Below are 56,641 nucleotides of genomic sequence, written 5' to 3' on the forward strand. Positions count from 1 at the left end.
CCAGCGGACGAAGTCCCCGCGTTCACGCAGCCGTTCGAAGAAGGCGAGCGGGTCCTTGCCGAACTCCGGCAGGTTCCCGAGCAGGGGGACGCCGCGCGGCCCCGGCACTGTCTTCCGCCCGTCCGCCGTCGTGGTGGCGACGGCGGACGAACCGGCTTGCGTGGTCACGTGCGTTTCCTTCCGCAGGAGTTGCGTGGCGCTGTGCCCCAAGTACTCGTTCTTCTGTACGAGTTCATGGAAGCGGAAGGAAGCACCCTTCGCCACCCCTGTGGATAACCCTTGTCAGGCTCAGCTCACGGAGCTGTAGGCCACGACCCCCCTCAGCAGCGACTCGACCGCCTTGCGGGCATTCTTCGCGACCGTGCTGTTCTCCCGCGGCGCGGCCGCCGCGATCTGCCCCAGGACGTCGATGACCTGCTTGCACCAGCGGACGAAGTCGCCCGCCGGCATCTCGGCCTCGCGCAGCACCTCGTCCAGGCCCTTGTCGGAGGCCCACTGGTAGGCCGCCCAGGCGAAGCCCAGGTCGGGCTCGCGCTGGCCGACGCCTTCGGCCTGGTGCAGCTTGAACTCCTCCTCCAGCGAGTCGAGCCGCCCCCAGATCCGCACCATCTCGCCGAGCGCCGCCTTGGCCTTGCCGGCCGGCAGCTTCGGCGCGACGGCGTCGTCGGCCTGCCGCGCCTCGAAGACGAGCGCGGAGACGCACGCGGCGAGTTCGGCCGGGCTGAGCCCCTCCCACACGCCCTCGCGCAGGCACTCGCTGGCGAGCAGGTCGAGCTCGCCGTACAGCCGGGCGAGCCGCTTCCCGTTCTGGGTGACGTCGTCGTCGCGGAGGTAGTCGAGCTCGGTGAGGAGCGCGACGATCCGGTCGAAGGTGCGGGCGATCGTGTTGGTGCGGCCCTCGATGCGCCGCTCCAGCTGCTGGGTGTCGCGCTGCAGCCGGTGGAAGCGCTCGGCCCAGCGGGCGTGGTCCTCGCGCTCGTCGCAGCCGTGGCACGGGTGCGCCCGGATCTCGGTGCGCAGCCGGGCGATCTCGCGGTCGTCCGCGGCGGCGGCGCGCTTCTTGTGCTGCCGCTCGGGGTTGAGGTGCCCGGTCTTGGTGCGCAGCGCCGAGGCGAGGTCGCGGCGGGACTGCGGGGAGCGCGGGTTGAAGGAGCGCGGGATCCGCATCCGGTCCAGCGCCTCGACCGGCACCGGGAAGTCGATCGACGCGAGCCGCTTGACCTGCCGCTCGGCGGTGAGCACCAGCGGGCGCGGCCCGTCGTGGTGCTCGAAGCCGCGGTGCCCGTTGGTCCGCCCGGCCGGCAGACCGGGGTCGAGGACGAGGGCGAGTCCGGCGAACTTGCCGGTCGGCACGTGGATCACGTCGCCGGGCTTCAGCCGCTCCAGGGAGGCGGCGGCCTCCGCGCGGCGCTGGTGGGCGCCTTGCCGGGCCAGGTCCGTCTCGCGGTCCTTGAGGTCGCGGCGCAGCCGCGCGTACTCCTCGAAGTCGCCGAGGTGGCAGGTCATGCCCTCGCGGTAGCCCTCCAGGCCCTCCTCGTTCTTCTGGACCTGCTTGGAGATCCCGACGACCGAGCGGTCGGCCTGGAACTGGGCGAAGGAGGTCTCCAGGAGCTCGCGGGAGCGGTGCCGGCCGAACTGGTCGACCAGGTTGACCGCCATGTTGTACGAGGGCTTGAAGCTGGAGCGCAGCGGATACGTGCGGGTGCCGGCGAGTCCGGCCAGGTGGCCCGGGTCGAGGCCGCGCTGCCACAGGACGACGGCGTGCCCCTCGACGTCGATGCCCCGGCGGCCGGCGCGGCCGGTGAGCTGGGTGTACTCGCCGGGGGTGATGTCGGCGTGCTGCTCGCCGTTCCACTTGACGAGCTTCTCCAGGACCACGGAGCGGGCCGGCATGTTGATGCCGAGCGCCAGGGTCTCGGTGGCGAAGACGGCCTTGACGAGGCCACGGACGAAGAGCTCCTCGACGACCTCCTTGAAGGTCGGGAGCATGCCGGCGTGGTGGGCGGCGATGCCGCGCTCCAGCGCTTCCAGCCACTCGTAGTAGCCGAGGACGTGGAGGTCCTCGCTCGGGATGGCGGCGGTGCGCTCCTCGACGATCTCGCGGACGCGGCGGCGCCCGTCCTCGTCGTTGAGCCGCAGGCCGGCGTAGAGGCACTGCTGGACGGCGGCCTCGCAGCCGGCCCGGCTGAAGATGAAGGTGATGGCGGGCAGCAGGCCCTCGGCGTCGAGCCGCTCGATGACCTCGGGCCGGCCGGGGGTCCAGATCCGGGAGCGCTGGCGCCGCTCGCGCTCGCGGTCGGCCTCGCGGACCATCTTGCCGCGGCGCCGGTCGCGCGGGTTGTACGTGCGCGAGTTCTCGGTGCGGGCGAGGCGCAGCAGGTCGGGGTTGACCTCGCGGCGGGAGGCGCCGCGGCCGCCGTGGTCGGTCTCCTCCTCGAAGAGGTCGTACATCCGCCGGCCGGCCAGGACGTGCTGCCACAGCGGCACGGGGCGGCTCTCGGAGACGATCACCTCGGTGTCGCCGCGGACGGTGTCGAGCCAGTCGCCGAACTCCTCGGCGTTGGAGACCGTCGCGGAGAGCGACACCAGCGTCACGGACTCGGGGAGGTGGATGATCACTTCCTCCCAGACGGCGCCGCGGAAGCGGTCGGAGAGGTAGTGCACCTCGTCCATGACCACGTAGCCGAGGCCGGAGAGCGCCTGGGACCCCGCGTACAGCATGTTGCGGAGGACCTCGGTGGTCATGACGACGATCGGGGCGTCGCCGTTGACACTGTTGTCGCCGGTGAGCAGGCCGACCTTGTCGTTGCCGTACCTCTTGACGAGGTCGGCGTACTTCTGGTTGGAGAGCGCCTTGATGGGCGTCGTGTAGAAGCACTTGCGCCCCTGGAGGAGCGCGAGGTGGACGGCGAACTCGCCGACGATGGTCTTGCCCGAGCCCGTGGGAGCGGCGACGAGCACGCCCTTGCCCGCTTCGAGGGCCTTGCACGCCTCGATCTGGAAGGGGTCCAGACCGAACTCGTACATCTCCCGGAAGGGGGCCAGCGCGGTGGCCTGCTCGACGTTGCGGGCGCGGGCGGCCGCGTACGCTTCGGCTGGTGTGAGGTCCTCTGTCATCTTGTCGTCGAGCCTACCCGCCACCTCCGACAGTGACGCGATCTTTATCGACCGGCTTGGGACCGGGGGGCTTCGGATCGAAGGCCGTCCGGCCCCGGCGCCAGCACCTTGAGCGCGCCGGGCACGCACCGCGCGGTCAGCGGCAGCGGGCCGAGGGGCTCCCCGTCGGCGTATCCGGTGGTGTCCGGCGCGTCCAGGGAGACGGAGCGGACCCGGTGGACGGTGACCTTGGGGTGGTCGAGGTGGGTGCCCTTGTAGACCCGCGGGAAGACCTTGATCAGCTCGGCCCGGCCGCAGTCCCCGACGACGGTGACGTCGAGCAGCCCGTCGTCCATGACGGCGTCGGCGCAGATCCGCATCCCGCCCCCGTAGGAGGTGCCGTTGCCGACGGCGACCAGGGTGGCCTCGGTCTCCAGCACGGCGCCGTCGTCGAGGACGAGCCGGTACGGGACGGGCCGGAAGGTGGCGAGTTCGGCGAGGATCGCGAGGTCGTACGTGAAGCGCCCGGCGGGCAGTCGCATCCGGTTGCCGCGGTCGTTGACGCGGGAGTCGAAGCCGGAGGCGAGGACGGTGCCGAACCAGCGGCCCCCGCCCTGCGCGCGGGTGCCGGGCGCCCCGCCGTCGACCCGGCCGAGGTCGAGCGGGCGCCCTCCGGTGGCGGTGAGCGCCTCGGCGGCGACCCGGCCGGCCGCGGCGGGGTCGCGCAGGGGCAGTCCGAGGCTGCGGGCGAAGTCGTTGCCGGTGCCCTCCGCGACGACGCCGAGCGGGGTGCCGGTGCCGGCGACGGCCTGGAGGGCGAGGGAGACCATGCCGTCGCCGCCGACGGCGACCAGGGCCCCGGTGCCGCCCTCGACGGCCTCGCGGGCGCGCCGCAGGGCGTCGTCGGGGTCGTGTCCGACGACGGTGCGGACGGAGAAGCCGGCGTCCCGGAACGCGCGAGCGGCCGGCCGCGCGGCGTGCGCGCCCCGGCCGCGTCCCGCGGTGGGATTGACGAAGAGCGTGATCTCGCTGGTCATGGCGGGTCCCCCCGGACGAAGTCTGGGGGGGACCCTACAAGCTCAGGTGATGTCGTCGTAACCGTTCAGCCGCTGTGCCGTCGCCCCGTCCGACTCGCCGGTGGCCTGCTCGGGCAGGGCCCGGGCGGCGCTGACGGTCTCGGGACCGCGGACCGGCTCGGGGGTGAGGTCGAGCTCGGAGGCCTCGTCGTCGTCGAGCTCGGCGTCGGGGTTGTTGCGCGCCCGCCGCTTGTCGTTGAGGAGCGAGAAGCCGACCGCCGCCAGGTACAGGATGGTGATCGGTCCGGCCAGGGCGAGCATGCCCACGGGGTCGGTGGTCGGGGTGATGACGGCGCCGAAGACGAAGACGCCCATGATCACGCCGCGCCACCAGCCGGCCATCCGACGCCCGCTGAGGACGCCGGTGAGGTTGAGCATCACCAGGATCAGCGGGAGCTCGAAGGCGAGGCCGAAGACGAGCACCATGCGCAGGGTGAAGTCGAGGACGTCGTTCAGCCCGAGGATGTTGGCGGAGCCTTCCGGCGTGAGGCTGATGAGCACCTTCACGCTGACGGGAAGGATCAGGTACGCGAGGTAGGCGCCGGCCGCGAAGAGCGGGACCGCGGCCCCCACGAAGGCGTACGTGTACTTCTTCTCGTTCTTGTGCAGTCCGGGCGCGATGAAGGCCCAGAGCTGGTAGAGCCAGACGGGGCTGGCGACGACGAGGCCCGCCGTGAGGGAGAGCTGGATCGTCGTGCTGAACGGCGCCATCAACGTGTTGAAGGAGACGATCGCGCAGTTGCCGCCACTACTGGTGACGCCTGCGGCGCACGTGGGCACCGACTTCGTCAGGAACTGCATCAGCTCCTCGCTGTACACGAGGGCCACGACGGTGACCGCCGCGATGGCCAGAAGGCCCTTCGCCAGGCGGTTGCGAAGTTCACGCAGGTGCTCCACGAGGGGCATCCGGCCCTCGGGATCCTTGTCCTGCTTGCGGGCAGACTTGAGCAACCCACGTCCTCATCTCGTGCGGCAGCCGTCGCCCTAGTGCGACGGCCGCGGCGGACCGGGTCAGCGCTTGGTGGTGTCCGTGGGCTCGGTGACGGGACGCGAGCTGGTCACGTCGCCGGGCGCGGCCTGGATGGTGCGGGGCGCGGGCTGCGGGTCCTGGGCGCCGGCCGTGGGCGGGTCGGCGGGCGCGCTCTGCTGGTCCTCGGACTTCATGGCCTTGGCCTCGCTCTTGAGGATGCGGGCCGACTTGCCCAGCGAACGGGCCATGTCCGGCAGCTTCTTGGCGCCGAACAGCAGGATGATCACGACGAGGATGAGAATGATCTCGGTGGGGCCGAGCCTACCCATAGCTGTTTACCTTCTTCACCGAGGCGACATTGGAGTGCGTGCCCGGCGGGTCGGACATGCGTCCGGCCACCGCGCTGCAAGCGATCGTAACCCGCAGGAGTAAACGGGCGGCAATGCCTGTGCATACTCGCGATTTCCTCCCGCGGACCCGGCCCGGGGAAGCTCTTCGCAGCGTACGGCAAGGATTCAGCGCAGCGTCTCGCCGGTCTTCGCCAGATCGACGGCGGCCCGTTCGAGGTCCTCGGCGGCCTGGTTGATGCGCTGCGTGGTGTGGGCCACCTGACGGCCGAGGCGCTGGGCCTCCAGGAAGACCTTGATCCCGAGGACACCGAGGACGGCGATGCCGAGGAAGCCGAGGGCGATGGCGAGCATGGGCCAGAACATGTGCCGAGCCTAGACGCCCCGCCGCCGGGGGACGTCAGCCGGTGGTGTGCAGCCGGAGGGTGTTCACGCCGCCGCCGGTGAGGAGTTCGATGATCCGCTCACCGGCCGGCTTGCGGACGGAGCTGCCGCACTCGGGGCAGGTGAAGGAGTAGAAGGTGGTGCGGCGGCTCCCGCCGATGGCGAGCCGCAGGGCGCCCGCGGAGAGTTCGAAGCGGGAACGGCACTCGGGGCAGGCCGCCTTGAAGTGGACCGGGGCGACCGACGCCGCAAGACTGGACATCACAGGCATCGTAGACATCGCGGACATTTCCTCGACTCTCCCCACTGCAGTACGTGCGTGCCTCTCACTGGGAACAGCGTCCGGTCCCCCCGGAACGTCACGTCCCCCCCTGCTCTCAGCCCTCGTACGCGGCCAGTGCGGCGGTCGCCGCCTCCCGTGCGCTGTCCGCGAGCTCCTGCGGGGCGACGATCCGCCCGTCGCTGCCGAGGCGCAGCGCCAGCCGGCGCAGCGAGGCCGGGGCCGGGGTCCGCAGCGTGATCCGCAGACCGCCGTCGGGCAGCTCGTCGGCCCGGTCGTGCGGGTAGTACTCGGCGACCCAGCGCCCGCCGGGCCCCACCTCGACCACGACCTCGGGGTCCTCGGCGGACGGCTGTACGAGCCCCTCCGACAGGTCCCGCAGTTCGAGCTCCGGGGGCGCCGCGTGCTCGTCCAGGATCCGGATCTCGGCGACCCGGTCGAGCCGGAAGGTGCGGCGCGCCTCGGAGAGGCGGCACCACGCCTCCATGTACGTGTGGCCGACGGCGAAGAGCCGGATCGGGTCCACCTCGCGCTCGGTGAGCTCGTCGCGGGCCGGCGAGTAGTAGCGCACCCACAGGCGCCGGCGCTCGGAGATCGCCCGGTCCACCTCGGCGAAGACCCCGCCCTCGGACTCGAAGGTCACCGAGAGCCGGGAGCTGGCCCCGGCCACCTCGCCGGCCGCCGCCTCCAGCTTGGCCGTGGCGCGCAGCAGCGCCTCGCGGTCGCCCTCGCGCAGGCCGGGCAGGGTGGCCACGGCCCGCGCGGCGACCAGCAGCGCGGTCGCCTCGTCGGCCGCGAGCCGCAGCGGCGCGGCGACGTCGTCCGGGTTGTGCCACCAGATCCGGTCGCCGTCGGTGTCGATGTCCAGCAGGTCGCCGCCGCGGAAGCTGGTCCCGCACATCGGCAGCACGTCGAGGTCCGAGATCAGCTCGTCCTCGGTGATCCCGAAGGCGCGGGCCACGTCGGCGACGTGCGCGCCGGGCCGCTCGCGGAGATAGGTGACGAGGGAGAGCATCCGCCTCGTCTGGTCGATCGCGTTCGCCGCCATGGTTCCTTCCCCCTCAGCCCTTGGCCACGGCGCGCAGCCGCTCGACCACGTCGGCCCGCAGATCGGCGGGCTCCAGCACGACCACGTCGGGGCCGAACTCCACGAGCCAGGCGTCGAGGCCGTGCCCGTACGGGATCTCCAGCTCGTCCCAGCCGTCCGGCCCCTCCTGCACGGACTGTGCGCGGGACCGCAGCGGGTAGCCCGCGCCGGCCCGCAGCCGGATCCGGGCCGAACGGGTGGCGGTCTCCCCCGCCCAGCTCTCGACGGTCTCCCGGACGGTGACGACGTCGGGCACCGGCGCGGTGAAGGCGCCGGCCCGGGAACGGACCTTGCCGGTGATGCGGGAGAGGCGGAAGACCCGCTCGGCACCGCGGTCGCGGTCCCAGCCGGCCAGGTACCAGTGGCCGCGCCAGCACTCCAGGGTCCACGGCTCGACATGCCGGGTCTCGGGGCGGGCGGAGTTGGCCTTGCGGTAGTCGAAGACGACCGGGCGCCGGTCGCGGCAGGCCAGCATGAGCGGCTCGAAGGCGGCCTCGTGCACCGGGATGCGCGGCTCCAGGGCACTGGCCTGGGAGTCGTACGAGTCCTCCGCCTCGGGCATGCCGGCGGCGCGCAGCTTCTGCAGGGCACCGCTCGCGGCCCCGGCGAGGCGGGCCTGCTGCCAGACCTTGGCGGCGAGTCCGAGGGCGGCGGCCTCCTCGGCGTCGAGGGTGATCGCCGGCAGCCGGTTGGAGTCGCGGCGGGCCAGGTAGCCGGTGTCGCCGTCCAGGTTCTCGACGGTCTCGATGACCAGGCCGAGCTCGCGCAGGTCGTCCTTGTCGCGCTCGAACATGCGGTTGAAGGCGTCCTCGCCGGTCGCCTCCATGTACGCCTCGATGGAGCCCCGGAGCTCCCGCTTGCTCAGCGGGCGGCGCGTTCCGAGCAGGCACAGCGCTAGGTTCATCAGCCGCTCGGCCTTGGCAATCGCCATCGACGCCCCGTACCTCTTCTGCCGGATCCACTGGTCGGACGTCCGACCGTACCGCCCCGGGGTGTCCGGACAAAAGCCGAGGGCCCCCGCCGTGGAGGCGGAGGCCCTGCGGTCGACCCGGTGTCCGGGTCAGCGCTTCGCGACGCCCACGAGGTCGCAGACGAAGATCAGCGTCTCGCCGGGGCCGATCTTGCCGCCGGCACCGCGGTCGCCGTAGGCGAGGTGCGCGGGGATGACCAGCTGGCGGCGACCGCCGACCTTCATGCCCTGGACGCCCTTGTCCCAGCCCTCGATGACCTGGCGGACACCGAGCTGGAAGTCCAGCGGCGCGCCGCGGTTCCAGGAGGCGTCGAACTCCTCGCCGGAGTCGAAGGACACACCCACGTAGTGGACCTTCACGAAGTCGCCGGCCTCGGCGAGCTCGCCGTCGCCTTCCCAGATGTCCTTGATCTCCAGGTCGGCCGGCGGCTCGCCGCCCGGGAAGTCGACCTCGGGCTTCTCGATGCTCACTGCAGTACTCCTCATACAAACCGTGAACCGCGCGGACGACGGTCCGCGCGAACAGGACAGTCTTACATCTTCGCCAGGATGTCGACGGCGAACACCAGCGTGGAGTTCTTCGGGATGCCCTGCTTCTCCTGGTCGCCGAACGCCTCGGACGGCGGGGCCACGATCAGGATCCGGCTGCCGACCTTCTTGCCCGCGATGCCGTCCTTCAGCCCCTTCAGGGTCAGGTTGGCCAGCGGGAAGTTGGCGGGCTTGCCCGTGGTGTACGTCGAGTCGAAGACCTTGCCGTCCTTCCACAGGGCGGCGACGTAGTTCACGACGACCGTGTCGGTGGCCGCGACGACCTCGCCCTTGGACTCCAGGATGTAGTTGGAGACCAGCTTGGTCGGCGGGGCGACCTTGGGGACGGTCAGCGAGGGCTGCTTGCCGTCGGTGTTGGTGCCGACCTGCGGCAGGTTCTTGTCGTCCTGGGCGACCGTGGCGCCCTCGGCGGACTTCGGGATGGTGACGGCCTTCAGGATGTCGACCACGAAGACCAGAGTGGCGTTGGGCTTGATGTCGCCCTGGCCCTGCGGGCCGTAACCGAGCTCCGGCGGGATGCCGATCTCGACGCGGCTGCCGACCTTCTGGCCCTCCAGGCCCTGCTCCCAGCCCTTGATGACCTGGCCGGCGCCCAGGGTCACGTCGAAGGGCTGCTTCCGGTCGAAGCTGTTGTCGAAGGGGGTGCTCTCGTCCCACTCCTGGCCCAGGTAGTTCACCTGGAGCGCGTCGCCCTTCTTCGTGACCGCGCCCTTGCCCTCGCTGATGACGTTGACCTTGAGGGCCTTCGGCGGGTCGCCCACGCCCTTGGCGAGGGTCGGCTTCTCCCCGAACTTCTCGCCCGCGGTGATGGCGGGGAGACCGTTCTTCATCGAACCGGAATCGGAGCCCTTCTCGTCACTTCCGCAGGCCGCTGTGGAGAGCAGCAGCAGCGGGACGACGAGCAGGCCGGCAAGTCGGCGCACTAGTTCCTCAGATCTCAGACGGCACAGTAGTTGTCCCGACACTCTAGGGGACCACCCTGTGATGCCGTCGGCCCCGCACGTGAATCGTGCGGGGCCGACGGGCACGTCAGGACCGTTGCTACATACCGGCGATCAGCTTTTCCACCCGGTCGTCGACGGAGCGGAACGGGTCCTTGCACAACACGGTGCGCTGCGCCTGGTCGTTGAGCTTGAGGTGCACCCAGTCGACGGTGAAGTCCCGGCGCTGCTCCTGGGCGCGGCGGATGAAGTCGCCGCGCAGCCGGGCCCTGGTGGTCTGCGGGGGCACCGACTTGCCCTCGAAGATCTTGACGTCGTTGCAGATCCGGGCCGCCTGGCCGTTCTTCTGGAGCAGGTAGTACAGCCCGCGGCGGCGGTGGATGTCGTGGTAGGCGAGGTCTATCTGGGCGACCCGGGGGTGCGACATCGTCATGTTGTGCTTGGCCCGGTAACGCTCGATGAGCCGGTACTTCATGACCCAGTCGATCTCGGTCTCGATGCGGTCGAGCTGCTCCTCCTCGATCGCGTCGAGCGTCCGGCCCCAGAGCTCCAGGACCTGGGCGACGACCCCGCTGCGGATGCCCCGGCGGTCGACGAAGTCGGCGGCCTTCTCGTAGTACTCCCGCTGGACCTCCAGGGCGGAGGCCTCCCGGCCGCTGGCGAGGCGCACCTTGCGCTGGCCGGTGATGTCGTGGCTGACCTCGCGGATGGCCCGGATCGGGTTCTCCAGGGTCAGGTCGCGCATCACGGTGCCCGCCTCGATCATGCGGAGCACGAGGTCGGTGGCGCCGACCTTGAGCAGCATGGTCGTCTCGGACATGTTGGAGTCGCCCACGATGACGTGGAGCCTGCGGTAGCGCTCGGCGTCCGCGTGCGGTTCGTCGCGGGTGTTGATGATGGGGCGCGAGCGGGTGGTGGCGGAGCTGACGCCCTCCCAGATGTGCTCGGCCCGCTGGGAGACGCAGTAGACGGCACCGCGCGGGGTCTGCAGCACCTTTCCGGCGCCGCAGATCAGCTGGCGGGTGACGAGGAACGGAATGAGGATGTCCGCGAGCCGGGAGAACTCACCGTGTCGGGCGACCAGATAGTTCTCGTGGCAGCCGTAGGAGTTTCCCGCAGAGTCGGTGTTGTTCTTGAAGAGATAGACGTCGCCCGCGATTCCCTCCTCGTGCAGGCGGCGTTCCGCGTCGACGAGGAGTCCTTCGAGAATGCGCTCGCCTGCCTTGTCGTGCGTGACCAGTTCGACCACGTTGTCGCATTCGGGAGTTGCGTATTCCGGATGCGAACCCACGTCCAGGTACAGGCGGGCGCCGTTCCGCAGGAAGACATTGCTGCTGCGGCCCCATGACACGACACGGCGGAAGAGGTAGCGCGCCACTTCGTCAGGAGACAGTCGGCGCTGTCCCCTGAACGTGCACGTGACGCCGTACTCGTTCTCCAGCCCGAAAATGCGGCGGTCCATGTCTGAACATTACGCCTGATGGCCTGTGCTGAAACCGGGTTCGACAACCCCGTTTCGATCATTTTCCGATGAGCGCGTGTTGTTTTCGGCCTGAACGGCGTCGGGGCCGGTGTTCCCGGCGCCCCCGCCGGCGGCGTGTCGCACCCGGGGCGCGGGCGGGTCGCCGCCGAGGACGCGGCCGGTGGCGGCGAGGACCAGGAAGGCGACGAAGCCGCCGACGCCGGCCACGGCGAATCCGGCCGGGGTCCCGGTGAGTTCGACGACCGGTCCGGAGACGGCCGAGCCGAGGGCCGCGCCGACGCCGAAGGTGGTGACGAGCCAGGAGAACGCCTCGGTGACCGTCCCGGCGGGCGCGTGCCGGTCCACCACGAGGAAGGCGCAGGCGAGGGCGGGGGCCAGGAAGACGCCGGAGAGGGCGGCCAGCGCGGTCATGGCGGCCGGGCCGGGCACCAGCACCAGCGGCAGGTAGCCGAGGGCCAGCAGCAGCACCAGGACCCGCAGCCGCCGCTCGGGCGCCCCGGCCCACTGGCGGGCGCCGTAGAAGACGCCGCCGATCAGCGCGCCGAGGCCGAGGGCGGCCATGAGCCAGCCGTAGACGGCCTCGTTGCCGCGGTCGTCCGCGTAGGCGACGCCCGCGACCGTGATGGAGCCGAGGGCGAGCCCGACGAAGAAGAACGAGGCGAGCAGCGCGAGCAGCCCGCGCGAGCGCAGCGCGCCGAGCCAGTGCGCCTCGCGGGGCGCGGAGCGCCAGCTGCGGGAGGGCTCGGAGAGGACCACCGACAGGGCGCCGAGCACGCCGAGCAGGTTGATGACGACCAGGGCGGCGGCGGGCGACCAGAGCGAGACCAGGAGGGTCAGCAGCAGCGGCCCGACGGTGAACATGACCTCCTGGGCCACGGCGTCCAGGGCGTACGCGCGGTGGACCCGGTCCTCGCGGCCGAGGACGCTCGGCCACAGCGCCCGCAGGCCGCCCTCCAGGGGCGGCGTGAAGAGTCCGGCGACCAGGACGGCGGCGTAGGCCAGGAGCAGGTTGCCGATGCCGGTGACGGCCAGGGCGGCCATGCCGAGGGCGGATATCAGGGCGGCCGGGAGCTGGACCCGGGGCTGCCCCTTGACGTCGACGGCGCGGCCCAGCAGGGGCTGGCCGACGGCGGTGGCGAGGCCGTACGCGGCGATCAGGCCGCCGGCCAGGCTGTAGCTGCCGCCCTCGGCGCGCGTGAACACGGTGATGGCGATCGGCCCGGTGCCGTTGGGGAGCCGGCCGACCAGGGTGCCGGCCAGCAGTCGGGCCGCGTGCGGCGCCTTCAGGATGTCGAGATAGCCGCCGTTCGCCCCGGCCTCGGTGGCCATGTCGTCTCCCCTCCCCGGGCCGCAGCCCCAGGTTTTACGTATAACGTGTCGGGTCATACGTACCATGACCGCAGCGCGCCGGTCCACCCCGCGTGCCGGACCACCAGCCGCCGCGGAGGCACGAGTGCAGAGCCCGGAACCCTTCAGCGGGAGCCGCCCGACCAGCCGGGACGTCGCCCGGGCGGCCGGGGTCTCCCAGGCCACCGTCTCCCTGGTGCTCGGCGACAAATGGCGGGGCCGTGTGTCCGAACGCACGGCGGGCTCCGTCCGCGAGGCCGCCGCCTCGCTCGGCTACCGCCCCAACCTCGCCGCCCGGAACCTGCGCCTGGGCAGCACCCGGACGGCCCTCCTGGTCGTGCCGGCCCTCACCAACGAGTTCTTCGCCCGGGTCTACACGGGCGCCGCGACCGTCGCCGCCCGGCACGGCTTCGGCGTGGTGCTCTACCCCTCGCCCGACGGCGTGGGCCCGGCGAAGGACCCCTTCGCCTCCGCTCGGGCCGCCCTGGACGGCGTCATCGCGTCCTCCATGGCCACCGACGCCCTCAATGCCTTCCGGGGCACCGACCTGCCGCTGGTCATGCTCGACAGCGACCCCTCCGACAGCGGCGCCACCGCCCATGTGAACCTGGACGTCGCCGACGGCATGCGCCAGGTCACCGGCCATCTCCTGGCCCTGGGCCACCGCAGCTTCCTGCACCTGGCCTCGGCCGTGTCGTCCTGGACCTTCGACGTCCGCGCCGCCGCCCTCGCCGAGGCCCTGAGCGGCGCGTCGGTACGGACGGTCCGCGCGCCGCTCGACGTCCAGGGCGCCCGTGAGGCCGCCCAGCGGGCCCTCGCGGAGCCGGGCCCCCGGCCCACCGCCATCGTGTGCGACGACGACATCCTCGCCGCGGGAGCCTGCAAGGCGGCCCGGCGGCTGGGGCTGCGGGTGCCCGAGGACCTCTCCGTGACCGGTTTCGACGACCTGGCCCTGGCCACCGCCGTCGAGCCCGAGCTCACGACCGTGCGGCTGCCCGCCGAGCGCATCGGCGAACGGGGCATGGCCGCGCTCCTGGCCGTCCTGGACGGCCGCGAGCCGGAGCGCGGCGACCTGCCCGTCACGCTGGCCACCCGGGCCTCCTCCGGGCCCGCACCGGCCCGCTGAGGCGCCCCCGGTACGCGGAGGGCCCCGGGACCGTGACGGTCCCGGGGCCCTCCGCGTACCGGGCTGTCCTACTCCTCGCCGCCCTCGGCCGCGTCGTCGACCTCGTCGGACGGGTCGTCCGTCTTCGCGATCGCGGCGTCGTCCGCGCCGAGCAGACGCACCAGCTGCCGGCCGACGATCCGCTTGAACTTGCGCTTCTGCGGGCGGGTACGGTCCAGGACCGCCACCTCCAGGCGCTCCGCGGGGATCTCCCGCTCGGTGCCGTTGGTGTCCCGGGAGAGCGCCTGCACGGCCAGCTTCAGCGCCTCGGCGAGGGACATCCCGTCGCGGTGCCGCTGGTCCAGGAAGGAGCTGATCTGCTCCGCGTTGCCGCCGACCGCGACCGAGCCGTGCTCGTCCACGATCGAGCCGTCGTGCGGCAGCCGGTAGATCTGGTCGCCCTCGGGCTCGGCGCCGACCTCGGCGACCACCAGCTCCACCTCGTAGGGCTTCTCGCCCGCGCTGGAGAAGATGGTGCCCAGGGTCTGGGCGTAGACGTTGGCCAGACCGCGGGCCGTCACGTCGTCGCGGTCGTAGGTGTAGCCGCGCAGGTCCGCGTAGCGCACACCGCCGATCCGCAGGTTCTCGTACTCGTTGTACTTGCCGGCGGCGGCGAAGCCGATCCGGTCGTAGATCTCGCTGAACTTGTGCAGCGCGCGGGACGGGTTCTCGCCGACGAAGACGATGCCGTCGGCGTACTGGAGGACGACCAGGCTGCGGCCTCGGGCGATGCCCTTGCGGGCGTACTCGGCCCGGTCGGCCATGGCCTGCTGGGGTGAGACATAGAACGGCGTGGACACCGGCTATCCGTCCCTTTCTTCTGGGCTTCTACAGGGAGGCGACGCGTGGTCAGAGCAGGGCGGCACGCGGGCCGTCGGGCTGCTCGAGGCGCCGCTCGGTGATCGACCGGGCCAGCTCGGCGGACTCCGCCTCGGTGAGCCTGCGGAAGCCCTCCTCGGTGATGACGGTGACGATCGGGAAGATCCTGCGGGCCAGGTCGGGCCCACCGGTCGCGGAGTCGTCGTCCGCCGCGTCGTAGAGCGCCTGGATGACGAGCGTGGTGGCCTGCTGCTCGGTCAGGTCGTCCCGGTAGAGCTTCTTCATCGACCCGCGCGCGAAGATCGAGCCCGAGCCGGTGGCGGCGTACCCGTGCTCCTCGGAGCGGCCGCCGGTGACGTCGTAGGAGAAGATCCGGCCCTTCTCCTTGCCCTCGTCCCAGCCGGCGAAGAGCGGGACGACGGCGAGGCCCTGCATGGCCATGCCGAGGTTGCTGCGGATCATCGTGGACAGGCGGTTGGCCTTGCCCTCCAGGGAGAGGGTCGCGCCCTCCACCTTCTCGAAGTGCTCCAGCTCCAGCTGGAACAGCTTCACCATCTCCACCGCGAGGCCCGCCGTACCGGCGATGCCGACCGCGGAGTACTCGTCGGCCGGGAACACCTTCTCGATGTCCCGCTGCGCGATCATGTTCCCCATCGTCGCCCGCCGGTCACCGGCGAGCACCACGCCGCCCGGGAAGGTGGCGGCGACGATGGTCGTGCCGTGGGGCGCCTCGACGATCCCCTCGGGGAGCCTCCGGTTGCCCGGGATCAGCTCCGGCGAGTGGTCGGCGAGGAAGTCGATGAACGAGGACGAGCCCGGCGTCAGGAAGGCCGCCGGCAGACGCCCGATACTACGAGGGTTGGCTTCCACGCGATTCCTTCCGGTGGGGACGACGGCCCGCCGTGGGACGCGCGGGCCGATCTTGCGTGCTGTGCACGGACCTTACCCGTGCGTGTGCCTGTCATCCGTCCCCGGGCCCACGGCTTTTCCGGGGCTCCGGGGACGGAGACGACAGGCGCGCCGGGGCGGCTACTCGCCGCCCTTCTGCACGAAGGACCGCACGAAGTCCTCTGCGTTCTCCTCCAGGACGTCGTCGATTTCGTCGAGGACGGAATCCACGTCGTCGGAGAGCTTCTCCTGGCGTTCCTTGAGGTCGGAGCTCGCCTCCGTGGTGGTCTCCTCGACCTCCTCGGTGGAACGCGTCGCCTTCTGCTGTCCGCCGCCGGTGTCCTTGGTCGCCATAAACCTCACCCCGCTCGAATCGGCCCGCTCGTTCGGATCCCTACAAGATCAGACCCTACAAGCCGGGACTGACATCGGCCCCGCAGTTTCTACAACGTCCGGGCACTGCTCCCATGATTCCCAGTCCCCGGGCATTTCAGCCGCGCCCGGGGAATCCGGAAATCGCGTCCGGCTTTCTCAGCCGCCGGACAGGACGCGGACCAGTTCCTCCGCCGTGCGGCAGCGGTCCAGGAGGTCCTTCACGTGCTCCCGGGTACCCCGCAGGGGTTCCAGGGTCGGGACCCGCTGGAGCGAGTCGCGTCCGGGCAGGTCGAAGATGACCGAGTCCCAGGAGGCGGCGGCGACGTCGTCCGCGTACTGCTCCAGGCAGCGGCCGCGGAAATAGGCCCTGGTGTCCTCGGGAGGGCTCGCCTCCGCCCGTTCCACCGTGGGCTCGTCCAGCAGGCGCTTCATGCGCCCCCGGGCCACCAGGCGGTTGTACAGGCCCTTCTCGGGGCGCACGTCGGCGTACTGGAGGTCGACCAGGTGCAGCCGGGCGGCGTCCCAGTCCAGGCCGTCACGGCGCCGGTAGCCCTCCATGAGCTCCCGCTTGGCGATCCAGTCCAGCTCGCCGGCCAGGCTCATCGGGTCGTTCTCCAGCCGGTTGAGCGTGTCCTCCCAGCGGACCAGGACGTCCTTGGTCTGCTCGTCGGCGTCCGACCCGTACCGCTCGTCCACGTACTTGCGCGCGAGTTCGAAGTACTCCATCTGAAGCTGCACCGCGGTGAGTGTCCGCCCGCTGCGGAGCGTGACGAGGTACTGGAGCGTCGGGTCGTGCGAGACCTGGTGGAGGGTGCGCACGGGCTGGTCGACGGCGAGGTCGACGGTGATGAAGGAGTCCTCGATCATGGAGAGGACCAGGGCCGTGGTGCCCAGCTTCAGATAGGTGGAGATCTCGGAGAGGTTGGCGTCGCCGATGATCACGTGGAGGCGGCGGTACCGCTCCGCGTCCGCGTGCGGCTCGTCGCGGGTGTTGATGATCGGGCGCTTGAGGGTGGTCTCCAGACCGACCTCGACCTCGAAGTAGTCCGCCCGCTGACTGATCTGGAAGCCGTCCTTGCGGCCGTCCTGACCGATGCCGACGCGGCCGGCGCCGGTGACGACCTGGCGGGAGACGAAGAAGGGCGTCAGGTGGCGCACGATGTCCGAGAAGGGGGTCTCCCGCTTCATCAGGTAGTTCTCGTGCGTGCCGTAGGACGCGCCCTTGTTGTCGGTGTTGTTCTTGTAGAGGTGGATGGGCTGGGCGCCGGGCAGCTGGGCGGCCCGCTCGGCGGCCTCGGCCATGATCCGCTCGCCGGCCTTGTCCCACAGGACCGCGTCGCGGGGGTTGGTCACCTCGGGCGAGCTGTACTCGGGGTGGGCGTGGTCCACGTAGAGCCGCGCCCCGTTGGTCAGGATGACGTTGGCGAGGCCGATGTCCTCGTCGGTGAGCTGGCTGGAGTCGGCGGCCTCGCGGGCGAGGTCGAAGCCGCGGGCGTCCCGCAGCGGGTTCTCCTCCTCGAAGTCCCAGCGGGCGCGGCGCGCCCGGTGCATCGCCGCCGCGTAGGCGTTGACGATCTGGGACGAGGTGAGCATGGCATTGGCGTTGGGGTGCCCGGGGACGGAGATCCCGTACTCCGTCTCGATGCCCATTACTCGCCGTACGGTCATGCGGCCCTCCTTGCCCGGCGCCGCTCCCCGCATCATGCGTGTCGCGGCGGTACCCACGAGCCTAGAGCGGCCTCGCGTGTACGGGGAGATCAGAAGCGGATCATTGAGTGGAAAGCGACGGCTGCGGACGTCCGGTTCCGGACACCCGCAGCCGGTGCGCGTTCCTACAGGTACTGACCGGTGTTCGCCACCGTGTCGATGGATCGACCGGTGTCCGCGCCCTGCTTTCCGGTGACGAGGGTGCGGATGAAGACGATCCGCTCGCCCTTCTTTCCGGAGATCCGGGCCCAGTCGTCGGGGTTGGTGGTGTTGGGCAGGTCCTCGTTCTCCTTGAACTCGTCCACGCATGCCTGGAGGAGGTGGGAGACGCGAATGCCCTTCTGGTCGTGGTCGAGGAATGCCTTGATGGCCATCTTCTTGGCCCGGTCGACGATGTTCTGGATCATCGCTCCGGAGTTGAAGTCCTTGAAGTACAGGACTTCCTTGTCGCCATTCGCGTACGTGACCTCGAGGAAGCGGTTCTCCTCGCTTTCCGCGTACATCTGCTCGACCACGGACTGGATCATCGCGTGGGCGGCCGCCGCCTTCGAGCCACTGTGCTCGGAGAGGTCGTCGGCGTGCAGCGGGAGGGTGGCGGTCAGGTACTTGGCGAAGATGTCCTTGGCCGCTTCCGCGTCCGGACGCTCGATCTTGATCTTCACGTCGAGCCGGCCGGGCCGCAGGATGGCGGGGTCGATCATGTCCTCGCGGTTGGAGGCGCCGATGACGATGACGTTCTCCAGGCCCTCCACGCCGTCGATCTCGGCGAGCAGCTGGGGGACGATGGTGTTCTCCACGTCCGAGCTGACACCGGATCCGCGGGTGCGGAAGAGGGATTCCATCTCGTCGAAGAAGACGATGACGGGGGTGCCCTCGCTCGCCTTCTCCCGGGCACGCTGGAAGACGAGGCGGATGTGCCGCTCGGTCTCGCCGACGTACTTGTTGAGGAGCTCGGGGCCCTTGATGTTGAGGAAGTAGGACTTCCCCGCGGGCTGGCCGGTGACCTCGGCGACCTTCTTGGCAAGGGAGTTGGCGACGGCCTTGGCGATGAGCGTCTTGCCGCAGCCGGGCGGGCCGTAGAGCAGGATGCCCTTCGGGGGCCGCAGTTCGTGTTCCTTGAAGAGGTCCGGGTAGAGGTACGGGAGCTCGACGGCGTCGCGGATCAGCTCGATCTGGTTGCCCAGGCCGCCGATCTTGTCGTAGTCGACGTCCGGCACCTCTTCGAGGACGAGTTCTTCGACCTCGCTCTTGGGGACCACCTCGTAGACGTAGCCCGACCTGGGTTCCAGGAGCAGGGCGTCGCCGGGGCGGATGGTGATGTCGAGGAGCGGCTCGGCGAGCCGGACCACCCGCTCCTCGTCGGTGTGCCCGATGACCAGGGCCCGCTCGCCGTCCTCGAGGATCTCCTTGAGGGTGACGATGTCCCCGGCACGCTCGAATTCCATGGCCTCGACCACGTTGAGCGCCTCGTTGAGCATGACTTCCTGGCCCCGCCTGAGCTCTTCGAGCTCGACGCTGGGGCTGACGTTCACCCGGAGCTTGCGGCCCCCGGTGAAGATGTCGCACGTGCCGTCCTCGTTGGCCTGCAGGAAGACACCGAAGCCGGCCGGCGGCTGGGCGAGCCGGTCGACCTCCTCCTTGAGGGCCACGATCTGGTCGCGGGCCTCACGGAGCGTACTGGCGAGCCGCTCGTTCTGCGCGGACACGCCGGCCAGGTTCGTCTGCAGCTCGACGATCCGCTCCTCGAGAATCCTCGTGTGTCGCGGAGAGTCGGCGAGCTTGCGGCGCAGGACGGCGATTTCCTGCTCGAGATAGGCAACCTGGCCGGCGGGGTCCTCAGACCCCCGCCCCGGCCGGATGCCGCGGTTGATGTCGTCGTCGTGGGCTGCCACGGTCCTCACCTCCTCCAAGGGGAGCTGGACGCTTCCTGACCCTACCTGGGTGGGTGATGATTGAAACCCCTAGATCAAAAAGACTCCGGGGTGTGTCCGATCTTCACCCTTGCGCTTCCCCTCACGCCAGGGGAATACCCACCGCCGGACAATGCAAAAGCGGTCGGTTGTATCGTCGTGGGTGGTCAACACCCGTCAGGCTTGACCGGACTTACTTGCGGCTCGCCCGCGCGACGCAGAAACGGCAGGAGATATGACCGTGCAGCACGAGGCCCCGGCCACGGCCGCCGACGAGGCGCTGGAGGTCTGGATCGACCAGGACCTGTGCACCGGGGACGGGATCTGCGCGCAGTACGCTCCCGAGGTCTTCGAGCTGGACATCGACGGGCTCGCTTATGTGAAGAGCGCGGACGACGAACTGCTCCAGGCCCCGGGCGCGACGACCCCCGTGCCGCTGACGCTGCTGACCGACGTGGTCGACTCCGCGAAGGAGTGCCCGGGTGACTGCATCCACGTGCGCCGGGTCGCGGACGGCGTCGAGGTGTACGGCCCCGACGCCGAGTGACGGCTCCCTGAGGCCCCGCGGGGCCTCGGAGGTCAGGCCGCGCGCGGCTCGCCCTGGGCGGCGCGGACGAAGGCCCCGCCCTTCCAGCGCCAGGTCACCCGCTCGGTCAGGTCCGGGCAGCAGCTGGGGACGTCGGGCGACGAGTAGCCGAGCAGGGTGGCGCGCACGGCTCCGTCCCGTACGGCGAGACCGCTGACGCTCTTCAGCTCCGAGGGCTCCACGAGGGTGGCCACGACCCGCGCGGCGGGAGCGCCGGCGCCCTTGCCGTGGGTGAGCACGTAGACGCCGCTGGGCGGCGTACCGGAGCCGGCTTCGCAATGTACGACTGCGACGGTCTCGGGGTTCCCGTCCCCGTCCAGGTCACCGGTGACCCGCTGGACGATCTTGCTGGGCCCTCCCCCGCACCGCAGCGGGTACGAGGCCGTCGCGGCGTCCGGGGCGGGTCTCGGCGCGGGGGCGGCGGTGGCTCCGGCGGCGCCGGGCTGGAGCAGGCCCGCGAGGGCGACGACTCCGGCCATCGCGGTGGCCGTGGCCAGCCAGTGCACCGGACGGGCCTGGGTGTGCGCGAGGTCCGGGACCGCGGAGGTCTGCACGCGAGAAGTCTCCTGTGAGGGTGGTGCGGAAGGAGTTGCGGGCATCGTGCCACACGTCACAGGCGTGCGGAACAGGCGGGGTCGGCCGCGGCCCGGGCCTTGACCGCCGCCGCGCGCGGGAGCCGAACATGAAGGTGCCGCCGCCGACTTCCGCGCCCTGGGGCGGGAAATCGGCGGCGGCACGCCTGCGTTGTGGGGGCGTCAGCCCTTGTTGGGACCGTCGTAGTCCTCGCCGTAGGCGCCCTTGGAGGGCCGGCGACGGCGCATCGGGGGCTCGACGCCGTCCGCCAGGCGGCGGGCGGTGACGAGGAAGCCGGTGTGGCCGATCATGCGGTGATCGGGGCGCACGGCCAGACCCTCGACGTGCCAGTTGCGGATCATGGACTCCCAGGGCTGCGGCTCGGCGTAGCAGCCGAACTCGCGGATGGACTCCACGGTGCGCGCGAGCTGCGTGGTGGTGGCCACGTAGCAGCAGAGGATGCCGCCGGGGACGAGCGCCTTGGAGACGGCCTCCAGACACTCCCAGGGAGCGAGCATGTCGAGGATGACGCGGTCGACCTCGGTGTCGGACAGGTTGTCCTGGAGGTCGCCGACGGTCAGCTGCCACGCGGGGTGCGGACCGCCGAAGTAACGCTCGACGTTGCCCTTGGCGATCTCGGCGAAGTCCTCGCGGCGCTCGTAGGAGTGCAGCATTCCGCTGTCCCCGATGGCGCGCAGCAGGAAGGAGCTGAGCGAGCCGGAGCCCACACCGGCCTCGACGACACGCGCGCCGGGGAAGATGTCGGCGAAGGCCAGGATCTGCCCCGCGTCCTTGGGGTAGACCACGGCGGCGCCGCGGGGCATGGACAGGACGTAGTCGGGGAGCAGGGGGCGCAGCGCGAGGTAGGCGACGTTTCCCGTGGTACGGACAACACTGCCCTCGGGAGCACCGATCAGCTCGTCGTGGGGGAAGGCACCCTTGTGGGTGTGGAAGTTCTTCCCGGCCTCGAGCGTGAAGGTGTAGTGGCGTCCCTTGGGGTCGGTGAGCTGGACCTGGTCCCCGACCTTGAAGGGGCCGCGACGGCGGGCGGCACCGGTCGGTTCGGACATGCGAACAGAGTACCGGGATTACGAGGAGGGTCGTGCCATGGCCTTGACGAAGGCCCGCTCCACGTCGGCCGTGGAGAGCACGCCGTAGATCTCGCCGCTCTCCTCGACCACCAGGTACTCGGTGGCGGGACTGGCCCGCAGGTGGTCCAGGAGGGGCTGGCCGGCGAGCTCGGCGGGGACCTTCATGCCCTCGGCGAGGTCCTGGGCGAGGGCGCTGACCGCGACCCAGGGGCGGCGGTGCTGGGGGACGCTCGCGATGGCGGTCTCGCGGACGATGCCGGTCGGGCCGCCGTGCCCGTCGACGACGACCAGGGCGCGGGCGCCGGCCTCGTTGGCGCGGCGCAGGGCCTCGGAGAGCGGGGTGGCGGACTCGACGGGGACGGCGCGCCGGGTGAGGGTGCGGGCGCGCAGTTCGGGGAGGTGTTCGCGGAGCCGGGCCATGCGCAGGCTGTTGCCGGCGCCGGTCCAGATGATCGCGGCGAGGATGGCGGCGAGCAGCGCGTCGGTGACGGTGGTGAAGCCGGAGATCTCTTCGGTGGAGTTGCCGAGCGCGCCGGTGCGGGTGAGCAGCGGCAGGCCGATGAGGACGGTGACGGCGAGGGCGCGGCCGATCCAGGCGGCGGCGACGGTGCCGGTCATGGCGTTGCCGGTGATCTTCCACACGACGGCGCGGAGCATCCGGCCGCCGTCGAGGGGCAGGCCGGGCAGCAGGTTGAAGACGGCGACGATCAGGTTGGAGATCATCAGGCCGCCGAGGAGGACGCCGGGGACTGTGCCGGGCTCGACCGCGTACAGGCTCAGGTAGAAGATCCCGGCGAGGACGAGGGAGAGCAGCGGGCCGACGAAGGCGAGCAGGAACTCGCGGCCGGGGGTCTCGGTCTCCTTCTCGATCTCGGAGACGCCGCCGAAGAACTGGAGCTGGATGCGCCGCACCGGCAGCTTGAAGCGGAGCGCGGCGAGGGTGTGGGCCAGTTCGTGCACGAGGACGGACGCGTAGAAGGCGATCGCGAAGAACAGCGAGACCAGGTAGCGCGCGGCGCCGAGCTCGGGCAGGACGCGTTCGATCTGGTCGCCGAAGACCCAGGTGATGAGGGCGGCGACCAGGAACCAGCTGGGCGCGACGTAGACCGGCACGCCGAAGGGCCGGCCCATGAGGATGCCGCCGCCCGGCTCCTCGGTCCGCTGCGGCTTGGACTCGTCCTGGTTCACGGGTTCCTTTCGTCGCCGAGCTGCATGCCCCGCGTCACTCGGTCACGGTTCGATCATGCAGTGCGACGGGGTCCTGAGTCGATGGTATTCCGCTCGCTGTCAGTGGCGGGTCGTAGGGTCTGAGTCATGAGTACGAGCGAGCAGCCGCCGGCGGGGCCCCGGACGCCCACGTCGTTGTCGCCGTCGCGGGCGAGCGACTTCATGCAGTGTCCCCTGCTGTACCGGTTCCGGGTGATCGACCGGCTCCCGGAGAAGCCGAGCCCGGCGGCGACCCGCGGGACCCTGGTGCACGCGGTGCTGGAGCGGCTCTTCGACGCGCCGGCGGTGGAGCGGACCGCGCCGCGGGCGAAGGCGCTGGTCCCGGGCCAGTGGGACCGGCTGCTCGACGCGCGGCCGGAGCTGGGCGAGCTGTTCGCGGAGGACCCGGACGGCGAGCGTCTCGCGGGGTGGCTGACGGAGGCGGAGGCGCTGGTCGAGCGGTGGTTCACGCTGGAGGACCCGACGCGTCTGGAGCCGGCCGAGCGCGAGATGTTCGTGGAGACGGAGCTGGAGTCGGGGCTGCGGCTGCGCGGGGTGATCGACCGGGTCGACGTGGCGCCGACGGGCGAGGTCCGGATCGTCGACTACAAGACCGGCAAGGCGCCGCGCCCCGAGTACAGCGAGGGCGCGCTGTTCCAGATGAAGTTCTACGCGCTGGTGATCTGGCGTCTGAAGCACGTGGTGCCGCGCCGGCTCCAGCTGGTCTACCTGGGCAGCGGGGACGTGCTGACCTACGACCCGGTGGAGGCGGACCTGCTGCGGGTGGAGCGCAAGCTGCTCGCCCTGTGGGAGGCGATCCGGCTGGCGACGGAGTCGGGCGACTGGCGGCCCCGGCCGACCAAGCTGTGCGGCTGGTGCGACCACCAGGCGGTGTGCCCGGAGTTCGGGGGGACTCCCCCGGTGTATCCGCTGCCGGTGGTGCCCGCGCGCCCGGCGGAGTCGCGGGCACCTGACGAGGGCGGTCGGAGCGAGGAGGACGGTCAGGGCAGAATGGGTGCGGTCCAGCCCGCCCCGTGAAGGAGTGTCCCGTGGCCATCCGCGTCCTACTGGTCGACGACCAGCCCCTGCTGCGCACCGGTTTCCGGATGATCCTGGAGGCCGAGCAGGACATCGCGGTGGTGGGCGAGGCCGGTGACGGTCTCCAGGCGCTGGACCAGGTGCGGGCGCTCCAGCCCGACGTGGTGCTGATGGACATCCGGATGCCCCGGATGGACGGCGTGGAGGCGACCCGGCAGATCACCGGCCCGGGCCGGGACGGTCCGGCGAAGGTGCTGGTGCTGACCACCTTCGACCTCGACGAGTACGTGGTGGAGGCGCTGCGGGCGGGGGCCAGCGGCTTCCTCCTGAAGGACGCCCCGGCGACGGAGCTCGTGCAGGCGATCCGGGTGGTCGCGGCGGGCGAGGCGATGCTGGCCCCGTCGATCACGCGCCGGCTCCTCGACAAGTACTCGGCGCATCTGCCCTCGGGCGAGGAGCAGGTCCCGGACACGCTGAACACGCTGACCGACCGTGAGGTCGAGGTCCTGAAGCTGGTGGCGCGCGGTCTGTCGAACGCGGAGATCGCCGCGGACCTGTTCGTCAGCGAGACGACCGTCAAGACCCATGTGGGCCACGTGCTGACCAAGCTGGGCCTGCGGGACCGGGTGCAGGCGGCGGTGTACGCGTACGAGAGCGGTCTGGTGCGTCCGGGGGCGCAGTAGCCTCCCGGGAGCACGGCGAGGGGCCCGGCACGCGTCGCGCGTGCCGGGCCCCTCGTCGTACGGGTGGGGGCGTCAGCTCTTCTTGATCTCCCAGAAGCGGAAGACGGTGGACGCGTCCAGGGTCCACTCCAGGCCGGTGACGTTGTCGCGGGCGACGGCGTACTGCTTGCCCTGCCAGAGCGGGAGCAGCGGCAGCTGGTCGGCGACGATGTCCTGCAGCTTGCCGAAGTCCTGGCTGGTGGCGGAGCGGTCCGCGGCGGCGGCCGTCTTCGGGATGAGGCCGCCGGTGATGGTGGCGTTCTCGTAGTGGTTGCCGAGGACGTTGCCCTCGCCGAAGAACGGCGCGGTGAAGTTGTCGGCGTCGGGATAGTCGGGGACCCAGCCCTTGACGTAGACGCCGTACTTGCCGGCGGCGATGTCCTTCTCGTACTGCTCGTACTCGACGGACTTGACGTCGGCGTCGAAGAGGCCGCTCTCGTTGAGCTGGCCGGCTATCGCCTTGAGCTCCTGGTCGGTGGCCGGGCCGAAGCGGCTGGGGGTGGACCAGAGGGTGAGCTTGACCTTGGTGGTGATGCCGGCCGAGCGCAGGGCCTTCTTCGCCTTGGCCGGGTCGGGGCTGCCGTAGGTGTCGAAGAAGGCCGTGTTGTGGCCCGCGATGCCCGCCGGGACGATCGAGTAGAGCGGCGTGGCGGTCGACTTGTAGATGTTCTGGACGAGCGCGTCGCGGTCGACGAGGTGGGCGATGGCCTTGCGGACGCCCAGCTTGCCGACGACCGGGTCCTTGACGTTGAAGACCAGGTGCTGGACCTCTGCGCTGCTGCCCTGGACGATCTCGATGCCCTTGTCGGCCGTGGTCTCGGAGGCTTCGAGGGCGGCGATGTCGTCGGCGGCGAGGCCGCGGTAGGCGACGTCGACCTCGTTGTCGGTGAGCGCCTTGGACAGGGCGGCGCGGTCGCCGCGGAACAGCTTGAGGGTGACGCCCTCGTTCTTGGCCTTGGCGTTGCCGTGGTAGCCGGGGTTGACCGAGAAGACGGCCTCGGTGTCGCTGATCGAGTCCAGCTTGTACGGGCCGGAGCCGATCGCCCTGCCGTCGGTCCGCAGCGAGCCGTCGGCGTACTCGCGGTGGTCGACGATGGAGCCGGCGCCGGAGGCGATCTTGCTCGGGAAGGTGGCGTCGGGGACCTTCAGCTTGAAGACGACGGTCCTCGCGTCGGGGGTCTCGATCGTGTCGATGGTCGAGAGCAGCGGCGCGGGGCCGGAGGGGTCGTCGATCTTCAGGGCGCGCTCGAAGGAGAACTTGACGTCCTCGGAGGTGAGCGGGTTGCCGTTGGAGAAGGTGAGGCCCTCGCGGAGGGTGCAGCTGTAGACCCTGCTGCCGGCCGCGAAGCCGCACTTGTCGGCGGCCTCGGGCTCGGGCTCGGAGCCGCCCTTCGGGAAGGCGAGCAGGGACTGGAAGACGTTGTTGAACAGCAGCCAGGAGCCGGGGTCGTAGCCGGCGGCGGGGTCGGTCGCCAGGATCTCGTCGGACATGCCGACGCGGATCGCGTCACCGGAGCCGCCGGAGCCGCTCCCCTGTTCGGTTCCGCAGCCGCTGAGCATCGCGGCCGCGAGACCCGCGGCGAGCGGGGCCGTCAGCCACTTGTTGTGTGCCTTCACAGAACTTGCCCTCTTGATCTCTTGCCAGGCCGGCCGCGCAACGGCTGCGCGGCCGGTACAACGAAGGGGTCAGGCGGTGCCGCGGCCGAGCTCCCACAGGAGCAGGTCGGAGGAGGTGTTCAGCGCCCACTCGACGCCGGTGACGTCGTCGCGCGCGGCGACGTACTGCTTGCCCTGCCACAGCGGCAGGACGGGGACGTCCTTGGCGACGATCTTCTGGATCTGCTCGAAGACGGGGGCCGCGGCGGTGCGGTCGGCCTGTCGGCGCGACTGCGGGATCAGCCGGTCACGGACGGACCGGTTGACGTAGGGGGTGTTGAGGAAGTTGTCGCTGTCGAGGAACGGGGCGACGTAGTTGTCCGGGTCCGGGTAGTCCGGGAACCAGCCGAGGCCGTAGACGGCGTAGTCGCCGCGCTTCTGGGCCGGGCGGAACTTGGACCACTCGGTGCCCTGGATCTGCGTGTCGAAGAGGCGGGTGCCGTTGAGCTGGCCGCGCAGGGCCTCGAACTCCTTGGCCGTCTCGGAGCCGTAGTGGTCGGTCGTGTAGTGCAGGGTGACCTTGACCGGCGTCTTGACGCCCGCGTCGCGCAGGATCTTGGCGGCCTTGGCGGTGTCCGGCTCGCCGTAGGTGTCGATGAACGAGGTGGAGTGGCCGGTGATGCTGGAGGGGATCAGCGAGTACAGCGGCTGGGCCGTGGGGCCGTAGACCTCGTTGACCAGGGCGCCGCGGTCGATGACGGAGGCCATGGCCTGTCGTACGGCCTTGTCCTCGACCGAGGGGGCCTTGGTGTTGAAGGCGAGGTAGCGGATCTCCAGACCGGGGACCTCGGTGAGCTCGATGCCGTCCTTGGGCTTCTCGGTCAGGTCCTTGATCTGCGGCTGCGACATGGTGCGGGCCATCATGTCGATCTCGTCCTTCTCCAGCGCCGTGTCCATGCTGGAGGCGTCGGCGAAGGGGCGCAGCTCGACCCGGTCGTTGCGCAGGGTGATGTCGCCCTTGTACGCGGGGTTCTTGGTGAAGACGAACTTCGTCACCTTGTCGCCGTCGCGCTCGGTCTTCATCGTGTACGGGCCGGAGCCGTCGACGTCGAAGCCGGTGCGCAGCTGCCTGCCGTCGTACTTGTCCTTGCTGAGGATGCCGGCGACGGGGGTGGACAGCTTGTACGGGAAGGTCGCGTCGGGCGTCCTGAGGTGAAAGACCACCTCGCGGTCGCCCTTGGTCTCGACGGTGTCGATGTTGGACAGGAGCGCGGCGGTGCCGTTGTCCGACTTGATGGCGAGCACGCGCTCGATGGAGAACTTGACGTCCTCGGCGGTGATCGCGGTGCCGTCGGCGAAGGTGAGGCCCTCGCGCAGCTTGCAGCGGAAGCTCTCGCTCTGCTTGTCCGAGAAGCCGCAGCTCTCGGCGGCCTCGGGGACCGGCTGGCCGCTGCCGCGCGGGACGTGCATGAGGGTCTGCACGGTCTGGCGCAGGACGTTCCAGGCGCCGGTGTCGTAGGCGAACGCCGGGTCGAGCGGGGCGGGGGCGTCCTCGGTCGCGACGAACTGGTCCGTGGTGCCCACGACGATCGCTCTGCTCTTGTCCCCTCCACCACAGGCGGCGAGCAGGGGTGTGAGCAGTGCGGCCACGAGCGGCAGCACCAGGGTCTTGCGGTTCATCTGGGACGTTCTCCTCATCCGGCCCCGGGTGACGGCCGGCACTGGGTACAGCGGCATCGTTGCCTCCGCCGGGCCGCCCGGTCGGGGCGGGGCGATCGGGCCGGGATGCGGTGCGATCGGTCCTGCGTGCGCGGCGACTTGGGTGAGCGCCGGGGCACGCGGAGGGTGCGGCGGAGTACTCGCGAAAGATTAGTGGGCCGAGCCGCCGCCGAAGGACGCCGAGGGGCCGAGTGATCACCGCACAGTGATCATGAATGCGAGAGCATCGATAATCATGCGTCGGCATGATTCGTGCGTCATTGATCGAAACGGGACACATGGGCGCGGGGGAATCGACATGTTCCGGACACGCCCTGCCCGAGAACCGCCGGTCGGTCGGCACTCTGCGTGACCAAGGTCACGCAGAGCACTTTTCGGACATTGAACCTCAAATAAAGCTCAGATCCGGCCCTCCGGGCCGGTCTCCGAGGGGCCTCAGGAAGCGACCGGGGAGGCGATCAGCGTCCGGAGGAACGGCACGTCGACCTCCTCCAGCGAACGCACCACGACGCGGCCCGCGGAGGGTGCGATCGGGGCCACCGAGGGCACCGCGACGACCCGGCAGCCCGCCGCCTCGGCCGCCGCGACACCGGTCGCCGTGTCCTCGATGACGGCGCACAGGGCCGGATCGGCGCCCACGCCGGCGGCGGCGGTCAGATAGGGCTCGGGGTGCGGCTTCGTCCGGCTGACCTCGTCGCCCGCGACGGTCAGCGCGAAGTGGTCGTGCCCCAGGGAGTGCAGCACCCGGTCGATGATCCTGCGGTGCGAGGCCGACACCAGAGCGGCCGGAATGTTGTGCCGGACCAGCTCGGCGAGCAGCCGCTCGGCGCCCGGCATCAGGGGCACGCCGCGGGTGATGCGCTGCTCGAACTTCTGGTTGAGCAGCACCGTGAGCTCGTCCAGGGTGATGTCGGCGCCGGTCGCCTCGATGAGATAGCCCGCGCTGCGGGTCATCGGGCCGCCGACGACGATCTCCTTCCAGGCGACGTCGAGCCGGTGCCCGAGGTCCGCGAAGGCCTCCACCTCCGCGTCCCACCAGAAGCCCTCGGTGTCCACCAGGGTGCCGTCCATGTCGAGGAAGACCGCCTGCAGGGCGGAGCTGCCGTGGGCACGGAACAAGGACGCGGGGACCGTACTGGTCACGGCACACCTCCATCGAGGGACGAGAAGGCCGGCCGCCCACCCCGGTACGGGGGTAGGGCGACCGGCCTCTGCACTGGACCGACCAGTGTACGTCTCACTCACTCACGGCGCAGGGATTTACCCGCGTACCGGTTACCGAGCGTTGAAGTACGTCGCCTCGGGATGGTGGATGACGATCGCGTCCGTGGACTGCTCCGGGTGGAGCTGGAACTCCTCGGACAGGTGCACGCCGATCCGCTCCGGCTCCAGGAGCTCGGCGATCTTCGCGCGGTCCTCCAGGTCGGGGCAGGCGCCGTAGCCCAGCGAGAAGCGCGCGCCGCGGTACTTGAGGGCGAACATGTCCTCGACGGCCGCCGGGTCCTCGCCGGCGAAGCCGAGCTCCGCGCGCACCCGGGCGTGCCAGTACTCGGCCAGCGCCTCGGCCAGCTGCACGGAGAGGCCGTGCAGCTCCAGGTAGTCGCGGTAGGAGTCGGACGCGAACAGCTTGGCGGTGGCCTCGCCGATCTTCGAGCCGACGGTGACCACCTGGAGGCCGACGACGTCGGTCTCGCCGGACTCCTCCGGGCGGAAGTAGTCGGCGAGGCACAGGCGCCGGCCGCGCCGCTGGCGCGGGAAGGTGAAGCGGGTGCGCTCGTTGCCCGCGTCGTCGAGGATGATCAGGTCGTCGCCCTTGGAGACGCAGGGGAAGTAGCCGTGCACGACGGCCGCTTCCAGCAGGTTCTCCGTGTGCAGGCGGTCCAGCCAGCCGCGCAGCCGCGGGCGGCCCTCGCTCTCCACCAGCTCCTCGTACGAGGGGCCGTCACCGGCCCGGTTCTGCTTCAGGCCCCACTGGCCCTTGAAGAGGGCGCCCTCGTCCAGCCAGGAGGCGTACTCCTTGAGCTGGATGCCCTTGACCACCCGGGTGCCCCAGAACGGCGGGGTCGGCACCGGGTTGTCGACGGCGACGTCCGAGCGGCCGCCCGGCTCCGGCTCGTCGACCTGAAGGGTGGCGGCGCCCTTGGCGACCCGGCGCTGCTTGAGCTCGGGCAGGGTCGCGCCGGGCACGCCGCGCTTCACGGCGATGAGCGCGTCCATCAGCCGCAGGCCCTCGAAGGCGTCGCGGGCGTAGCGGACCTCGCCCTGGTAGACCTCGTGCAGGTCCTGCTCGACGTACGCCCGGGTGAGGGCCGCGCCGCCGAGGATCACCGGGTACTTGGCCGCCAGCTCGCGCTGGTTCAGCTCCTCCAGGTTCTCCTTCATGATCACCGTGGACTTGACCAGGAGGCCCGACATGCCGATCACGTCGGCGCGGTGCTCCTCGGCCGCTTCCAGGATCGCGGAGACCGGCTGCTTGATGCCGATGTTGACGACGTTGTAGCCGTTGTTGGAGAGGATGATGTCGACGAGGTTCTTGCCGATGTCGTGCACGTCGCCGCGGACGGTGGCGAGCACGATGGTGCCCTTCCCGTCGGCGTCGGTCTTCTCCATGTGCGGCTCCAGGTAGGCCACCGCGATCTTCATGACCTCGGCGGACTGGAGCACGAAGGGCAGCTGCATCTGGCCGGAGCCGAACAGCTCGCCGACCGTCTTCATGCCGTCCAGGAGGATGTCGTTGACGATCTCCAGGGCGGGGCGGTCGACGAGCGCCGCGTCGAGGTCGGCCTCCAGACCGTTCTTCTCGCCGTCGATGATGCGCCGCTTCAGGCGCTCCTCCAGCGGCAGCGCCAGCAGCTCCTCGGCCTTGCCGGCCTTGAGGGACTTGGTGGTGGCGCCCTCGAACAGCGCCATCAGCTTCTGCAGCGGGTCGTAGCCCTCGGCGCGCCGGTCGTAGATCAGGTCGAGCGCGGTGGTGACCTGCTCCTCGTCGAAGCGCGCGATCGGCAAGATCTTCGACGCGTGGACGATGGCCGAGTCCAGGCCGGCCTTGGTGCACTCGTCGAGGAAGACCGAGTTCAGCAGGATGCGGGCGGCCGGGTTGAGACCGAAGGAGATGTTGGAGAGGCCCAGCGTGGTCTGGACGTCCGGGTGGAGCCGCTTCAGCTCGCGGATCGCCTCGATCGTGGCGATGCCGTCCTTGCGGGACTCCTCCTGACCGGTGCAGATGGTGAAGGTCAGGGTGTCGATGAGGATGTCGGACTCGAGGATGCCCCAGTTGCCGGTGAGGTCGTCGATGAGGCGCTCGGCGATGGCGACCTTGTGCTCGACGGTACGGGCCTGGCCCTCCTCGTCGATGGTGAGGGCGATCAGCGCGGCACCGTGCTCCTGGGCCAGCCGGGTGACCTTGGCGAAGCGGGACTCGGGCCCGTCGCCGTCCTCGTAGTTGACCGAGTTGATGACGGCGCGGCCGCCCAGCTTCTCCAGGCCGGCCCGGATGACCTCGACCTCGGTGGAGTCCAGGACGATCGGCAGGGTGGAGGCGGTGGCGAAGCGCCCGGCCAGCTCCTCCATGTCGGCGACGCCGTCCCGGCCCACGTAGTCGACGCAGAGGTCGAGCATGTGCGCGCCCTCGCGGATCTGGTCGCGGGCCATCTCGACGCAGTCGTCCCAGCGGCCTTCGAGCATGGCCTCGCGGAACTTCTTGGAGCCGTTGGCGTTGGTGCGCTCGCCGATCGCCATGTACGAGGTGTCCTGGCGGAACGGGACGGTCTGGTACAGCGAGGCGGCGCCCGGCTCGGGCTGCGGCCGGCGGGCCGGCGGGGTGAGGCCGCGGACCCGTTCGACGACCTGGCCCAGGTGCTCGGGGGTGGTGCCGCAGCAGCCGCCGACCAGGCTGAGGCCGTACTCGCCGACGAAGGTCTCGTGGGCGTCGGCCAGCTCCTCGGCCGAGAGCGGGTAGTAGGCGCCGTCCTTGGTCAGGATGGGCAGACCGGCGTTGGGCATGCAGGAGAGGGCGATGCCGGAGTGCCGGGCGAGGTAGCGCAGGTGCTCGCTCATCTCGGCGGGGCCGGTGGCGCAGTTCATGCCGATCATGTCGATGCCGAGCGGCTCCAGCGCGGTGAGCGCGGCGCCGATCTCGGAGCCGAGCAGCATGGTGCCGGTGGTCTCGACGGTGACCGAGGTGATCAGCGGGACCCGGTAGCCGGCGACGTCCATCGCGCGGTGGGCGGCGATGATCGCGGCCTTGGTCTGCAGGAGGTCCTGGGTGGTCTCGACGAGCAGGGCGTCGGCGCCGCCCGCGAGGAGGCCCTCGGCGTTCTGCTGGTAGGCGTCGCGGAGGGTCGGGTAGTCGACGTGGCCCAGGGTGGGCAGCTTGGTGCCGGGGCCCATGGAGCCGAGCACCCAGCGCTGCTGTCCGGTGCTCGCGGTGTACGCGTCGGCCGCCTCGCGGGCGATCCGGGCACCGGCCTCGGAGAGCTCGTGGATGCGGTGGGCGATGTCGTACTCGCCGAGCGCGGAGAAGTTGCAGTTGAAGGTGTTGGTGCCGACGCAGTCGGTGCCGACCTCGAGATAGGCGTCGTGGACCGAACGGACGATGTCCGGGCGGGAGACGTTCAGGATCTCGTTACAGCCCTCGAGCTGCTGGAAGTCTTCGAGGGAGGGGTCCTGGGCCTGGAGCATGGTGCCCATCGCGCCGTCGGAGACGACGACCCGGGAGGCGAATGCCTCGCGGAGGGCGTCGGCCCGCTGGGCGGCGGTCGCTGCTGCGGCGGAAGGGGTCGGCGACGAGGCCATGGATGAAGCTCCCTCAGATGCGACGGCTGTCGGCTTTGCACTCCCGGTGGAGAGCGCACGGGCCCAGACTAGCCGTGCGGACGCCGGGGTGGACATCCGGTTTCACAAGGTGGACTGCATCCTTTGTTCGGGGACTCCCGGTCCGACCCGTCCGTGCACGACACTGTTCATGTGACACGAGGTCGGCATCGACCGATAGTGTTCAGCATTGTCGAACAGCATGTGAGGAGAAGGGCCGGGCGATGGCGAAGAACATCCAGTCGCTTGAACGGGCGGCGGCGATGCTGCGACTGCTCGCGGGCGGCGAGCGCCGGCTCGGCCTGTCCGACATCGCCTCCTCCCTCGGGCTGGCCAAGGGGACGGCGCACGGCATCCTGCGTACCCTCCAGGCCGAGGGCTTCGTGGAGCAGGACCCGGCCTCGGGCCGCTACCAGCTGGGCGCCGAGCTGCTGCGGCTCGGCAACAGCTATCTGGACGTGCACGAGCTGCGCGCGCGGGCCCTGGTGTGGACGGACGACCTGGCCCGCTCCAGCGGCGAGAGCGTCCACCTGGGGGTGCTGCACCAGAAGGGCGTCCTGATCGTCCACCACGTCTTCCGGCCCGACGACAGCCGTCAGGTCCTGGAGGTGGGCGCCATGCAGCCGCTGCACTCCACGGCCCTGGGCAAGGTGCTGTCGGCCTACGACCCGGTGGCGCACAGCGAGGCGGTGGAGGTGACCCGGGAGCCGTTCACGCCCCGTACGGTCACCGGCCTGGAGGACTTCGAGTCGCTGCTCGACCTGACCCGGGCGCGCGGCTGGGCGGCGGACGTGGAGGAGACCTGGGAGGGCGTGGCCTCGGTGGCCGCGCCGATCCACGACCGGCGCCGGATGCCGGTGGGCGCGGTGGCCATCACGGGCGCCGTGGAGCGGGTGTGCGCCGAGGGCGAGCTGCGCTCCGAACTGGTCGCGGCGGTGCGGGACTGCGCGCGGGCGGTCTCCCGGGACCTCGGGGCGGGCCGCTTCTGAGTCGCGGCCCCAGCCGCACGAACAGGGCCGAACACGCCTGAACACACCTGAACCCGTCGGTAACGATCGCGTTATCGGCGGGTTTTTCGCGCCCGGAACCCTTGACGCGCTGTTAACCGTGGCGCAAAACTTCCGTTCATCGGTCGGCATTGTCGAACAGCTACCGGCAATACGCGCTAAGGTGTGACAGTGCCAAGGGCCGGCAACCGCCCTCATCACGAGGGCGCGGACCTCCGGAGGGACCCGGGGTCCGCCTTCCCCTGGACGAAGGACAAAGGAGTCGCGGGTGTCCAGCTCCGACATCTTCATCGGCGAGACCATCGGTACCGCCGTTCTCATTCTGCTCGGCGGCGGTGTCTGCGCCGCCGTCACGCTCAAGAGCTCCAAGGCCCGCGGCGCGGGCTGGCTCGCGATCACCTTCGGGTGGGGCTTCGCCGTCATGACGGCCGTGTACATGACCGCTTCCCTCTCCGGGGCGCATCTGAACCCCGCCGTGACGGTCGGTATCGCGATCAAGGACGGGGACTGGAGCAACGTGCCGGTCTACATCGCCGGCCAGCTGCTGGGCGCGATGATCGGCGCGGCACTCGTCTGGGTGGCCTACTACGGCCAGTTCCGGGCCCACCTCACGGACCCGGAGCTCATCTCCACGCCGCACGAGGAGGGGATGGTCGACCAGAAGGCCGCCCCGGACGCCGGCCCGGTGCTCGGCATCTTCTCCACCGGCCCCGAGATCCGTAACACCTGGCAGAACCTGGCCACCGAGATCATCGGCACCGTCGTGCTGGTCCTCGCCGTGCTCACCCAGGGCCTCAACGACAGCGGCAAGGGCCTCGGCGTCATCGGCGCCCTGATCACCGCCTTCGTCGTCGTCTCCATCGGCCTCTCGCTCGGCGGCCCGACCGGCTACGCGATCAACCCGGCCCGTGACCTCGGCCCGCGCATCGTGCACGCCCTGCTCCCGCTGCCGAACAAGGGCGGCTCCGACTGGAGCTACGCCTGGATCCCCGTCGCCGGTCCGCTGATCGGTGGAGCCATCGCCGCGGGTATCTACAACATCGCGTTCGCCTGAGCCGTCCTTCTTCCAGACCTCCCTTGGAGTACACCGTGACCGACGCCCACACCCCCGGCACCTCCTCGCACGGGCACGGCCCGTTCATCGCCGCGATCGACCAGGGCACCACGTCCTCGCGCTGCATCGTCTTCGACAAGGACGGCCGGATCGTCTCCGTCGACCAGAAGGAGCACGAGCAGATCTTCCCGAAGCCGGGCTGGGTCGAGCACGACGCCACCGAGATCTGGGCCAACGTCCAGGAGGTCGTCGCCGGCGCCATCGCCAAGGCGGGCATCACCTCCGCCGACGTCAAGGCGATCGGCATCACCAACCAGCGCGAGACCACGCTGATGTGGGACAAGGCCACCGGTGAGCCCGTGCACAACGCGCTCGTGTGGCAGGACACCCGCACCGACGCCCTGTGCAAGGAGCTCGGCCGCAACGTCGGCCAGGACCGCTTCCGCCGCGAGACCGGTCTGCCCCTCGCCTCGTACTTCTCCGGCCCCAAGGTCCGCTGGCTGCTCGACAACGTCGAGGGCCTGCGCGAGCGCGCCGAGCGCGGCGAGATCCTCTTCGGCACCATGGACTCCTGGGTCATCTGGAACCTGACCGGCGGCGTCGAGGGCGGCGTGCACGTCACCGACGTCACCAACGCCTCGCGCACCCTCCTGATGAACCTGCACGAGATGGCCTGGGACGAGCGCATCCTCGCCTCCATCGACATCCCGGCCGCCGTCCTCCCCGAGATCCGCTCGTCCGCCGAGGTGTACGGCGCGGTCAAGGGCGGCGTCCTCGACGGCGTCCCGGTCGCCTCCGCGCTCGGCGACCAGCAGGCCGCCCTGTTCGGCCAGACCTGTTTCGCCGAGGGCGAGGCCAAGTCCACGTACGGCACCGGCACGTTCATGCTGATGAACACCGGCGACAAGATCATCAACTCCTACAGCGGCCTGCTGACCACGGTCGGCTACCAGATCGGCGACGCGAAGCCGGTCTACGCCCTGGAGGGCTCGATCGCCGTCACCGGCTCCCTGGTGCAGTGGATGCGCGACCAGATGGGCCTCATCAAGTCCGCCGCCGAGATCGAGACGCTGGCCTCCTCCGTCGAGGACAACGGCGGCGCCTACTTCGTGCCCGCCTTCTCCGGTCTCTTCGCCCCGTACTGGCGCTCCGACGCCCGCGGTGTGATCGCCGGTCTCACCCGGTACGTCACCAAGGCGCACATCGCCCGGGCCGTCCTGGAGGCCACCGCCTGGCAGACCCGCGAGATCACCGACGCCATGACCAAGGACTCCGGCGTCGAGCTGGCCGCGCTCAAGGTCGACGGCGGCATGACCTCCAACAACCTGCTGATGCAGACCCTCTCCGACTTCCTGGACGCCCCCGTCGTGCGCCCGATGGTCGCCGAGACCACCTGCCTCGGCGCCGCCTACGCCGCCGGCCTGGCCGTCGGCTTCTGGCCGGACACCGACGCCCTGCGCGCCAACTGGCGCCGGGCCGCCGAGTGGACCCCTCGTATGGACGCCGACAAGCGCGACAGCGAGTACAAGAACTGGCTCAAGGCCGTCGAGCGCTCCATGGGCTGGCTCGAAGCAGAAGAGAACTGACGAGGAGTAATTCGCGATGACCACCCTGCAGAGCCTCCCCTCCCTGGGGATGCACCCGGCCGCCGGTTCCCTTCCGACCCGCGCCGAGACCAGAGAGCAGCTGTCCAAGGCGACGTACGACCTCCTGGTGATCGGCGGCGGCATCCTGGGCATCTCCACCGCCTGGCACGCCGCGCAGTCCGGGCTGCGGGTGGCCCTGGTGGACGCCGGCGACTTCGCCGGCGCCACCTCCTCCGCCTCCTCCAAGCTGCTCCACGGCGGTCTGCGCTACCTGCAGACCGGCGCGGTGAAGCTGGTCGCGGAGAACCACTTCGAGCGGCGGGCGGTCTCCCGTCAGGTGGCTCCCCACCTGGCCAACCCGCTCACCTTCTACCTGCCCGTCTACAAGGGCGGCCCGCACGGCGCCGCCAAGCTGGGCGCCGGCGTCTTCGCCTACAGCGCCCTGTCCGCCTTCGGCGACGGCGTCGGACACCTGCTGAGCCCCGCCAAGGCCGCCCAGGACGTGCCGGAGCTGCGCACGGACAACCTCAAGGCCGTCGCCGTCTACGGCGACGACCAGATGAACGACTCCCGCATGGCCCTGATGACGGTCCGCGCGGCGGTCGAGTCCGGCGCGGTCGTCCTCAACCACGCCGAGGTCACCGGACTGCGCTTCACCCGGGGCCGGGTCACCGGCGCCGAGCTGCGGGACCGGCTCGACGGCGAGGAGTTCGGCGTCAGCGCCCGCCTGGTGCTCAATGCCACCGGCCCGTGGGTGGACCACCTGCGCAAGATGGAGGACCCCAACGCGGCGCCCTCCATCCGCCTCTCCAAGGGCGCGCACCTCGTCCTCAAGCGCACCTCCCCGTGGAAGGCCGCGCTCGCCACCCCGATCGACAAGTACCGGATCACCTTCGCCCTCCCCTGGGAGGACATGCTCCTGCTCGGCACCACCGACGAGGAGTACGAGGGCGACCCGGGCGAGGTCGCGGTCAACGAGAAGGACACCGCCCAGATCCTGGACGAGGCCGCCTTCTCCATCCGCGACCAGCAGCTCGACCGCTCGCTCATCACCTACGCCTTCGCCGGTCTGCGGGTGCTGCCGGGCGGCCCCGGCGACACCTCCAAGGCCAAGCGCGAGACGGTCGTCACCGAGGGCCGCGGCGGCATGCTGTCGGTGGCCGGCGGCAAGTGGACCACCTTCCGCCACATCGGCCGCACCATCATGAAGAAGCTGGAGGCCCTGCCGGGCCACCCGCTCGGCGACTCCTACGAGCCGGTGTCGACGCTGCCGAAGCGGCTCCCGCTGCCCGGCATAGCCAACCCGAACGCGGTCGCCCACCGGCTGCTCGTGGACGGACCGGCACCCGGCCCGCGCATGTCCGCCGACACCGCCAAGCACCTGGCGACGCACTACGGCTCGCTCTCCTTCGACATCGCCCGCATGGCGAACGAGAACCCCGAGCTCGCCGAGCGGATCCACCCGGACGCGCCGGAGATCTGGGCCCAGGTCGCCTACGCCCGCGACCACGAGTGGGCGGAGACCGCCGACGACGTGCTGCGCCGCCGCACCACGCTGACCATCCGCGGTCTGGCCACGGACGAGATCCGCGGCAAGGTCGAGGACATGCTGCGCAAGTAGCGGTACGGGTAAGGGGCGGTCTCCCGGGAGACCGCCCCTTACGCGTGCCCCGGCGCCCGCCACACCGCCGCCATACCACCGCAACACTGGGCGCGCAGAGTTGAACCATGAAGTTTCAGGTGCTCTCTCTCATCGGGCATGCCCCGCACCCCCTCACCGGTGAACTCGACCCCGCCGCCTCCCGGTTGGAGCAGGTCCTGACGGTCGGCGAGGCCGCCGAGCGGCTCGGCTTCGACGCGTACTCGATCGGCGAACGGCACGCCGGCCCCTTCCTGTCCTCCAGTCCCTCCGTGGTGCTCGGCGCGCTGGCCGCCCGCACCTCCCGGATCCGGCTCCTGACCGGCGTCACCGTCGTCGCGATCCTCGACCCGGTCCGGGTCGCCGAGGACTACGCCACGCTCGACCTGCTCTCCCGCGGCCGGATCGAGCTCGTCGTCGGCAAGGGCGCGGAGGCCGGCCACTTCGACCTCTTCGGCCTCGACGAGGAACGGCAGTGGGACCTCCAGCGGGAGAAGTACGAGCTGCTGCGCCGGCTGTGGACGGAGGAGGGCGTGGACTGGGAGGGCGAGTTCCGCCCCCCGCTGAAGAACGTGACCACCATCCCCCGGCCGTACGCCGGCCCGCCCCGGATCTGGCACGGCTCGGCGACCAGTCTCAACTCCCCCGAGCTCGCGGCGAAGCACGGCGACCCGCTGTTCACCGCCAACGCCATCCAGCCGCGCGAGGCGTACGCGAAGCTGATCGCCCACTACCGCGAGAGGTTCGAGGAGTACGGCCACGACCCGAAGGACGCGCGGGTGGCGGCGGGCTCCGGCGGGCTGCTCATCGCCGACAGCCACGAGCAGGCCGTCACCCGCTACAAGGAGCTCTACGAGGCACGCACGCGGCAGAACTTCCGGCCGCACCTGGAGGGGAAGACGGGCTACAACACGCCCTTCCGCACCATCGAGGACGCCATCGCGGGCGGTCCGCAGCTGATCGGCTCGCCGCAGCAGATCATCGACAAGCTCCTCGGCTACCACGAGGTGTACCGCCACGACCTCCAGTCGATCACGGTCGACGCGTTCGGGCAGTCCACGGGCGAGCAGATCGAGACCCTGGAGCGGTTCGCGGAGGAGATCGCGCCGGTGCTGCGGAGGGAGGCCCCGAGCACGCTCTGGGAGGAGTGAGCCGGCACGCGTGCCGACGGGAGTTCCTGGGTAGTCGATCAAGGCCGGGACGGCTTTCGGGCGGGTCCGAGGGCTGCGGGCGGGCCGCCGGAAAGCCGTAAGGTTGGTCCGTACGACAGGAACTTCGACGAAGGAGGCGCTGGGTGATCGAGCTCGAGGGCGTTCCCGAGCTGATCGACCCGGTCATGGTGGCCGCGTTCGAGGGGTGGAACGACGCCGGTGACGCCGCCTCCGCGGCGGTCGCGCATCTGGACCGGGAGTGGAAGGGCGAGGTGTTCGCGGCGCTCGACGCCGAGGACTACTACGACTTCCAGGTCAACCGGCCCACGGTGTGGCTGGACGGCGGCGTCCGGAAGATCACCTGGCCCACGACCCGGCTCTCCGTGGTGCGGATCGGCGGCGACAAGCCCCGGGACCTGGTCCTGGTGCGCGGGATCGAGCCGTCGATGCGCTGGCGTTCGTTCTGCAACGAGCTCCTGGGTTTCGCCCACGAGCTGGGCGTGGAGATGGTGGTCATCCTGGGCGCGCTGCTCGGTGACACCCCGCACACCCGTCCGGTGCCGGTCAGCGGAGTGACCTCCGACCCCGATCTGGCGCGGACGATGGACCTGGAGGAGACCCGGTACGAGGGCCCGACGGGCATCGTCGGCATCCTCCAGGAGGCGTGCACGCACGCCGGCGTTCCGGCGGTGAGCCTGTGGGCGGCGGTGCCGCACTACGTGTCGCAGCCGCCGAACCCGAAGGCGACGCTCGCCCTCCTGAACCGCCTGGAGGACCTGATCGGCCTGCGCATCCCGCTGGGCGAGCTGCCCGAGGACGCGCGGGCCTGGCAGGTGGGCGTGGACCAGCTGGCGGCCGAGGACAGCGAGGTCGCCGAGTACGTCCAGACCCTGGAGGAGGCGCGGGACACGGCCGAGCTGCCGGAGGCCTCCGGCGAGGCCATCGCCCGCGAGTTCGAGCGCTATCTGCGGCGCCGGGAGCCGGGCTCCGGCCCGGGCCCGGTCGCGACGGAGGGCGGCGACACCCCGTACCTGCGCGACGGCTCCACCGACCGGACCCGCCCGCCGAAGCCCCAGCAGCCGGGCCCGGAGGCCGTGCCGGGCACGGAGTCGGGGCCGGGCACGGAGCCCGAGCCGAGCACCGAGCCGGAGCCAGGCACCGAGCCGGAGCCGCCGGCCGTCGACAGCGACGGCGACAGCGACAGCGACAGCGGCTCCGAGGGCCCCGACGAGCCCGGGACCTCTGGGACCCCCGGGACCCCCGGGACCCCCGAGTCTCCCGAGAACTGACCGTTCCGCACTGTGGGAGGGGTGGCGCCGCCGCCCCTCCCACAGGCGTCTTCGGGCGTCAGGCGCAGTCGAACCGCGCGCCCGCCCAGTCGGCGTGGTCGCCGCTCTTGGAGCCGTTGGTGTCGGTGACCTTCAGGCGCACATGGCGCGCGCCGGTCAGGTCGACGGACACCGGGACGGTCGCGGAGGCTCCCGTCACCTTGGGCGAGGTCCACAGGACCTTGCCGTCGGCCTCGACGGAGAAGGCGACCTCCCCGTAGCCGTTGATCTCGTCGTCGATGCCGACCTCGGCGGTGAACGCGGTGCAGCGCCCGCCGAGGTAGACCTCGATGTCGGAGTCGGCGTGCGCCCCGATGCCCTTCTCGTAGGTCGTGCCGGCCAGGGTGAGGGGGTGGCCGTCGGCGGCGCCGGACTCGCCGTTGGAACGGTCGCGTTCCGGCGGGCCCCAGCCGTTGGTCGACCTGAGCCAGACCAGGTCGCTCGCCCAGGCCGGCGCGGTCGGCGGCGGGGGCATCACTCCGACGGCGAACCGCTGTTGCGCGGTGCGGTCGACTCCGGCGGCCCGGTGCCGGACGGTCGCGGTGAGCGTGGCCTCACCCGGTACGGCGTCCTCGGCGGGGGTGACGGAGAGCTCGACGCGCCGGGTGGTGCCGGCGGGGACACGGGCGATCGGCGCGGTCGGGGCGACCTGCCAGCCGGCCGGGACGGTGAGGCCGACGGCGACGCCGGTGGCGTCCTTGGCGCCGGCGGTGACGTCGACGGCGACGGTGCCGGGCACGCCCGCGCCCAGTTCCTGCGCGGCCGGGGCGGCGAGCACGGCGGCGCTGCCGGGGACGGCTCCGCCGACGGCGCTGGTGCCCCTCAGGGCGAGGGTGAAGCCGCGGTCGGTGCGCTGGGCGGTGGTCTTGATCCGCACCACGCCGCCGCGGTCGTCCTTGTCGTACCACCAGCCCTGGCCGGCGGCCTCGAAGGCGGCCTTGGAGGCGAACCCCTTCAGCGCGCGCCCGCCCAGGGCGACGCCGCCGGGGGCGTCGCCGGTGTGCACGGTGAAGGCGTACGGGCGGGCGGCGGCCTTGCCCGGGTAGGAGCCCTGGCTGGGGCCGACGCGCACGGTCACGTCGCCGGCGCCGCGGCGGGGTGCGTGGACGTCGGCGCGCTGTGTGGCGTACCGGCCGTCCCGGTGCCCGCGGGTGACGCCGTCGTCCTCGTACAGCGTGAACGACGAGTCGCCCTGCGGATAGATGTCCCAGGCCAGCGGGGAGCCCGGGGTGCGCTGGGTGTACGAGCGGATGTCGCCGGGCCACATCGGGACGGTCGCCCCGGCCCGGACGAAGAGCGGCAGGGTGTCGAGCGGGGCGCTGTAGTCGTCGAGGGTCAGCGGGCCCTGGTAGACGCGCCCGTTCCAGTAGTCGATCCAGGTGCCCTTGGGCAGGTAGATGCCGTCGCGCTCGACGGCGTCCTTGTACACGGGGGCGACGAAGAAGTCCTGGCCGCTGAGGAACTCGTACTTCGCGGCGTCCGAGGCGGCCACCGGGTCGTCGGGGTACTCCAGGGCGAGCGGCCGGGCGAGGCCGACGCCTGTCTTGGTGGCCTGGTGGGCGTGCGAGTAGATGTAGGGCAGCAGGGCCTCGTGCAGTTTGAGGGAGGCCCGGTTGATCGACGTGTACGGCTCGCCGTACCGGAAGGGCTGCTTGTCCTGCGCGGCCCAGCCGTCCATGGTCATGGTGACCGGCAGGAAGGTCTTCCACTGCAGGTCACGGGTGTACGTCTTGGCGCTGCCGCCGAAGATGCCGTCGACGTCGCCGGTGGTGTAGGCGAGGCCGGACATGGAGGCGCCGGCGTAGGTGGGGATCTGCCAGCGGATGTAGTCCCAGCTGCCGGACTGGTCGCCGGACCACTGGACGCCGCAGCGCTGGGCGCCGGACCAGCTCTCGGGGGCCCAGGTGTAGCCGCGGGCGTCGCTGTTGGCCTCGATGCCGGCGTAGGCGTCCTTGCAGCCGTCGAGGGCGAACTTGTAGCCCTCGCCGACCCAGGCGACGTCCAGCTTGGCGACCCGCTGGCCGGCCTTCACCTGCTCGCCCAGCTTGTCGATGCCGTCCTCGGTCCACAGGCCGAGCCGGGTGCCGCGCTGCTGGAGGCCCTGGGAGGTCTCGGCGAGGTTCTCGTAGCCGCAGCCGTATCCGTCGTTGACGAGCATCCAGCCGTTGGGCATGTCGTTCTCGACGTAGCCGTCGGCGACCTTCAGGGCGTCGAGGGTGTGCCGTTCGCCGCGGTTGGCGTTGTGGAGGTAGCAGTCGGCGTCGCCGATCTCCAGGCCGTAGATCGGCGGCAGGAACGGTTTTCCGGTGAGCCGGGTGTACTGCCCGATGACGTCCTTGAGGGCGCCGGGGCCGCTGCCCGCGAAGTAGTAGGCGTCGAAGCGCTGTTCGCGGGCGGTCGTGGTGACGGGCTCGCCGAAGGCGTAGGTGTTGGGGGCGTAGGTGTTGCGGTAGACGCCGTAGCCGGCGGAGGAGAGGTAGAACGGGACGGAGTTGGGGTGGCCGCCGTCGTTCCAGTCGTAGTCGACGCCGACCTCGACGGTCTTGCCGCGGTGGGAGGTGTTGCCGCGCCCGTTCTGCATGCCGGCGCCGTAGAACTGCTCGTCGGCGCCGCGGGCCAGGGTCTGGGTGGTGCGGTCCTGGTTCCAGCTGAGGCCCTGGGTCTCGGACCACAGGAGGGTGCCGTCGGCGCGGACGGCGGCGAAGCGCAGCGGGGCCTTGTAGGCGCGCAGGGTCACCCGGGCCGTGCTGAGCTCGTAGCGGTCGCCGAGGTCGGACCAGCGGGTGGCGGGCGGCGGGCCCTGCGGCAGGACGATGTCCCGGCCGGTGGGGTCGGTGAACCTGCCGTCGGGTGCCAGTTCGATGCGGAAGGTCTCGTCGGAGACGAAGCTGACCCGGGCCTCCGCGTGCCCGGCGGTCAGCCGGTAGACGGGTCCGTCGGCGGTGAATCCGGTGAGATCCCCGACGGTGGTGTCGGTGGGGCCGGTGCTGCCTGTGGGCACGGCCGCCGCGCTGCCGCCGGGTCCGGCGAAGACGGCGAGCAGGCCGAGAAGTGCACCGGCGACTGCAGCTCTCATGCGCATTGATGATTGCATGAGGTCTATTTAGCGCAGATTCGAGCATCGCGACAGGACAAAAGGGAACCGCCCCCGGACTTCGCGGAGAAGTCCGGGGGCGGTCGCGTGCAAGGGAGTCGCGCGGCGGCGTCCGCTACAGGGCGACACCGAGGAGCGCGTCGACGGCACGGGAGGCGAGTCCGGGGGCGGACTCGTCGGTGCCGCCCTGGGCCTCCTGGAGCGCGGCCCAGCGGTCGACCGCGAGGAGCGCGGCCGGGGTGTCCAGGTCGTCGGAGAGCGCCTCGCGGAGCTCCTCGACGAGGGCGTCGGCGGACGGGCCGTCGGGGCGCGAGACGGCGGCGCGCCAGCGGCCGAGGCGCTCGACGGCGTCCTGGAGGATCCGGTCGGTCCACTCCCAGTCGGCCCGGTAGTGGTGCGAGAGCAGCGCGAGCCGGATGGCGGCCGGGTCGACGCCCTCGCGGCGCAGGGCGGAGACGAAGACCAGGTTGCCCTTGGACTTGGACATCTTCTCGCCGTGCAGTCCGACCATGCCGGCGTGGACGTACGCCTTGGCCATGGGGAACTCGCCGGTGAGCGACTGGGCGTGCGAGGCGCCCATCTCGTGGTGCGGGAAGATCAGGTCGGAGCCGCCGCCCTGCACGTCGAAGCCCATGCCGAGGTGGTCGAGGGCGATGGCGACGCACTCGATGTGCCAGCCGGGGCGGCCGGCGCCGAGGCTGCCGCCGTCCCAGCTCGGCTCGCCCTCGCGGGCGGCCATCCACAGCATCGGGTCGAGCGGGTTCTTCTTGCCCGGGCGGTCCGGGTCGCCGCCGCGCTCGGCGGACAGGTGGCGCATCAGCTCGGTGTCGTAGTTCGACACCTGCCCGAAGTGCGGGTCCGCCTCGACCGAGAAGTAGACGTCGCCCTCGAGCTCGTAGGCGGCCCCGGAGTCCCGCAGCCGCTCGACGAGCGGGACGATGCCGGGTATCGCCTCGACCGCGCCGATGTAGTCCCGCGGGGGCAGCATGCGCAGCGCGGTCATGTCCTCGCGGAACAGGGCGGTCTCGCGCTCGGCGAGCCCCACCCAGTCGACGCCGTCGCGGATGGCCCGCTCCAGGAGCGGATCGTCCACGTCGGTCACGTTCTGGACGTAGTGAACCTGCCGCTTGGTGTCGAGCCACACGCGCTGAACGAGGTCGAACGCGTTGTAGGTCGCCGCGTGACCCATGTGGGTCGCGTCGTACGGCGTGATGCCGCACACGTAGATGCGGGCGACGGGGCCGGGGGCGAGGGTGACTCGTCCGCCGGTCGCGGTGTCGTGAATCCGGAGGTCGCGGCCCTTGCCGGGCAGGGCGGGGACCTCAGAAGCGGGCCAGGCATGCATGTCCTGAGCGTAACCGGACAGGTGTTCCGGATACGAACCGCATCCGGGATCTTGACCGATTAGGCGGTCTTGCGGGGCGCAGGCGTTCATGCATACCCCCCGGGGGTCTCACCCCGCCGGACACCTTGGCCGGAAAGCATCGGTCGGCCCCGCGGCCCTCACACCGGTGGCCAGGGGATCGCCGGCCACTGCCCGGACGGTACGGGGTGCCGCCCCGTCCTGCGCAGCACGGCCACCCGCTCCCGCAGGGCGTCCACCTCGGCCCCGGTGAGCAGCCCCGCGAGCCGTTCGGCCAGTGGAGTGCCGGGCGCGAGCAGCCCGTCGAGCCGGTCGAGGACGGCGGTGGCCTCCTCGGTCAGCTCCTCCCCCGCCCAGCCCCACAGCAGGGTGCGCAGCTTGTCGTCCACGTGGAACGAGACGCCGTGGTCGATCCCGTACAGCCCACCGTCCGGCACGGGCAGCAGATGCCCGCCCTTGCGGTCGCCGTTGTTGATGACGGCGTCCAGGACGGCCATGCGGCGCAGCTGCGGGGTGTCGGCGTGGACGAGCAGCGCGGTGCGGTCCTCGGCCACCTGGGCGGGTCCCACGGCCTTCCAGCCCTCGCCCGCCTCCTCGTCGTCGACGAGCGCGAGCAGGGCGGCCGAGGGGTCGGCCTCGACCCAGAGCTGGACCATGCCCTCGCCGTACGGCCCCTCGCGCAGCACGGTCGGCGGCACCAGGCCCCAGCCGGTGGCCTCGGAGAGCTCGTAGGCGGCGACCTCTCGGCGGGCCAGGTTCCCGTCGGGGAAGTCCCAGAGCGGGCGCTCCCCCATGACCGGCTTGTAGACGCAGTCCGTCTCCCGGCCCTCGTACGCGACGGAGCAGAGCAGCACGGCGTTGGAGGCTTCGCGGACCTGGCCGCGGACGGTCAGCTCCCCCCGGCTGAGCAGGTCCGCGACATCGGGGGTCCGGTCACCGCTCATGCGCCGCGTCGGTATCCGTTCTGGCGCGGGCAGACATGGCCCTCGGGGTCCAGCGGCAGGCTGCACAGGGGGCACGGCGGGCGCCCGGCGTTGACGACGTCGAGGGCCCGCTTGGCGAAGGCCCTGGCCTGGGCGCCGCTGAGCCGGACGCGGAGCATCGGCGGGCCGTTCTCCTCGTCCTGGAGCAGCCGCTCCTCGGCCGCGGCGAGGTCCTCCTCGGAGTCCGCGTCGAGTTCGACGAGCGCCTGCGCCTCGACGATCATCCGCTGCTCCTCGCCGTCCCAGGCGAGCGCCATGGTGCCGACCCGGAACTCCTCCTCGACGGGGGTGTCCAGCGGCGCGGCGTCGGCGATCTCGGCCGGGGCGACCGCGGGGACGGGCGCGTTGCCCCCGGTGCGCCGGACGACCTCGTCGAGGAGTTCGTCGATGCGCTCGGCGAGGGCCGCCACCTGGGTCTTCTCCAGGGCGACGCTGGTGACGCGGCCGGCCGCGGACGCCTGGAGGAAGAACGTACGGCGGCCAGGCAGCCCGACCGTGCCGGCCACGAAACGCTCCGGTGGGTCGTAGAGGAACACCTGACGGGACACGTTCCTGACTCCCTTGAGTCTCGACTGTGGTGCTGTCGTGGGCTGCTGTGGTGCCGCACGGTGGTGCTACGGCGGCGCGTCCACCCTACTGCGCGGAAGGATCACGGTGCGCCCGCACCGCCCCCCACCTCCGCCGCCCCGCTGTCGCCGGGCGCCTCGCGCGGGGCGAGGGCGGCGAGGTCGCCGGTGTCGCCGAGGCGCACGAGGAAGGGGCGCAGCCGGGTGTAGCGGATGACCGTGAGGGAGCAGGGGTCGACGTGGATCCGCTGGAAGAGGTCCAGGTGGAGTCCGAGGGCGTCGGCCACGAGGGACTTGATGATGTCGCCGTGCGAGCACATCGCGTAGACGGCGTCCTCGCCGTGCTCGGTCTCGATCCGGGCGTTCCAGTCGCGGACCGCGTCCACGGCGCGCGCCTGCATGCCGCGCATGGACTCGCCGCCGGGGAAGGCGGCGGCGGAGGCGTGCGCCTGGACGACCTCCATCAGCGGCTCGTCGGCGAGTTCGGCCAGCTTGCGGCCGGACCAGTCGCCGTAGTCGCACTCGCTGATCCGCTCCTCGGTGTGCAGGGCGAGACCGGGGCGGGCGTCGAGCAGCGGCTGCACGGTCTCCCGGCAGCGCTGCAGCGGGCTGGAGACGACCGCGGCGAGCGGCACGCCGGCGAGGCGCCCGGGCAGTGCGACGGCCTGCTCGGCGCCGCGTTCGTCGAGCGCGACGCCGGGCGTCCGCCCGGCGAGCACGCCGGAGGTGTTGGCGGTGGAACGTCCGTGCCGGACGAGGATCAGCGTGGCCATGTCGGCCAGCGTACGGGCGCCGACGGGAGGACGGGTGCGCGAAGCCGGACCTCGGGGGAGAATACGGCCCGTGATCGTGGATTCAGCCATCTACCGGGACGGGCGCAGGACCGACGGCCCCGCCGACCTGTCCGACGCGTTGGACGAGGCGCGGGCGACCGGGGACGCGTTCTTGTGGGTGGGCCTGCACGAGCCGACGGAGGCGGAGTTCGCCCACGTCTCCCGGGAGTTCGCGCTGCACCCGCTGGCCGTGGAGGACGCCCTGAAGGCGCACCAGCGGCCCAAGCTGGAGGTCTACGACGACTCTCTGTTCGCGGTGCTCAAGCCCGTGGTGTACGAGCCGGAGAGCGACCGGGTCAGCACGGACGAGCTGATGGTCTTCATCGGCGACTCCTTCGTGGTGACCGTGCGGCACGGCGAGGGCGCCCCGCTGGCGGCGGTCCGCAAGCGCCTGGAGGCGGAGCCGCAGGTGCTCCGGCACGGGCCGACCGCGGTGCTCTACGCGATCAGCGACGCGGTCGTGGACCACTACCTCGACGTCGCCGCGGAGCTCCAGGTCGACCTGGAGGAGCTGGAGGCCGACGTCTTCGCGCCCGCGGGCGCGAGCCCGGCGCGGACGGCGGAACGGATCTACAACGCCAAGCGGCAGGTCCTGGAGTTCCGCCGGGCCTCCGTGCCGCTGTCGGGTCCGATGGCCCGGCTCACGACGGGTGCGGTGCCCTTCGTCCACGACAACGCGGTGCCGTTCTTCCGGGACGTCAACGACCACCTGCTGCGCGCCAACGAGCTCGTGGAGGGCCTCGACCGGCTGCTCTCGGACGTGTTGTCGGCGCACCTGGCGCAGATGGGCGTGCGGCAGAACGACGACATGCGGAAGATCTCCGCGTGGGCGGCGATGGCCGCGGTGCCCACGATGGTCGCGGGCATCTACGGCATGAACTTCGACCACATGCCGGAGCTGCACTGGGTGGGTTCGTACCCGGCGGTGCTCCTCCTGATGGCGGGGATCGTGGTGGGTCTGTACCGGCTGTTCAAGCGGCGCGGCTGGATGTGAGCCGTCTCAGAAGGCGGGGACCGGGGTCATGGGGCCGCCGAGGGCGTCGCGGCGCTCCGGCATCCTGAGGGCGACCATCCGGTGCCAGCCGGCGGCGCGCTCGTACGCGTAGACGCCGTGGATGCCGGCGGCGAGGGTGGCGGCCTTGGCCGTCGGCCAGCGCAGGATCCGCCCCATGTGCCGCATCACGGCGAGGCTGACGTCCCGGTAGACCTGGATCTCGGCGAGCGCGGACTCGCGCAGGACGCTCTGGATGAGCCGCCCGTACCCCTCGTAGTTGAGGCGGAGCAGCTCCTCGTGGCAGTACGCGAGGTGGTTGTCCTCGTCGTTGCAGATCATCCTGACGGCCTTGCCGAGGTCGGGGTGGTCCCCGAAGTACCGGACGAGCAGCTGCATCTGGGAGGCCGCGCGTTCCTCGGTGACCCGGCTGTGCGCGAGGTAGACGACGATGTCCCGCTCCGTGAGCGGTTCGTCGCGGCGCAGCTTGTCGTGGGCCAGGCCGATGCCGCGGCGTTCGAGCAGCATCGTGTAGTCGGTGTCGGGCGGTACGGGGACGGGGTCGAGTCCGCGCTTCCTCATCAACGCGTTGAAGATGCGGCCGTGCTTGTCCTCGTCGGCGCCGTGCCGGGTGATCTTGGGGGCCAGGTCCCGCATGCCAGGGGCGACGAGAGCCGCGATCCGCGCGTTCTCCCACCCTCCCTGGGCCTCGCCGCTGGCGGCGATGGAGCAGAAGAGCTGGAAGGACTCGTCGTCGTCGATGATTTCCTGGAACAGGCTCTTGGCCGTGAGCATGGCTGCCACCTCCCGTGGAGTACGAGTCAAGTGGGCCGTGCGCGGTCGGGCAACAGGAGGGCCGCGGACGCTGGGCCGAACGACGTACCCGAGAGGTGCCGCCGGGCGCGTAACCCCGGGCGCGCCCGCGCGTTGTGCTGCGTGACGGCCGTGGCGGGGAAGACCCCCCGAGCCCCCACCACGGCCGCGGACTTCCTTCCGGGACCAGGGCCTGTCCGACCCTGATCCACCGGACAGGCCCTAGGCGAGTCCCGCCCGCTCCAGCGCCTCCACACCCGCCCGCAGGGCGGCCAGCCGCTCGTCCAGGGTGAAGCCGGCCGGGGCGAGGGTCAGGGTGGTGACCCCGGCGGCGGCGTAGGCCGTCATCCGGTCGGCGATCCGGTCGACGGAGCCGAGCAGGGTGGTCTGGTCGATCAGCTGGCGCGGGACGGCGGCGGCGGCGCCGGCCTTGTCGCCCGCCAGGTACTTGTCCTGGATCTCGGCGGCGGCCTTCTCGTAGCCCATGCGCTGGGCCAGCTGGTTGTAGAAGTTCTGCTTCCGGCTGCCCATGCCGCCGACGTACAGCGCGGTGTACGGGCGGAAGATGTCGGCCAGGGCGTCGATGTCGTCGCCCAGGGCGAGCGGCAGCGTCGGGTGGACGTCGAAGCCCTCCATGGTGAGGCCGGCCTTCTCGCGTCCCGCGCGCAGGTGGCGCAGGGCGGTCTCCTCCAGGTGCTCGGCGGCCGGGAAGATCAGCAGGGCGCCGTCGGCGATCTCGCCGGTCTGCTCCAGGTTCTTCGGGCCGATGGCCGCGATGTAGAGCGGGATGTGCGGGCGGGTCGGGTGCACGGTGAGCTTGATCGGCTTGCCCGGCCCGTCGGGCAGCGGCAGCGTCCAGTGCTCGCCCTCGTAGGTGAGGCGCTCGCGGGACATGGCCCTGCGGACGATCTCCACGTACTCGCGGGTGCGGGCCAGCGGCTTGTCGAACTTGACGCCGTACCAGCCCTCGGAGACCTGCGGTCCCGAGACGCCGAGGCCGAGCCGGAAGCGGCCGCCGGAGAGCGAGTCCAGGGTGGCCGCGGTCATCGCGGTCATCGCGGGCTGGCGGGCCGGGATCTGCATGATCGCCGAACCGACGTCGATCCGCTCCGTCTTGGCGGCGACCCAGGACAGCACGGTGGGCGCGTCGGAGCCGTACGCCTCCGCCGCCCAGCACACGTCGTAGCCGAGGCGGTCCGCCTCCTGGGCCACGGCGAGGTTGTCGCCGTCCATGCCCGCGCCCCAGTAGCCGAGGTTGATGCCGAGCCGCATGCCACGTACCCCTTACCCATCGGTAACGTCCCTGTGGTCGGGACTCTAGCGCGCACCCCGGTGATTCGTCAGGAGGTGATCGGGCACCGGTGACGGAGCCACCCGGGCCCACCTGTGGACAGCTTGTCCACAGGCTCTCTCCCCGTGGTGCCCTGGCCAGTACTCTCGCGGCCATGGAGCAGAGGCATCTCGGACGTACCGGCCTGCGCGTGTCCCGGCTCGGGCTCGGCACCCTCACCTGGGGCCGCGACACCGACGAGCACGACGCCGCCGAGCAGTTGAAGGCGTTCTGGGACGCGGGCGGCACCCTCGTCGACACCGCCGACGTGTACGGGGGCGGCGAGGCGGAGTACCTGCTCGGGCAGCTCATGGAGAGCCTGGTGCCGCGCCGGGACCTCATCGTGTCGACCAAGGCCGGCAGCGTCCCCGACCCGGACCGGCGCACGGACGGCTCGCGCGGGCATCTGCTGGCGGCCCTCGACGCCTCCCTCGCCCGGCTCGGCACGGACTACGTGGACCTCTGGCAGCTGCACGCCTTCGACCCCCACACGCCGCTGGAGGAGTCGCTGCACGCCCTCGACATCGCCGTCAGCAGCGGCCGGGCCCGCTATGTCGGCGTGTCCGACTTCTGCGGCTGGCAGCTCGCCAAGGCCGGCACCTGGCAGCTGAGCGGGGACCGGACCCGGCTCGCCGGGACGCAGATGGAGTACTCGCTGCTCCAGCGGGGCATCGAGCGGGAGGTGCTGCCCGCCGCCCTCGACCTCGGGATCGGGCTGCTGCCCTCCTCGCCGCTGGGCCGCGGGGTGCTCACCGGCAAGTACCGGCACGGCACGCCCGCGGACTCGCGCGGCGGCTCGGAGGCGCTGGCCCCGTTCGTGGAACCGTATCTGGACGAGGCGGCGAGCCGGATCGTGGACGCGGTCGCGACGGCGGCCGACGGCCTCGCGGCCACCCCGCTCCAGGTGGCCCTGGCCTGGGTCCGCGACCGCCCCGGCGTGACCGCCCCGATCATCGGCGCGCGCAACGCGCGGCAGCTCGCGGCCGCGTTGTCAGTGGAGAGCCTTAGTCTTCCTGACGAGATCTTCCGGGCCCTCGACGATGTGTCGGCGCCCGTGCACCACTATCCGGATCACGACTGGAGCACCTTGTGACCGAGCCCTCCGGGGAGACCCCGCCCGAGGCCGCCACGCCCCCCGCCGACCCGCAGGGAGCGACCCCCGTGGAGGACACGGGGGACACCGGGGACGCCGGGGACACCGAGGGCGCCGAGGGCGCCGGGGACGCTGTGGCCCCGCAGGACGTCTCCGAGGGAGGCGAGGGCGGCGCGGCGGAGACGCCGGCTTCCGGGGAGGGCGGCGCGGCGGAGCTCTCCGACGCGCAGGCGGAGCTGGCCGCGCAGCGGGAGCTGCGGGCGCGGATCGAGCAGCGCAAGTCCGAGCGGGCCGCGCCCGTCGAGGCCGGCGGCAAGCTGAGCGGGACGGCGGCCGATCTGCTCGCGGCGGTACGGGCCGTGGAGAGCGGCGCGAAGCCGGTCGCGCCGCTCCGGCCCGAGGTCCCCGCGCCCGCGCGGCCCGTCCCGGCCGCCGCGCGGGAGACGACGGTGCGCCCGCCGGCACCCGCCGCCCCGGTCGTGACCGAGGAGACCGTGTCCTCGGTGCGGCAGGTGCTCGCGCGCGGCGGGGCGCCCGAGGCGCTCGCCGGGCAGGTCGCCGCCGTGCTGGGCGAGGGCGCCGCCCGGGCGCTCGACGACGACCCCTGGCAGCTGCTCGCGGTGCCGGGGGTGCGCCCCGAGCAGGCCGACGGCTTCGCGCGTGCCCTGCTCGGCTCCGCGTGCGGCCCCGGCGACGAGCGGCGGGCCGTGGCGCTGACCGCCTGGCTCCTGGAGCAGGCCGCTCTGAGGGGCCACACGGCCCTGGAGATCGGCAGCGTGCGGGACGGGCTCGCCGGGCTGTCGGTGCCCGAGCCCGAGAAGGCGGTCGAGCACGCGATCTCCGAGGCGGCGGTGCTGGTCTTCCAGGAGGAGGAGCCCGAAGAGGACGAGGACAGCGAGGAGGAGGGCGCCGGACAGGACGACGGGTCCGCCGCCGTGGCCTCCGAGGAGCCGCCGCGGCAGCCCGTGCTGCTCGGCCTTGAGCGGTACGCGCTCGCCGAGGAGAGCCTCGCCGAGGGACTGGCCCGCCTGGTCCGCACGGTCGAGGCGGCCGACTGGGAGGGACCCGAGCTGGTCCGCGCGGCCGGCGCGCACGGCCTCGTGCTGCACACCGGTGGCGAGGCCGCCCGCGCCGAGCCCGCCGCCCTCGCCGAGGCGGCCCGCGAGCGGGGCCTGCGGGTCGCCCTCGCGGCCCACACGGCCCGGGACGGAGCGGTGCCGGTGACCGCGCTGCTCTCCGGTACGGCGGGTCCGGGCCGTGACGAGGAGGGCCTGCTCGCCCTGGACCTGCTGGTCGTCCTGGACGCGCCGCAGCTGGACGTCGAGGCGGCCGCCCTGCTCGTGGAGGCGCTGCCGGACGGCTGCCGGCTCGTCCTCGGCGGCGACCCCCTGGTCCTCGGCGCCGCGGGGCCCGGCCGGGTCTTCGCCGACCTGCTGGCGGCCCGCGTCGCCCCGGCGATCGCCTCCCGCACCCCCGACCCGGGCCCGATCGGCGAGCTGGTCTCGGGCATCGGCATCGGCGAGCTCAACCAGGTGGAGGCGCCCGGCAAGGAGGTCGTGATCGTCCCCGTCCGGGACGCGGGCGAGGCGGTGCACCGCACGGTGCAGCTGGTCGCCGACTCCATCCCGCGCGCCCTCGGCCTGCCGGCCGACCGGACCCAGGTGATCACGGTCGGCCACGGCGGCGCCGCGGGCACCCGCGCGCTGAACGCGGCCCTCAAGCAGCGGCTCAACCCCGGTCCCGGCCGTTTCGCGGGCTACGACCCGGGCGACCGGGTCGCCCACTCCCCCGCGCCGGGCCGCACCGTGCCGGGCACGGTCGTCTCGGCCGACGCCGAGGGCCTGCACCTGGACTGCGCGGGCGAGCGGGTCGTCGTACCGAAGGAGCGGGTCGAGGGCGCGCTGCGGCACGGGTGGGCGCTGACCGCGCACCAGGCGGCCGGGGCCCGCTGGCCGGCCGCGGTCGTGGTGCTGCCCGGCGACGCGGCGGCGGGCCTCAGCCGGGCCTGGGTGTACACGGCCTTCGGCCGCGCCGAGCGGCACCTCTCGATCGTGCACGGCGTGGACCAGGCGCTGCCCCGCGCGGTGGCCGAGGGCCTCACCCCGGAGCGCACGACCCGGCTCCGCCCGCTGGTCGAGGCGCTGCTGCACGAGGAGGACACCCCCTAGGGCCGTCTCCGGCGGAACAGCCGGAGACGCGGTCCGGCCGGCACCCACCCCGCGGTTCGCGGGACGGGTGCCGGCCGGGCTGTCGGTCCGGGGGCTCGGGCGGGCTCTCAGGCCCCGTGGGCCTGCTCCTCCAGCTCCTCCTCGACCTCGTCGGCTTCCTCGACCTCGTCGGCTTCCTCGGCCTCGTCGTCGAAGACGGCGCTGATGTCGAAACGGCAGACGATCCGCTCCGGGTCGGTGTGGTCGAACGGGGTGTTCAGCCACTCCCCCGGTTCGGGCAGCTCGTCGGTCGCCTCGACCCAGAGGGTGGAGTCGCCCTCCTCCAGGCCGAATTCCTTGTGACGGGACGCGATTTCGTCAGGTTCGTACTCGCCGAACAGGGTTCCGAGGGCGGCATAGGTACTGCCGGCGCCGTTCCCCTCCCGGTCGACGTCCACGATGCGCCGGGCCTGGGCGACGAGGCGCTTCGGTTCGACCACCGCGTAGTCGCGGCGGATGAGCACGCTGACGGCGTGCGGTTCCTCGGGCCCCGCGTAGGGCGGCAGGGAGTCGTCGGCTCCGGGGATCTCGAAGGGGGTGACCTCGTCGTACCGGTCGTAGAGGACCTCGTCGTACACCTCCGCCGCCGCTGCGAGCGCGTTGAAGGCCTCGTAGACGGCCGGGTCGTCGTCCCCGGTGCGGCTCTCGACCGCCGCGAGGTGACGGTCCAGTGCGGTTTTGACCGCCTCGGCGGCGGCGCGTACCTCGGCAGCGGTGGGCTGCGCAGCATCAGACATAGGACAGACGCTATCCGTACCGGGCCCTTGGCCGCACAATAGATGCGATGCCGGAATACGAATTTGTCGACGTGTACGTGCCGCGCGGCGTCTCCCGCAAGGAGGCGACGAGGCTTCTGACCGACCATGCCGAGTACGGGCACTGGGAGTTGGACCGACTGAGCCTGCATCGGGACGGCAGCCGCAGAGTGCGGCTGCGCCGGCGCATCATCCGTCAGATCCGCGCCACCTGGTGAGACGCAGAAGGGGCCCCGCGATGCGGGGCCCCTGCCGATTCCGTGCGGCTCAGGCGGTGCGACGCGCCCGGCGGTAGATCACGGATCCGGCCAGCAGCAGGGCCGCGCCGGCCGGGACGGCCATCCCGACCGCACCGGCGCCGGTGTGCGCGAGCTCCTCGCTGGGCGGGGCCTGGACGCCCGTGTGCGTACCGGGGGTGTTCGGCCCGTGCGGATGTCCGGGAGTGCCGGGAGTGCCGGGCGTACCCGGAGTCCCGGGCGTACCGGGCGTACCGGGGTTGCCGGGCGTACCGGGGTTCCCCGGAGTTCCCGGGGTGCCGGGCGTACCAGGGGTGCCGGGCGTACCCGGAGTCCCAGGCGTACCCGGAGTCCCAGGCGTACCAGGAGTCCCGGGCGTACCCGGGTTCCCCGGCTCCACGGGGTGTCCCGGTGTCGTCGGCTCGATGCCGTTGCCGCAGCCGTTGTTCATGGCCGGGTTGCCGAGGGCGACGCCGTTGACGCTGTTGCCGCAGACGTTGATGGGGGCGTCCACCGGCACCTGGACGACGTTGCCGGAGCCGACGCCCGGCGAGTGCGAGGCGCTGCCGTGGGCGGAGGACCCGCCGGAGCCGCCGGAGTCCCCGTAGCCGCCGGGGCGGCTCGCGTTGGCGCACGTGTTGCCCGACGCCGGGTTCAGGAGACCGACGGCGTTGACGGTGTTGCCGCAGAGGTTCACCGGCGCGTGGACCGGGACCTGGACGTTGTTGCCGGACGCGACGCCCGGCGAGTGGGAGGCCGTACCGCTCGCGTTCGCGTCGGCGTGGGCGTAACCGCCGCCGAGGGCGATCATGCCGCCCGCCGCGGCGACGGTGACGATGCTCTTCCGGGTGATGCGTGTGACCTGTCGCATTGCTGTGTTCCCGCTTCCCTGCATGCTCGGCTCGTGCGAAATGCCCACCGGCCCCGGAGTGCATGGCGCGCACTCCGGGGCCGGCCTTGGCTCAAACCCTCAGGGGGTGATGCTCAACGTCAGGCGTTGATGCAGGTGTTGCCGAAGGCGGGGTTCAGCAGACCGATCACGGAGACCGTGTTGCCGCACACGTTCACGGGGATGTGGATCGGCACCTGGACGACGTTGCCCGAGAGCACGCCGGGGGAACCGATGGCGGCACCCTGGGCACCCGCGTCGGCAACGGCCATGCCCGCACCCGCGAGAACGAGACCGCCGGTGGCAGCCGCAGCAGCGACGACCTTCTTGATCATTATTCCTCCTTGTTGGCAATGCGGTCCCAGCCGCGGACCGCACCACCTGTAACGAGGGGGAACCCAGGGGGCTACGAGCCCTCTGGGGCATTCACTCTTTCCGGTCATCCGCGCACGCACGGGCGATTACTTGGGGGGCGCCCGCGACGGGCGCGCTCTCAGGAGGCGTCGATGAAGCGGTCCAGGACCCGGACGCCGAACTTCAGGCCGTCCACCGGTACCCGCTCGTCGACGCCGTGGAACATGCCGGCGAAGTCGAGCTCCGGCGGCAGCTGGAGCGGGGCGAAGCCGAAGCAGCGGATGCCGAGGTCGTCGAAGGACTTGGCGTCGGTGCCGCCGGAGAGCATGTACGGCACGGCGCGGGCGATCGGGTCCTCGGCCTGCAGGGCCAGCTGCATGGCGTCGACCAGGGCGCCGTCGAAGCTGGTCTCCAGGGCCTTGTCGCCGTGCACGTCCTCGCGCTTGACCCGCGGGCCGAGGATCCGGTCGAGGTCGGCCAGGAACTCCTCCTCGTAACCGGGCAGGAAGCGTCCGTCGACGTGGGCGGTGGCCTGCCCGGGGATGACGTTCACCTTGTAGCCGGCGCCGAGCATCGTCGGGGCGGCGGAGTTGCGCAGGGTGGCGCCGACCATCTTGGCGATGCCGCCCAGC

50 protein-coding genes (2 of these 50 cut by a window edge) are annotated in these 56,641 nt (G+C 71.5%); 14 read left to right on the forward strand and 36 right to left on the reverse strand.

Features of this window, described 5'->3' with window-relative positions; translation table 11 throughout:
* From AB0Q96_RS24950 to AB0Q96_RS25010, 13 genes are all read right to left on the reverse strand, one after another.
* Window positions 1-168, reverse strand: partial view of a cytochrome P450 gene (locus AB0Q96_RS24950; protein WP_365329056.1) — the 5' end (the start) only. It extends 1,218 nt beyond the left edge of the window; the window shows 168 of its 1,386 coding nt (coding positions 1-168); its start codon is at window positions 166-168; its stop codon lies beyond the left edge, outside the window.
* A 120-nt stretch (window positions 169-288) separates the two neighbouring features.
* Entirely contained in the window at window positions 289-3,117 is a 2,829-nt protein-coding gene (locus AB0Q96_RS24955; protein ID WP_365329058.1) for a DEAD/DEAH box helicase, read from the reverse strand.
* Window positions 3,118-3,161: 44 nt separating this feature from the next.
* Window positions 3,162-4,133, reverse strand: coding sequence for a diacylglycerol kinase (locus tag AB0Q96_RS24960; RefSeq protein ID WP_365329061.1), 972 nt, complete (start codon window positions 4,131-4,133; stop codon window positions 3,162-3,164).
* Window positions 4,134-4,175: 42 nt separating this feature from the next.
* On the reverse strand, window positions 4,176-5,078 hold the full coding sequence (gene tatC / locus AB0Q96_RS24965) for a twin-arginine translocase subunit TatC (RefSeq protein WP_365329385.1): 903 nt from the start codon (window positions 5,076-5,078) through the stop codon (window positions 4,176-4,178).
* Between the two features lie 105 nt (window positions 5,079-5,183).
* Complete coding sequence (gene tatA / locus AB0Q96_RS24970) at window positions 5,184-5,471, reverse strand: Sec-independent protein translocase subunit TatA (protein WP_365329063.1); 288 nt, start codon at window positions 5,469-5,471, stop codon at window positions 5,184-5,186.
* 186 nt (window positions 5,472-5,657) lie between these two features.
* Window positions 5,658-5,855 (reverse strand): hypothetical protein, encoded by a 198-nt coding sequence (locus AB0Q96_RS24975; protein ID WP_365329065.1) that lies wholly within the window; start codon window positions 5,853-5,855, stop codon window positions 5,658-5,660.
* A 34-nt stretch (window positions 5,856-5,889) separates the two neighbouring features.
* Window positions 5,890-6,135, reverse strand: coding sequence for a hypothetical protein (locus AB0Q96_RS24980; protein ID WP_365329067.1), 246 nt, complete (start codon window positions 6,133-6,135; stop codon window positions 5,890-5,892).
* A 115-nt stretch (window positions 6,136-6,250) separates the two neighbouring features.
* Window positions 6,251-7,201, reverse strand: a complete 951-nt coding sequence (locus AB0Q96_RS24985; protein ID WP_365329069.1) for a WYL domain-containing protein — start codon at window positions 7,199-7,201, stop codon at window positions 6,251-6,253.
* A gap of 13 nt (window positions 7,202-7,214) precedes the next feature.
* Entirely contained in the window at window positions 7,215-8,171 is a 957-nt protein-coding gene (locus AB0Q96_RS24990) for a WYL domain-containing protein (RefSeq protein WP_365329072.1), read from the reverse strand.
* Between the two features lie 129 nt (window positions 8,172-8,300).
* Complete coding sequence (locus AB0Q96_RS24995) at window positions 8,301-8,681, reverse strand: FKBP-type peptidyl-prolyl cis-trans isomerase (protein WP_329419184.1); 381 nt, start codon at window positions 8,679-8,681, stop codon at window positions 8,301-8,303.
* A gap of 62 nt (window positions 8,682-8,743) precedes the next feature.
* A complete protein-coding gene (locus tag AB0Q96_RS25000) occupies window positions 8,744-9,682 on the reverse strand; it encodes an FKBP-type peptidyl-prolyl cis-trans isomerase (RefSeq protein ID WP_365329074.1) in 939 nt (312 codons plus the stop codon).
* Window positions 9,683-9,800: 118 nt separating this feature from the next.
* Window positions 9,801-11,162: a Pup--protein ligase gene (pafA, locus tag AB0Q96_RS25005; protein WP_329419186.1), complete on the reverse strand. Its 1,362-nt coding sequence runs from the start codon at window positions 11,160-11,162 to the stop codon at window positions 9,801-9,803.
* Between the two features lie 9 nt (window positions 11,163-11,171).
* The gene (locus AB0Q96_RS25010) at window positions 11,172-12,512 is read right to left on the reverse strand and encodes an MFS transporter (RefSeq protein WP_365329076.1); all 1,341 of its coding nucleotides are present in this window, start codon (window positions 12,510-12,512) and stop codon (window positions 11,172-11,174) included.
* A gap of 124 nt (window positions 12,513-12,636) precedes the next feature.
* Between AB0Q96_RS25010 and AB0Q96_RS25015 the strand changes: the two genes are divergently transcribed.
* Window positions 12,637-13,656, forward strand: a complete 1,020-nt coding sequence (locus AB0Q96_RS25015; RefSeq protein ID WP_365329078.1) for a LacI family DNA-binding transcriptional regulator — start codon at window positions 12,637-12,639, stop codon at window positions 13,654-13,656.
* 68 nt (window positions 13,657-13,724) lie between these two features.
* Here the strand turns inward: AB0Q96_RS25015 and prcA are convergent, their stop codons facing one another.
* The 5 genes from prcA to arc form a co-directional block, all read right to left on the reverse strand.
* Entirely contained in the window at window positions 13,725-14,495 is a 771-nt protein-coding gene (gene prcA, locus AB0Q96_RS25020; protein ID WP_365329080.1) for a proteasome subunit alpha, read from the reverse strand.
* A gap of 49 nt (window positions 14,496-14,544) precedes the next feature.
* Entirely contained in the window at window positions 14,545-15,384 is an 840-nt protein-coding gene (gene prcB / locus AB0Q96_RS25025) for a proteasome subunit beta (RefSeq protein WP_365329082.1), read from the reverse strand.
* Between the two features lie 159 nt (window positions 15,385-15,543).
* Window positions 15,544-15,756, reverse strand: coding sequence for a ubiquitin-like protein Pup (locus AB0Q96_RS25030; protein ID WP_015032443.1), 213 nt, complete (start codon window positions 15,754-15,756; stop codon window positions 15,544-15,546).
* 177 nt (window positions 15,757-15,933) lie between these two features.
* Window positions 15,934-17,445, reverse strand: a complete 1,512-nt coding sequence (gene dop / locus AB0Q96_RS25035; RefSeq protein WP_365329084.1) for a depupylase/deamidase Dop — start codon at window positions 17,443-17,445, stop codon at window positions 15,934-15,936.
* A 164-nt stretch (window positions 17,446-17,609) separates the two neighbouring features.
* A complete protein-coding gene (gene arc / locus AB0Q96_RS25040; protein ID WP_365329086.1) occupies window positions 17,610-19,376 on the reverse strand; it encodes a proteasome ATPase in 1,767 nt (588 codons plus the stop codon).
* 253 nt (window positions 19,377-19,629) lie between these two features.
* Here arc and AB0Q96_RS25045 point away from each other — a divergent pair, with 253 nt between their 5' ends.
* Window positions 19,630-19,941, forward strand: coding sequence for a ferredoxin (locus AB0Q96_RS25045; RefSeq protein WP_329419198.1), 312 nt, complete (start codon window positions 19,630-19,632; stop codon window positions 19,939-19,941).
* A gap of 32 nt (window positions 19,942-19,973) precedes the next feature.
* On the opposite strand, the gene AB0Q96_RS25050 is transcribed toward AB0Q96_RS25045, so the two are convergent.
* The 3 genes from AB0Q96_RS25050 to AB0Q96_RS25060 all read right to left on the reverse strand — a co-directional run bounded on the left by AB0Q96_RS25050 (window position 19,974) and on the right by AB0Q96_RS25060 (window position 22,775).
* On the reverse strand, window positions 19,974-20,534 hold the full coding sequence (locus AB0Q96_RS25050; RefSeq protein ID WP_365329088.1) for a hypothetical protein: 561 nt from the start codon (window positions 20,532-20,534) through the stop codon (window positions 19,974-19,976).
* 201 nt (window positions 20,535-20,735) lie between these two features.
* Window positions 20,736-21,623 (reverse strand): tRNA (adenine-N1)-methyltransferase, encoded by an 888-nt coding sequence (locus tag AB0Q96_RS25055; protein ID WP_365329090.1) that lies wholly within the window; start codon window positions 21,621-21,623, stop codon window positions 20,736-20,738.
* Window positions 21,624-21,641: 18 nt separating this feature from the next.
* A complete protein-coding gene (locus AB0Q96_RS25060) occupies window positions 21,642-22,775 on the reverse strand; it encodes a site-2 protease family protein (RefSeq protein WP_365329387.1) in 1,134 nt (377 codons plus the stop codon).
* A 183-nt stretch (window positions 22,776-22,958) separates the two neighbouring features.
* Between AB0Q96_RS25060 and AB0Q96_RS25065 the strand changes: the two genes are divergently transcribed.
* Together AB0Q96_RS25065 and AB0Q96_RS25070 are read left to right on the forward strand one after the other, a co-directional pair.
* Window positions 22,959-23,888: a PD-(D/E)XK nuclease family protein gene (locus tag AB0Q96_RS25065; RefSeq protein ID WP_365329092.1), complete on the forward strand. Its 930-nt coding sequence runs from the start codon at window positions 22,959-22,961 to the stop codon at window positions 23,886-23,888.
* 11 nt (window positions 23,889-23,899) lie between these two features.
* Entirely contained in the window at window positions 23,900-24,571 is a 672-nt protein-coding gene (locus tag AB0Q96_RS25070; protein ID WP_132914643.1) for a response regulator transcription factor, read from the forward strand.
* A 72-nt stretch (window positions 24,572-24,643) separates the two neighbouring features.
* Here AB0Q96_RS25070 and AB0Q96_RS25075 read toward each other — a convergent pair whose 3' ends face one another.
* The 4 genes from AB0Q96_RS25075 to metH form a co-directional block, all read right to left on the reverse strand.
* Window positions 24,644-26,227 carry an ABC transporter substrate-binding protein gene (locus AB0Q96_RS25075; RefSeq protein WP_365329094.1) on the reverse strand — a complete coding sequence of 528 codons (1,584 nt, stop codon included), beginning with the start codon at window positions 26,225-26,227 and terminating at the stop codon, window positions 24,644-24,646.
* Window positions 26,228-26,296: 69 nt separating this feature from the next.
* The gene (locus AB0Q96_RS25080; RefSeq protein WP_365329096.1) at window positions 26,297-27,886 is read right to left on the reverse strand and encodes an ABC transporter substrate-binding protein; all 1,590 of its coding nucleotides are present in this window, start codon (window positions 27,884-27,886) and stop codon (window positions 26,297-26,299) included.
* Between the two features lie 474 nt (window positions 27,887-28,360).
* Complete coding sequence (locus AB0Q96_RS25085; protein ID WP_365329098.1) at window positions 28,361-29,068, reverse strand: HAD family phosphatase; 708 nt, start codon at window positions 29,066-29,068, stop codon at window positions 28,361-28,363.
* A 132-nt stretch (window positions 29,069-29,200) separates the two neighbouring features.
* Window positions 29,201-32,719, reverse strand: coding sequence for a methionine synthase (metH, locus tag AB0Q96_RS25090; RefSeq protein ID WP_365329100.1), 3,519 nt, complete (start codon window positions 32,717-32,719; stop codon window positions 29,201-29,203).
* Window positions 32,720-32,961: 242 nt separating this feature from the next.
* Between metH and AB0Q96_RS25095 the strand changes: the two genes are divergently transcribed.
* The 6 genes from AB0Q96_RS25095 to AB0Q96_RS25120 all read left to right on the forward strand — a co-directional run bounded on the left by AB0Q96_RS25095 (window position 32,962) and on the right by AB0Q96_RS25120 (window position 40,463).
* On the forward strand, window positions 32,962-33,726 hold the full coding sequence (locus AB0Q96_RS25095; protein WP_365329102.1) for an IclR family transcriptional regulator: 765 nt from the start codon (window positions 32,962-32,964) through the stop codon (window positions 33,724-33,726).
* Between the two features lie 286 nt (window positions 33,727-34,012).
* Entirely contained in the window at window positions 34,013-34,798 is a 786-nt protein-coding gene (locus AB0Q96_RS25100; protein WP_329419215.1) for an MIP/aquaporin family protein, read from the forward strand.
* A gap of 35 nt (window positions 34,799-34,833) precedes the next feature.
* Window positions 34,834-36,384, forward strand: a complete 1,551-nt coding sequence (gene glpK, locus AB0Q96_RS25105; RefSeq protein ID WP_365329104.1) for a glycerol kinase GlpK — start codon at window positions 34,834-34,836, stop codon at window positions 36,382-36,384.
* 16 nt (window positions 36,385-36,400) lie between these two features.
* A complete protein-coding gene (locus AB0Q96_RS25110; protein WP_365329106.1) occupies window positions 36,401-38,005 on the forward strand; it encodes a glycerol-3-phosphate dehydrogenase/oxidase in 1,605 nt (534 codons plus the stop codon).
* A 107-nt stretch (window positions 38,006-38,112) separates the two neighbouring features.
* A complete protein-coding gene (locus tag AB0Q96_RS25115; RefSeq protein WP_365329108.1) occupies window positions 38,113-39,174 on the forward strand; it encodes an LLM class flavin-dependent oxidoreductase in 1,062 nt (353 codons plus the stop codon).
* A 143-nt stretch (window positions 39,175-39,317) separates the two neighbouring features.
* On the forward strand, window positions 39,318-40,463 hold the full coding sequence (locus AB0Q96_RS25120) for a PAC2 family protein (RefSeq protein ID WP_365329109.1): 1,146 nt from the start codon (window positions 39,318-39,320) through the stop codon (window positions 40,461-40,463).
* A 58-nt stretch (window positions 40,464-40,521) separates the two neighbouring features.
* On the opposite strand, the gene AB0Q96_RS25125 is transcribed toward AB0Q96_RS25120, so the two are convergent.
* The 5 genes from AB0Q96_RS25125 to AB0Q96_RS25145 all read right to left on the reverse strand — a co-directional run bounded on the left by AB0Q96_RS25125 (window position 40,522) and on the right by AB0Q96_RS25145 (window position 47,281).
* Complete coding sequence (locus tag AB0Q96_RS25125; RefSeq protein WP_365329111.1) at window positions 40,522-43,596, reverse strand: NPCBM/NEW2 domain-containing protein; 3,075 nt, start codon at window positions 43,594-43,596, stop codon at window positions 40,522-40,524.
* 115 nt (window positions 43,597-43,711) lie between these two features.
* The gene (mshC, locus tag AB0Q96_RS25130; RefSeq protein WP_365329113.1) at window positions 43,712-44,941 is read right to left on the reverse strand and encodes a cysteine--1-D-myo-inosityl 2-amino-2-deoxy-alpha-D-glucopyranoside ligase; all 1,230 of its coding nucleotides are present in this window, start codon (window positions 44,939-44,941) and stop codon (window positions 43,712-43,714) included.
* Between the two features lie 158 nt (window positions 44,942-45,099).
* Window positions 45,100-45,903 carry an SCO1664 family protein gene (locus AB0Q96_RS25135; protein ID WP_365329115.1) on the reverse strand — a complete coding sequence of 268 codons (804 nt, stop codon included), beginning with the start codon at window positions 45,901-45,903 and terminating at the stop codon, window positions 45,100-45,102.
* Window positions 45,900-46,490 carry a DUF3090 domain-containing protein gene (locus tag AB0Q96_RS25140; protein ID WP_365329117.1) on the reverse strand — a complete coding sequence of 197 codons (591 nt, stop codon included), beginning with the start codon at window positions 46,488-46,490 and terminating at the stop codon, window positions 45,900-45,902. The genes AB0Q96_RS25135 and AB0Q96_RS25140 overlap by 4 nt, the downstream gene beginning before the upstream one ends.
* Window positions 46,491-46,591: 101 nt before the next feature.
* On the reverse strand, window positions 46,592-47,281 hold the full coding sequence (locus AB0Q96_RS25145) for a histidine phosphatase family protein (protein WP_365329118.1): 690 nt from the start codon (window positions 47,279-47,281) through the stop codon (window positions 46,592-46,594).
* A gap of 61 nt (window positions 47,282-47,342) precedes the next feature.
* Here AB0Q96_RS25145 and corA point away from each other — a divergent pair, with 61 nt between their 5' ends.
* Window positions 47,343-48,335 (forward strand): magnesium/cobalt transporter CorA, encoded by a 993-nt coding sequence (corA, locus tag AB0Q96_RS25150; protein WP_365329389.1) that lies wholly within the window; start codon window positions 47,343-47,345, stop codon window positions 48,333-48,335.
* A 6-nt stretch (window positions 48,336-48,341) separates the two neighbouring features.
* Here the strand turns inward: corA and AB0Q96_RS25155 are convergent, their stop codons facing one another.
* Window positions 48,342-49,127, reverse strand: a complete 786-nt coding sequence (locus AB0Q96_RS25155; RefSeq protein WP_365329120.1) for a ferritin-like domain-containing protein — start codon at window positions 49,125-49,127, stop codon at window positions 48,342-48,344.
* Window positions 49,128-49,367: 240 nt separating this feature from the next.
* Window positions 49,368-50,417, reverse strand: coding sequence for an LLM class F420-dependent oxidoreductase (locus AB0Q96_RS25160; protein ID WP_365329122.1), 1,050 nt, complete (start codon window positions 50,415-50,417; stop codon window positions 49,368-49,370).
* A 173-nt stretch (window positions 50,418-50,590) separates the two neighbouring features.
* Here AB0Q96_RS25160 and AB0Q96_RS25165 point away from each other — a divergent pair, with 173 nt between their 5' ends.
* Window positions 50,591-51,568 (forward strand): aldo/keto reductase, encoded by a 978-nt coding sequence (locus AB0Q96_RS25165; protein ID WP_365329124.1) that lies wholly within the window; start codon window positions 50,591-50,593, stop codon window positions 51,566-51,568.
* Between the two features lie 134 nt (window positions 51,569-51,702).
* Complete coding sequence (locus AB0Q96_RS25170) at window positions 51,703-53,736, forward strand: helix-hairpin-helix domain-containing protein (protein WP_365329391.1); 2,034 nt, start codon at window positions 51,703-51,705, stop codon at window positions 53,734-53,736.
* 107 nt (window positions 53,737-53,843) lie between these two features.
* Here the strand turns inward: AB0Q96_RS25170 and AB0Q96_RS25175 are convergent, their stop codons facing one another.
* Complete coding sequence (locus tag AB0Q96_RS25175; RefSeq protein WP_365329126.1) at window positions 53,844-54,512, reverse strand: hypothetical protein; 669 nt, start codon at window positions 54,510-54,512, stop codon at window positions 53,844-53,846.
* Window positions 54,513-54,559: 47 nt separating this feature from the next.
* Between AB0Q96_RS25175 and AB0Q96_RS25180 the strand changes: the two genes are divergently transcribed.
* Window positions 54,560-54,748 (forward strand): DUF5703 family protein, encoded by a 189-nt coding sequence (locus AB0Q96_RS25180; protein ID WP_125749393.1) that lies wholly within the window; start codon window positions 54,560-54,562, stop codon window positions 54,746-54,748.
* A 49-nt stretch (window positions 54,749-54,797) separates the two neighbouring features.
* On the opposite strand, the gene AB0Q96_RS25185 is transcribed toward AB0Q96_RS25180, so the two are convergent.
* The 3 genes from AB0Q96_RS25185 to AB0Q96_RS25195 form a co-directional block, all read right to left on the reverse strand.
* The gene (locus tag AB0Q96_RS25185) at window positions 54,798-55,637 is read right to left on the reverse strand and encodes a chaplin (protein ID WP_365329128.1); all 840 of its coding nucleotides are present in this window, start codon (window positions 55,635-55,637) and stop codon (window positions 54,798-54,800) included.
* A 119-nt stretch (window positions 55,638-55,756) separates the two neighbouring features.
* Complete coding sequence (gene chpH / locus AB0Q96_RS25190) at window positions 55,757-55,990, reverse strand: chaplin ChpH (RefSeq protein WP_132914664.1); 234 nt, start codon at window positions 55,988-55,990, stop codon at window positions 55,757-55,759.
* Window positions 55,991-56,148: 158 nt separating this feature from the next.
* A protein-coding gene (locus tag AB0Q96_RS25195; RefSeq protein WP_365329130.1) for a M20/M25/M40 family metallo-hydrolase crosses the window boundary here: on the reverse strand, window positions 56,149-56,641 show its 3' end. Its footprint extends 833 nt past the window's final position; 493 of the gene's 1,326 nt are visible here — the last part of the coding sequence; the start codon falls outside the window, past its right edge — the gene reads right to left on this strand; its stop codon occupies window positions 56,149-56,151.

Origin of the sequence: Streptomyces sp. NPDC093111 (assembly GCF_040683955.1) — a bacterium.
Lineage (GTDB): Bacteria > Actinomycetota > Actinomycetes > Streptomycetales > Streptomycetaceae > Streptomyces.

What these genes read in the sequence shown, in the direction of transcription:
- AB0Q96_RS24980 (WP_365329067.1), bottom strand. Translation starts at nt 6,135, where the DNA reads ATGTCCAGTCTTGCGGCGTCGGTCGCCCCGGTCCACTTCAAGGCGGCC.
- AB0Q96_RS24985 (WP_365329069.1), bottom strand. Translation starts at nt 7,201, where the DNA reads ATGGCGGCGAACGCGATCGACCAGACGAGGCGGATGCTCTCCCTCGTC.
- AB0Q96_RS25155 (WP_365329120.1), bottom strand. Translation starts at nt 49,127, where the DNA reads ATGCTCACGGCCAAGAGCCTGTTCCAGGAAATCATCGACGACGACGAG.
- AB0Q96_RS25115 (WP_365329108.1), top strand. Translation starts at nt 38,113, where the DNA reads ATGAAGTTTCAGGTGCTCTCTCTCATCGGGCATGCCCCGCACCCCCTC.
- AB0Q96_RS25185 (WP_365329128.1), bottom strand. Translation starts at nt 55,637, where the DNA reads ATGCGACAGGTCACACGCATCACCCGGAAGAGCATCGTCACCGTCGCC.
- metH (WP_365329100.1), bottom strand. Translation starts at nt 32,719, where the DNA reads ATGGCCTCGTCGCCGACCCCTTCCGCCGCAGCAGCGACCGCCGCCCAG.
- AB0Q96_RS25055 (WP_365329090.1), bottom strand. Translation starts at nt 21,623, where the DNA reads ATGTCCGAACCGACCGGTGCCGCCCGCCGTCGCGGCCCCTTCAAGGTC.
- AB0Q96_RS25030 (WP_015032443.1), bottom strand. Translation starts at nt 15,756, where the DNA reads ATGGCGACCAAGGACACCGGCGGCGGACAGCAGAAGGCGACGCGTTCC.
- AB0Q96_RS25095 (WP_365329102.1), top strand. Translation starts at nt 32,962, where the DNA reads ATGGCGAAGAACATCCAGTCGCTTGAACGGGCGGCGGCGATGCTGCGA.
- AB0Q96_RS24960 (WP_365329061.1), bottom strand. Translation starts at nt 4,133, where the DNA reads ATGACCAGCGAGATCACGCTCTTCGTCAATCCCACCGCGGGACGCGGC.
- AB0Q96_RS24955 (WP_365329058.1), bottom strand. Translation starts at nt 3,117, where the DNA reads ATGACAGAGGACCTCACACCAGCCGAAGCGTACGCGGCCGCCCGCGCC.
- AB0Q96_RS25135 (WP_365329115.1), bottom strand. Translation starts at nt 45,903, where the DNA reads ATGAGCGGTGACCGGACCCCCGATGTCGCGGACCTGCTCAGCCGGGGG.
- AB0Q96_RS25065 (WP_365329092.1), top strand. Translation starts at nt 22,959, where the DNA reads ATGAGTACGAGCGAGCAGCCGCCGGCGGGGCCCCGGACGCCCACGTCG.
- AB0Q96_RS25110 (WP_365329106.1), top strand. Translation starts at nt 36,401, where the DNA reads ATGACCACCCTGCAGAGCCTCCCCTCCCTGGGGATGCACCCGGCCGCC.
- AB0Q96_RS25060 (WP_365329387.1), bottom strand. Translation starts at nt 22,775, where the DNA reads ATGGGCCGGCCCTTCGGCGTGCCGGTCTACGTCGCGCCCAGCTGGTTC.
- mshC (WP_365329113.1), bottom strand. Translation starts at nt 44,941, where the DNA reads ATGCATGCCTGGCCCGCTTCTGAGGTCCCCGCCCTGCCCGGCAAGGGC.
- AB0Q96_RS25125 (WP_365329111.1), bottom strand. Translation starts at nt 43,596, where the DNA reads ATGCAATCATCAATGCGCATGAGAGCTGCAGTCGCCGGTGCACTTCTC.
- AB0Q96_RS25180 (WP_125749393.1), top strand. Translation starts at nt 54,560, where the DNA reads ATGCCGGAATACGAATTTGTCGACGTGTACGTGCCGCGCGGCGTCTCC.
- AB0Q96_RS25080 (WP_365329096.1), bottom strand. Translation starts at nt 27,886, where the DNA reads ATGAACCGCAAGACCCTGGTGCTGCCGCTCGTGGCCGCACTGCTCACA.
- chpH (WP_132914664.1), bottom strand. Translation starts at nt 55,990, where the DNA reads ATGATCAAGAAGGTCGTCGCTGCTGCGGCTGCCACCGGCGGTCTCGTT.
- AB0Q96_RS25010 (WP_365329076.1), bottom strand. Translation starts at nt 12,512, where the DNA reads ATGGCCACCGAGGCCGGGGCGAACGGCGGCTATCTCGACATCCTGAAG.
- AB0Q96_RS25145 (WP_365329118.1), bottom strand. Translation starts at nt 47,281, where the DNA reads ATGGCCACGCTGATCCTCGTCCGGCACGGACGTTCCACCGCCAACACC.
- tatA (WP_365329063.1), bottom strand. Translation starts at nt 5,471, where the DNA reads ATGGGTAGGCTCGGCCCCACCGAGATCATTCTCATCCTCGTCGTGATC.
- tatC (WP_365329385.1), bottom strand. Translation starts at nt 5,078, where the DNA reads ATGCCCCTCGTGGAGCACCTGCGTGAACTTCGCAACCGCCTGGCGAAG.
- AB0Q96_RS25175 (WP_365329126.1), bottom strand. Translation starts at nt 54,512, where the DNA reads ATGTCTGATGCTGCGCAGCCCACCGCTGCCGAGGTACGCGCCGCCGCC.
- AB0Q96_RS25165 (WP_365329124.1), top strand. Translation starts at nt 50,591, where the DNA reads ATGGAGCAGAGGCATCTCGGACGTACCGGCCTGCGCGTGTCCCGGCTC.
- AB0Q96_RS24990 (WP_365329072.1), bottom strand. Translation starts at nt 8,171, where the DNA reads ATGGCGATTGCCAAGGCCGAGCGGCTGATGAACCTAGCGCTGTGCCTG.
- dop (WP_365329084.1), bottom strand. Translation starts at nt 17,445, where the DNA reads ATGACCGTACGGCGAGTAATGGGCATCGAGACGGAGTACGGGATCTCC.
- AB0Q96_RS25045 (WP_329419198.1), top strand. Translation starts at nt 19,630, where the DNA reads ATGACCGTGCAGCACGAGGCCCCGGCCACGGCCGCCGACGAGGCGCTG.
- AB0Q96_RS25160 (WP_365329122.1), bottom strand. Translation starts at nt 50,417, where the DNA reads ATGCGGCTCGGCATCAACCTCGGCTACTGGGGCGCGGGCATGGACGGC.
- AB0Q96_RS24975 (WP_365329065.1), bottom strand. Translation starts at nt 5,855, where the DNA reads ATGTTCTGGCCCATGCTCGCCATCGCCCTCGGCTTCCTCGGCATCGCC.
- pafA (WP_329419186.1), bottom strand. Translation starts at nt 11,162, where the DNA reads ATGGACCGCCGCATTTTCGGGCTGGAGAACGAGTACGGCGTCACGTGC.